Origin of the sequence: Mycolicibacter sinensis (assembly GCF_001667375.1) — a bacterium.
In the GTDB taxonomy this organism is placed as follows: Bacteria; Actinomycetota; Actinomycetes; order Mycobacteriales; family Mycobacteriaceae; genus Mycobacterium; species Mycobacterium sinense_A.
In genome coordinates, this window is the sequence record NZ_LZIN01000019.1 from 57672 (window position 1) to 115342 (window position 57671).

General features: G+C 69.9%; 34 protein-coding genes and 1 pseudogene (2 of these 35 cut by a window edge). 8 read left to right on the plus strand and 27 right to left on the minus strand.

The genetic code is table 11. The features are described from left to right. From A5771_RS03690 to mutA, 11 genes are all read right to left on the minus strand, one after another. A protein-coding gene (locus tag A5771_RS03690; RefSeq protein ID WP_109401009.1) for a type I polyketide synthase crosses the window boundary here: on the minus strand, positions 1–3305 show its 5' portion. Its footprint begins 1099 nt before the window's first position; only the first 3305 of its 4404 coding nucleotides appear in the window; it begins with the start codon at positions 3303–3305; its stop codon lies off the left edge, out of view. Next, complete coding sequence (locus tag A5771_RS03695; protein WP_064853847.1) at positions 3302–8725, minus strand: type I polyketide synthase; 5424 nt, start codon at positions 8723–8725, stop codon at positions 3302–3304. The genes A5771_RS03690 and A5771_RS03695 overlap by 4 nt, the downstream gene beginning before the upstream one ends. Continuing rightward, complete coding sequence (locus tag A5771_RS03700; protein WP_082947038.1) at positions 8725–14100, minus strand: type I polyketide synthase; 5376 nt, start codon at positions 14098–14100, stop codon at positions 8725–8727. Before A5771_RS03700 ends, A5771_RS03695 begins: the two co-directional genes overlap by 1 nt. Before the next feature lie 5 nt (positions 14101–14105). Then, the gene (locus tag A5771_RS03705) at positions 14106–18851 is read right to left on the minus strand and encodes a type I polyketide synthase (RefSeq protein WP_064853849.1); all 4746 of its coding nucleotides are present in this window, start codon (positions 18849–18851) and stop codon (positions 14106–14108) included. Positions 18852–18870: 19 nt separating this feature from the next. Then, positions 18871–24243 carry a type I polyketide synthase gene (locus A5771_RS03710; RefSeq protein ID WP_082947039.1) on the minus strand — a complete coding sequence of 1791 codons (5373 nt, stop codon included), beginning with the start codon at positions 24241–24243 and terminating at the stop codon, positions 18871–18873. Between the two features lie 3 nt (positions 24244–24246). Continuing rightward, on the minus strand, positions 24247–26004 hold the full coding sequence (locus tag A5771_RS03715) for an AMP-binding protein (RefSeq protein ID WP_064853850.1): 1758 nt from the start codon (positions 26002–26004) through the stop codon (positions 24247–24249). Between the two features lie 572 nt (positions 26005–26576). After that, entirely contained in the window at positions 26577–27287 is a 711-nt protein-coding gene (locus A5771_RS03720) for a thioesterase II family protein (protein ID WP_064853948.1), read from the minus strand. 42 nt (positions 27288–27329) lie between these two features. After that, positions 27330–28595, minus strand: a complete 1266-nt coding sequence (locus tag A5771_RS03725) for a serine hydrolase domain-containing protein (RefSeq protein WP_064853851.1) — start codon at positions 28593–28595, stop codon at positions 27330–27332. A 59-nt stretch (positions 28596–28654) separates the two neighbouring features. Beyond that, the gene (meaB, locus tag A5771_RS03730; RefSeq protein WP_064853852.1) at positions 28655–29650 is read right to left on the minus strand and encodes a methylmalonyl Co-A mutase-associated GTPase MeaB; all 996 of its coding nucleotides are present in this window, start codon (positions 29648–29650) and stop codon (positions 28655–28657) included. Next, positions 29651–31942 (minus strand): methylmalonyl-CoA mutase, encoded by a 2292-nt coding sequence (gene scpA, locus A5771_RS03735; protein ID WP_064853853.1) that lies wholly within the window; start codon positions 31940–31942, stop codon positions 29651–29653. It abuts the gene before it with no gap. A gap of 5 nt (positions 31943–31947) precedes the next feature. Further along, positions 31948–33861, minus strand: coding sequence for a methylmalonyl-CoA mutase small subunit (gene mutA / locus A5771_RS03740; RefSeq protein WP_064853854.1), 1914 nt, complete (start codon positions 33859–33861; stop codon positions 31948–31950). Positions 33862–34026: 165 nt separating this feature from the next. Between mutA and A5771_RS03745 the strand changes: the two genes are divergently transcribed. The 3 genes from A5771_RS03745 to A5771_RS03755 all read left to right on the plus strand — a co-directional run bounded on the left by A5771_RS03745 (position 34027) and on the right by A5771_RS03755 (position 36064). Next, on the plus strand, positions 34027–34779 hold the full coding sequence (locus tag A5771_RS03745; protein ID WP_234782934.1) for a TVP38/TMEM64 family protein: 753 nt from the start codon (positions 34027–34029) through the stop codon (positions 34777–34779). Positions 34780–34781: 2 nt separating this feature from the next. After that, positions 34782–35252 (plus strand): nitroreductase family deazaflavin-dependent oxidoreductase, encoded by a 471-nt coding sequence (locus tag A5771_RS03750; RefSeq protein WP_064853855.1) that lies wholly within the window; start codon positions 34782–34784, stop codon positions 35250–35252. 131 nt (positions 35253–35383) lie between these two features. Continuing rightward, entirely contained in the window at positions 35384–36064 is a 681-nt protein-coding gene (locus tag A5771_RS03755) for an MIP/aquaporin family protein (protein WP_207545381.1), read from the plus strand. On the opposite strand, the gene A5771_RS03760 is transcribed toward A5771_RS03755, so the two are convergent. Genes A5771_RS03760 through A5771_RS03770 form a run of 3 tightly spaced genes read right to left on the minus strand, consistent with a single transcriptional unit; the run spans position 36061 to position 38045 of the window. Beyond that, entirely contained in the window at positions 36061–36450 is a 390-nt protein-coding gene (locus A5771_RS03760; RefSeq protein WP_064853856.1) for a DoxX family protein, read from the minus strand. The genes A5771_RS03755 and A5771_RS03760 overlap by 4 nt on opposite strands. Further along, positions 36447–37595, minus strand: a complete 1149-nt coding sequence (locus A5771_RS03765; RefSeq protein ID WP_064853857.1) for an SPFH domain-containing protein — start codon at positions 37593–37595, stop codon at positions 36447–36449. The genes A5771_RS03760 and A5771_RS03765 overlap by 4 nt, the downstream gene beginning before the upstream one ends. A gap of 15 nt (positions 37596–37610) precedes the next feature. Beyond that, on the minus strand, positions 37611–38045 hold the full coding sequence (locus A5771_RS03770; protein ID WP_064853858.1) for an NfeD family protein: 435 nt from the start codon (positions 38043–38045) through the stop codon (positions 37611–37613). A 78-nt stretch (positions 38046–38123) separates the two neighbouring features. On the opposite strand from A5771_RS03770, the gene A5771_RS03775 reads away from it, so the two are divergent. Next, complete coding sequence (locus A5771_RS03775; protein WP_064853859.1) at positions 38124–38957, plus strand: hypothetical protein; 834 nt, start codon at positions 38124–38126, stop codon at positions 38955–38957. Here the strand turns inward: A5771_RS03775 and A5771_RS03780 are convergent. The 9 genes from A5771_RS03780 to A5771_RS03820 form a co-directional block, all read right to left on the minus strand. Next, positions 38954–39970: a ferrochelatase gene (locus A5771_RS03780; protein WP_064853860.1), complete on the minus strand. Its 1017-nt coding sequence runs from the start codon at positions 39968–39970 to the stop codon at positions 38954–38956. The two genes, A5771_RS03775 and A5771_RS03780, sit on opposite strands and share 4 nt — an antisense overlap. Before the next feature lie 21 nt (positions 39971–39991). Beyond that, a complete protein-coding gene (inhA, locus tag A5771_RS03785; RefSeq protein ID WP_064853861.1) occupies positions 39992–40801 on the minus strand; it encodes an NADH-dependent enoyl-ACP reductase InhA in 810 nt (269 codons plus the stop codon). Between the two features lie 34 nt (positions 40802–40835). After that, positions 40836–41579 carry a 3-oxoacyl-ACP reductase FabG1 gene (gene fabG1, locus A5771_RS03790; RefSeq protein WP_207545382.1) on the minus strand — a complete coding sequence of 248 codons (744 nt, stop codon included), beginning with the start codon at positions 41577–41579 and terminating at the stop codon, positions 40836–40838. A 96-nt stretch (positions 41580–41675) separates the two neighbouring features. Then, entirely contained in the window at positions 41676–42683 is a 1008-nt protein-coding gene (locus A5771_RS03795; protein WP_064853863.1) for a VWA domain-containing protein, read from the minus strand. Between the two features lie 97 nt (positions 42684–42780). After that, positions 42781–43692, minus strand: coding sequence for a DUF58 domain-containing protein (locus tag A5771_RS03800; protein WP_064853951.1), 912 nt, complete (start codon positions 43690–43692; stop codon positions 42781–42783). Between the two features lie 59 nt (positions 43693–43751). After that, the gene (locus tag A5771_RS03805; protein ID WP_064853952.1) at positions 43752–44861 is read right to left on the minus strand and encodes an AAA family ATPase; all 1110 of its coding nucleotides are present in this window, start codon (positions 44859–44861) and stop codon (positions 43752–43754) included. Between the two features lie 122 nt (positions 44862–44983). Further along, positions 44984–45679 carry an NlpC/P60 family peptidoglycan endopeptidase RipB gene (gene ripB, locus A5771_RS03810; RefSeq protein ID WP_064853864.1) on the minus strand — a complete coding sequence of 232 codons (696 nt, stop codon included), beginning with the start codon at positions 45677–45679 and terminating at the stop codon, positions 44984–44986. 11 nt (positions 45680–45690) lie between these two features. Then, positions 45691–47106 carry an NlpC/P60 family peptidoglycan endopeptidase RipA gene (gene ripA, locus A5771_RS03815; RefSeq protein WP_064853865.1) on the minus strand — a complete coding sequence of 472 codons (1416 nt, stop codon included), beginning with the start codon at positions 47104–47106 and terminating at the stop codon, positions 45691–45693. A gap of 241 nt (positions 47107–47347) precedes the next feature. After that, on the minus strand, positions 47348–47899 hold the full coding sequence (locus tag A5771_RS03820; RefSeq protein WP_082947041.1) for a DUF6676 family protein: 552 nt from the start codon (positions 47897–47899) through the stop codon (positions 47348–47350). Between the two features lie 152 nt (positions 47900–48051). On the opposite strand from A5771_RS03820, the gene A5771_RS03825 reads away from it, so the two are divergent. Next, positions 48052–50844, plus strand: a complete 2793-nt coding sequence (locus A5771_RS03825) for an aconitate hydratase (RefSeq protein WP_064853954.1) — start codon at positions 48052–48054, stop codon at positions 50842–50844. Between the two features lie 23 nt (positions 50845–50867). Beyond that, positions 50868–51431 carry a TetR/AcrR family transcriptional regulator gene (locus tag A5771_RS03830; RefSeq protein WP_064853866.1) on the plus strand — a complete coding sequence of 188 codons (564 nt, stop codon included), beginning with the start codon at positions 50868–50870 and terminating at the stop codon, positions 51429–51431. A 13-nt stretch (positions 51432–51444) separates the two neighbouring features. On the opposite strand, the gene A5771_RS03835 is transcribed toward A5771_RS03830, so the two are convergent. From A5771_RS03835 to trxA, 4 genes are all read right to left on the minus strand, one after another. Further along, positions 51445–51633, minus strand: a complete 189-nt coding sequence (locus A5771_RS03835) for a helix-turn-helix domain-containing protein (protein ID WP_064853867.1) — start codon at positions 51631–51633, stop codon at positions 51445–51447. Between the two features lie 88 nt (positions 51634–51721). Beyond that, a complete protein-coding gene (locus A5771_RS03840) occupies positions 51722–53359 on the minus strand; it encodes an ABC-F family ATP-binding cassette domain-containing protein (protein ID WP_064853868.1) in 1638 nt (545 codons plus the stop codon). A gap of 16 nt (positions 53360–53375) precedes the next feature. Next, complete coding sequence (locus tag A5771_RS03845; protein WP_064853869.1) at positions 53376–54197, minus strand: enoyl-CoA hydratase; 822 nt, start codon at positions 54195–54197, stop codon at positions 53376–53378. Positions 54198–54223: 26 nt separating this feature from the next. After that, entirely contained in the window at positions 54224–54598 is a 375-nt protein-coding gene (gene trxA / locus A5771_RS03850; protein WP_064853870.1) for a thioredoxin, read from the minus strand. 178 nt (positions 54599–54776) lie between these two features. Between trxA and A5771_RS03855 the strand changes: the two genes are divergently transcribed. Next, the gene (locus A5771_RS03855; protein WP_064853871.1) at positions 54777–55430 is read left to right on the plus strand and encodes a DUF5666 domain-containing protein; all 654 of its coding nucleotides are present in this window, start codon (positions 54777–54779) and stop codon (positions 55428–55430) included. Positions 55431–56110: 680 nt separating this feature from the next. Continuing rightward, positions 56111–57671: pseudogene (locus tag A5771_RS03860) on the plus strand (HAD-IC family P-type ATPase); its annotated part runs 2753 nt beyond the window's last position; the annotation flags it as partial.

Here is a 57671-nt window from a genome sequence, read left to right on the forward strand (position 1 = left end):
TCGTGTTCGGCGGTGAGGCCCTCCGGCAGCGCATGCGTGCCGATCTCGCCGAACTCGCCGGGCTCGGCGAGGTGCTGTTCCCAGGTGCCGGCCCGCTCAGTGATGCGGAGCCGCAGGGCGTCGTGGTGATTGACCACCGCGGTGAGCACCGAGCGGACGTCGTCGACCGAGACGTCGGGGCGCAGTCGCAGGATCAGCGGGATGCGCCAATGCCCGTGTTCGCGAACACCGTTCTCCAAGAAGTAGGTGATGTTCGGCGGGACCGGCGGGTGCTCGACGCTGCCGGGCGACTGGCGGGCCAGCCCGCCGGCGGCGTAGCGGGCGGTCAGTGCCTTGGCCAGCGCCGCAACGGTCGGGTGGTCGTAGAGATCCTGCGGGGTCAGGTCTATCCCCTCGTGGGAGGCGGCCATCGCGACGCTGATCGCCACCAGCGAGTCCCCGCCGATGTCGAAGAAGTTGGCGTTGGTCTCGACCGAGCCGACCCCCAGGCAGAACGCCCAGATACGTTGCAGCGTCGCCTCGATCGACGACCCGGCCGAGCCGCCGGCGCGATCGGCGCCGCCGGAGCCGCTCGCGACGGCACCGTTGTTCACCGCGCCGGAGACCCAGGTGGCCCCGGCATTGTGCTCCAGCCAATGCCGTTGACGCTCAAAGGGATAGCCCGGGACCGTGACCCGCTTGGGCTGGTAGTCACCGCGCAGACCGGACCAGTCCACGTCGACGCCGGCAGCCCAGAGTTGGCCGAGCGCCAGCAAGAAGGTGTCCCGGTCGTCGCGGTTCTGGGCGTGGTGGCGCATCAGCCGCACGGTGCGGTGACCCTCGGCGAACTTGGGATGGCGGGCCGCCGAGGCGGTCAGGGTGGCACCGGGTCCGACCTCCACCAGCACGCGGTGCGGTTCGTTCAGCAGTGTGTCGATCTCGTCGGCGAAGCGCACCGTCGCCCGCACACTGCGCGCCCAGGTCGCCGGGTTGGTGGCTTCGCTGGCCGCCATCTGAGTGCCGGTCAGGTTCGACAGCAGCGGGATCTGCGGCTCGTGCAGCGTCTGGCGGGACAGGAAACCGGTGAACTCCGGGATCATCGACTCCATCAGGCGGGAGTGGAATGCGTGCGAGGTGCGCACCCGGCGGGCGTTGACCCCGGCCTGCTTGAGGGCGTCGGTGAACGCGCGGATCGCCTCTTCGCTGCCGGCCACCACGCAGCCGTCGGGATCGTTGACCGCGGCGAGGTCGACGTCGCCGGTCAGATACGTGCCGACCGCGTCGGGGCTCAGCGGCACCGCCACCATGACGCCGCGTGGCGCGGCATGCATCAGCCGGGCCCGCATCGCCACCACTTTGATCGCGGTGTCGAGGTCGAACACGCCGGCGACGGTGGCCGCGGCGTATTCGCCGATGCTGTGGCCCACCAGCGCCGCCGGACGCACCCCGTAGCTTTCGATCAGCTTCGCCAGCGCGTATTCGACGGTGAACAGGGCCGGCTGCGTGCGGTCGGTGCGCTCCAGGTCGCGGGAGGTGCCGTCGAAGATCAGCGCGCGCAGGTCGAAGCCCAGTTCGGCGTCGAATCCGGCGACACAACGGTCGAAGTACTCGGCGAACACCGGTTCGGTGTCATACAGCCCGCGCGCCATCCCGATGTGCTGCGCGCCCTGGCCCGGGAACAAGAACACCACCCGGTCGGTCTCCGACGCGTCGGTCACACCCTCGCCGATGAAGACGTTCTCACTCTCCTCGGCGTCGAGCACAGTGACCGCGTCGGCCCGGTCGGCGACGACCGCGGCCAGCCGGAGGTTCTCCGGTGTGCGGCGCGCCAGGGTGTAGGCCACATCGGTCAGATTCGGCGCTTCGGTGTCAGCGCCGCCGGACAGCTCGGCCGCCAGATCCGACCGGCCCTGTTGCAACGCCTCGGCGGTACGCGCCGACAGCAACAGCACCTGGGGGCCGGCCTGCGGTGCGGCGCCCACCGGCGACTCCTGCGCCCACTCTTCCAAGATGACGTGCGCGTTGGTGCCGCCGACCCCGAAGGAGCTGACACCGGCGCGGCGGACGCCGTCGGACTCCCAGGGCCCGTACTCGCTGCGGATCCGGAACGGGCCGGAGTCCAGGTGCAGTTCCGGGTTCGGGCTGGTGTAGTGCAGCGTGCCCGGGATGGCCCGGTGCTTGAGGCAGAGGATGGTCTTGATCAGGCTGGCGATGCCGGCCGCCGACTCCAGGTGCCCGATGTTGGACTTGACCGAGCCGACATAGCAGGGGCCGGACCGCTCCTCCTCGGAAACGGCGAAAGCCTGTCGCAGGCCTTCGATTTCGATCGGGTCACCCAGCGGGGTGCCGGTGCCGTGCGATTCGATGTAACTGATGGTGGAGGCGTCGACCTCGGCGACCGCGTGCGCTTCGGCGATCACGTCGGCCTGCCCGGCGGCGGTGGGCGCGGCGTAGGTCATCTTGGTGGCGCCGTCGTTGTTCAGCGCCGAGCCGCGGATCACTGCGTGAATGCGGTCACCGTCGTCGACCGCGTCGGCCAGCGACTTGAGCACCACCACGCCGACACCGCTGGAGAAGATCGTGCCGTCGGCGCGCACGTCGAACGGCCGGCAGTGGCCGGTCGCCGACACCATCGAACCCGGCTCGTGCCAGTACCCGACGTGGTGCGGGATGCGCAACGACGCGCCACCGGCCAGCGCCATGTCGCATTCGCCGTTGAGAATGCTCTGGCAGGCCAGGTGCACCGCGACCAGCGCCGAGGAGCAGGCCGTCTGCACCGACAGCGCCGGCCCGCGCAGGTTGAGCTGGTGGGCCACCCGGGTGGCCAGGTAGTCCTTGTCGTTCTGCAGCGACAGGTTGACCATGTCGAAGCTGACGCCCTGCCCGATGATCTGGTTGGGGTCGTAGTGCGACATCAGGTTGTGCAGCAGGTAGCCGCTGGTGGTGCTGGTCCCGTAGACGCCGACCGACCCCTCCAGTTCGCCGGGCTGGTAGCCGGCGTCTTCCAGGGCGTGCCATGCGGTCTGCAGGAACAGCCGGTGCTGCGGGTCCATGGTGCGCGCGGCCAGCGGGGTGAAGCCGAAGAACCCGGCGTCGAACTCCTCGATGCCCTCCAGCAGCGCGGCCCGCCGAACGTAGTTGTGGTTGGCCAGCGCCTTGTCGCTGACGCCGGCGGCACGCAGCTCGTCTTCGGACAGCGTGACGATGGACTCCGTGCCGCTACGCAGGTTGTCCCAGAACGCCGTCAGGGTGCGGGCGCCGGGAAACCGCCCGGCCATACCCACGACCGCGATCGCATTGGGCGGCACTTCGTTGTTGGTGCTCACGTTCGGTCTCCTACTTTTCGCCGCGACGCCGCCCGTTGCCGCGCTGCGGCACGTTGCTGTGCCCGGCTACGAATGCCGCCGACATCGCCGGCGCCGTCGCCGTTCTCCTGCGCTGCCAAGCCGAGTTGCCGGGTCAGGTCGGCCGCCAGGTCGGTCAGTGAGGCGCCCTGCAACAGCAGCGCCACCGGCGGCTCCGCCCCGAAGTCGCCGCGGACGGTGTTGCGGATGCGCACCGCCATCAACGAGTCCATCCCGAGTTCGGTCAGCGGACGGGCCGGATCGATCGCACTGTCCTTCGGGTAGCCCATGATGGCCATGATCCGGGCGCCCAACCGGGCGACCACCGCTTTGGCGGCTTCGGCAGGGTCGAGCTGGCGCAGGCCCTCCGGGCCGGGCCAGTCGTCGTCCTCGCTGTCGAGGTCGAGCTCACCGGCCAGGGTGGAGAAGTACCCGAGTTGCTGCAGTTCCGGGAAGGCCGCGGCCACCCGGTCCAGCCGCAGCCGCGCCACCCCGATCTGCCCGAGGTCGCCGCCGAGGATGGCTTCCAGCGCCTCCATCCCCTCGACGGGGTCGATCGGGTCCAGCGCGCTGAACTTGAGCTCCTGGGCGACGCCGACACCCGACCACTGGCCCCAGTTGATGGTGATCGCCGGCAGCCCGGCGGCCCGCCGCCATGCCACCAGGCCGTCCAGCCAGGCGCTGGCCGCGGCGTAGGAGGCCTGGCCGGGCGCCCCGAGCAGCGACGACGTCGAGGAGAACCCGACCCACCAGTCCAGGTCTTTTCCGGTGGTGGCCACATGCAGGCGCAGGGCTCCGGCCGCCTTGGGCGCCCACACCCGGTCCAGGGTCTCCTTGTCGATGCCGACCACGATCTGGTCGTCGATCACCGCGGCGCCGTGGATGACCCCGCGCAGTGTCAGCCCGGTCTCTTCCGCCGAGGCGACCAGGCTCTCGGCGGTACCCGGAGCGGCGAGGTCACCGGAGACCACCGCGATCTGGGCGCGCTCGGCGAGCTCGTCGAGCACCGCGCGCTGCTCCGCGGAGGGCTGCGAACGGCTGTTGAGCACGATCCGCGCGGCGCCGTGCTCGATCAGCCAGCGGGCCACAACCAGCCCGATGCCGCCCAGGCCGCCGGTGAGCACGTAGGCGCCGTCGCGCCGCACGGCCGGGACGCCGGTGGCGGTCAGGGTGGCCCGCTTGAGGCGTTCGGCGTAGCGGTTCTCCCCGCGCCAGGCCACCACGTCGTCGGTGCCGGCCAGCCCCAGCTCGGTGATCAGCGCGGCCACCGGGTCCGCCGAGGCGTCCAGGTCGACCACGCCGGTGTGCAGGTCCGGGTGCTCGTAGGCCAGCACCCGCACCAGCCCCTTGAGGGCGGAGATCGAGGGATCGCCCGATTCTTCGGCTCCGACGGTCAGGCCGTTGCGGCCGACCAGCCACAGCCGTGGCGCGGTGCCGTGCCAGCCGCCGACGATGGTGCGCACCGTCGAAGCGACCGACCAGGCCAGATCGCGGCCTCGAACAGCCACATCGGCCGGGGTCTCGTCGAACGGGGTGGCGGAAGGCACGACGATCACGCCGACCGGGGGCCGGTCCGGGTCGTCGGCGGTCCGCGAGAACGCCTCGCGGACCGAGTGCTCGCTGCGCAGGTCCGCGGTGATGACCCGGCGGCTCTGGCAGGAGAACCGGGCGGCGAAATCGGCTGCCAGCGCTTCGCTTTCAGGTCCGTCGGTCAGCACCAGCCAGCTGCCGTCGGCGGCTGCCGGGGGCTGCGCCGGAACCGGAAGATCGGTCCAGTCGGTGTCGAAGATCTTCTGGGTCAGCGGCAGCGGCACCGTGCGGCGCTGCACCCGCTGTAGATAGATCCCGGACAGCTCCGCGGTCGTCGCCCCGGTCTCGTCGGTCAGGATGACCCGCCCCAGGATCCCGCCGTCGTCGTGGCTGACCACCTCGGCGTAGCCGCGGGCCCGCCGGCCCACTTCGCCGAACACCCGGATGGTCTCCACCGCGACCGGAAGGTAGGTGGCTTCCTCGGCACCGCTCAGCGATTCGTCGGGCAGCGCGGCGGCCAGGCACTGCAGGGCCGCGTCGAGCATCACCGGGTGAACCCGGTAGTCGCGGTGCGCGGTCGCCTCGTCGGGCAGCACGATCTCGGCTTCCGAGGCGCCGCCGGGCTTGCGGACAATGCGGGTGAGCGCGGCGAACGCCGGACCGTGCTGCAGTCCGGTGCGACGCAGCGCCGTGTACAGATCCGCCGGGGACAGCGTGGTACCGCCGGTGGCGGACGCCGGACGTTGCGCCGGGGCGGCGGATTGCGCCGCCGCGGCCCGGGCGACGGCGTGGCGCGACCAGGCGCCGCCGGGAGCGCGGGAGTGGACCTCGACCCGCAACTCGTCGGAGCCATCAGCGTCGTGCAACAGCCGGGTCGTGACCTCGGTGCGGTCGTCGACCCGCAGCATCTGCTCGACCTCGACCCGGTCCACCGCGACCGCCGACGGGGGCAGGCCCAGGGCCTCGCCGGCCGCGGCCAGCGCAATCTCGGCGAAACCGGTGGCCGGCATCACGACCTGGCCGTGCACCTTGTGGTGCGCCATCCACGCGACGATGTCGGTGCCCACGTCGGCCTGCCAGACGTGGCCGTGGCCGGCCGGTAGCTCGACGTGGACGCCCAGCAGCGGATGCGCATCCGCCAAGTGCCGGTTGGCGGCGGTCGCGCCCGCCCAGTACCGCACGTGCTGCCACGGCCGCGGCGGCAGGTCGGCGCGCCCGATGCCGCCGTCGGGTTGCGGCGCGTCAGCCGGCGGCGGGGCGACGGCCGCCAGGTTGGTGTGGAAGCTCAGCGCCTCGGGCTGATCGCGCAGCAACGTGCCGGTCACGACGTGATCGCCGGCGGGCCGGGCCGACTCCAGGTTGCCGTTGATGGCGTGGGACAGCAGCGGGTGCGGGCTGACCTCGACGAAGGTCGCGTGACCGGCCGCGGCGGCGGTGACGGCCTGACTGAACCGCACCGGGTTGCGCAGGTTGTGCACCCAGTAGTCAGCGTCGAATCCCGGTGTGTCGCTTCCGGTTTGACCGACCGTGCTGATCAGCGGAATCTTCGGGGCCGACGGCGCCAGGCCGGCGAGCGCGGTGGCCAGCTCGCCCAGGATCGGGTCCACGGTGGGGTGATGCGAGGCGACGTCCACCTCGACGCGTCGGGCCAGCTTGCCCTGGGCGTCGACCACCGCGACCACCGCGTCGACCTGATCGGGCGGGCCGGCGATCACGGTCTGCTGCGGGGCGGCGTACACCGCCACGGTGATCCCGCCGTGCTCGGCGACCAGCTTCTCGGCCGCCTCGGCGTCCACCTCCAGCAGCGCCATCGCACCCTGGCCGCTCAACCGGGCCATCAGCTTCGAGCGGGTGGCGATCACCTTCAGCCCGTCGGCCGGGCTCAGCGCACCGGCGACCACCGCGGCGGCCACCTCCCCCATCGAATGCCCGATCACCGCGTCCGGCTCGACCCCGTGGGAGCGCCACAACGCCGTCAGCGCCAGCTGCATGCCCACCAGCACCGGCTGGATACGGTCGATGCCGACCACCGGTTCACCGGATTCCAGCACGCCGCGCAGCGAGAACCCTACCTGCGCAACGAAGTCCGGCTCCAGCTCGTCGACGGCGGCAGCGAACGCCGGCTCGTCGATCAGCAGTTGACGGCCCATACCGGCCCACTGCGACCCCTGGCCCGAGTACAGAAAGACCGTGCCCTTGCCGCCCTGGCCGCTCTGCGCGGTGCGGGTGCCGACCACGCCGGGTGCGGGGTATCCGCCGGCGACGGCCCGCAGCCCGGCCAAAGCCTGCTCGGTGTCGCGGGCGCACACGGTGGCGAACTTGGCGTACCGGCCGCGGTGGTGGTTGAGCGTGTTGGCGATGTCGGCCAGCGGCACCGCGGCGCCGGGGCCGGCCAGCCAGTCGGCCAGCGTCGCGGCCCAGGCCGCCACCCGCTGCTCGGTTTTGCCCGAGACCACCAGCGTGCTCACCGGGTCCGCCGGAGGCGGTGCGGGAGCCAGGTCGGGTCCCTGCTCGAGCACCACGTGCGCGTTGGTTCCACCCAGCCCGAACGACGACACCGCGGCGCGGCGGGGCCCCTCGGCCGCCGGCCAGGGTGTCATCTCGGTGGGGATGAACAGCCGGGTCGGGGACGGGTCGATCGACGGGTTCCATTTGGAGAAGTGCAGATTCGGCGGAATCTGGGCCCGTTGTACCGCCAGTGCGGCCTTGATGAAGCCGGCGATTCCCGCGGCGGCCTCCAGGTGGCCGATATTGGTCTTCACCGCGCCCAGCGCACAGCGGTCCGGTCCCGTGCCGTACACGTCGGCCAGCGCCTCGAACTCGATCGGATCCCCGAGACCGGTTCCGGTGCCGTGCGCTTCGATCAGGTTCACCGAACTCGGCGGGACGTTCGCCCAGCGCAGCGCCTGGCGGATGACCTCGCCTTGGGCGATGGTGTTCGGCGCGGTCAGGCCGTTGGAACGGCCGTCCTGGTTGACCGCCGAACCCCGCACCACCGCGAGCACCCGGTCGCCGTCGCGCATCGCGTCGGTGAGCCGCTTGAGCACCACAACCCCGATGCCCTCGCCGCGCACGAAGCCGTCGGCGCCTGCGTCGAAGCTGTGGCAGCGGCCGCGCGGGGACAGCATGCCCCACTTGGCCATGGCGATCTGCGTCTCGGGGCGCAGGATGAGGCTGACGCCGCCGGCCAGGGCCAGGTCACTCTCACGCATCCGCAGGCTCTGGCAGGCCATGTGGATGGTGACCAGCGACGAGGAGCACGCCGAGTCCATCGCGATCGCCGGCCCGCGCAGGCCCAACAGGTAGGCGATGCGCCCGACCGCCACGGCGTGGGCGGTTCCGGTGGCCGTGTAGCCGTCGATGGCGTTCGGGTTTGATCCCGAAATACCTTGGTATTCGGTGTAATAGATGCCCATCATCACCGCGGCGCGGATGCCGGCCAGCTTCTCCGGCGACATCCCGGCGTGGTCGAGGGCTTCCCACGCTACTTCCAGCATCAGCCGCTGCTGGGGGTCCATGGCTTCGGCTTCGCGCGGCGAGATGCCGAAGAAATCAGCATCGAAACCGGCCACATCATCGGTGAGGAAGCCGCCCCACTTCGACGACATCTTGCCCGACGCCAGCGTGTCCGGGTCGTAGTACTCCTCGGCGTCCCAGCGGTCCGCGGGAACCTCGACGATCGCGTCGGTGCCGTTGGCGAGCATGTTCCAGTAGGCGTCCGGACCGGCGGCTCCCCCGGGCAACCGGCAACCGATGCCGACCACTGCGATCGGTTCGGCGGCCGTGGTCTGCGCTGCCTTCTCGAACTTTCCGTTCAGTTCATCGCGCTTCTCGGCCGGCAGCGCCGACATCCTGTTGAAGATCGTCGTCATCAAAAACTACCGCTCTCGCTCCCGGTCGATGCCGATTCGACCTGATCGAACAACTCGTCCAGCACACCACCGGGGGAGTCGAACGTCAGATGACCGTCATCTTGGGCCGCTGCGTTGTCCGGCTGGTCGTAACGGGATGCCAGCAATCCCACCAGATGCGTCGCCAAAGCTGAAATGCTGGGGTGATTCCACAGCATTGACGCCGACAAATCCACCCCCACCAGCTGCTGTGTCTCTTTCAGAACGGTCATCGCGATCATCGAATCGAGGCCCATCTCCGGGAACGGCTGGTCCACATCGACCGCAGCCGCCGATGTCCGGAGCTCGCGGGCAAGAATAGCCTGCAATCTGACCACCAACTCGCCGCGTCGCTCGTCGGCGGGGATCTGCGACCAGTCCGGGGCCGCCGACGGATCTGCGCCGCCGCCGCTGCCCGGAGACTCGGCAGCACCGAACGTCGCGGCGTCGCCGACCAGATCCTCGAAGAAGGTGAGGTCGCGGAACTCCGGCGAGGTGGCGACCGCACGGTCGATGCGCAGCCGTCCCACCCCGACCCGGGAGAAGTCCGCGCCCAGCACCGCGTCCAGCGCCTCGACGCCTTCGTCGGGGCTGATCGGATCGAGAACGCTCAGGGTCATCGAGCGCCCGAGGCCCACGTCGGACCACTGGCCCCAGTTGATGGCGGTGGCCGGCAGGCCGGACGCGTGCCGCCACGTCATCAGGGCGTCCAGCCATGCGTTGGAGGTGGCGTAGCCGAGCTGGCCGGGCAGACCCAGCAGTGCGGCCATCGAGGAGAACCCCACCCACCAGTCCAGCCCGCGGTCCGCGGTGGCGGCGTGCAGCTGCGCCGCGCCGGCGGCCTTGGCCGACCAGACGCTCTCCAGGCTCTCGGGGGTCACTTCCGTCACGAGCCCGTCACCGAGCACACCGGCCGCGTGTACGACGCCGCGCAGCGGCCGGCCGGTCTCTTCGGCGGCGGCGACCAAGCGTTGCGCCACCCCGGGCGAACTGATGTCACCGGGAACGTACAGCACCTCGGTGTCGGCGGCCAGTTCTGCCAGCACCGCACGCTGGGCTTCAGAGGGCTCACTGCGGCCGTTGAGGACGATCCGCCCGGCACCGCGGGCCGCCAGCCAGCGTGCCACCACGATGCCCAGCCCGCCCAGACCGCCGGTGAGCAGATAGGAGCCGTCGGCGCGGACGGTGGCGCGCGGGGCGTCGCCGGTTCCGGCGAGCGTGGCCCGGGTGAGCCGCTCGACGTGGCGCTGCTGCCCGCGGTAGGCGATGACGTCGTCGCGGACCGGGGCCCGAAGTTCGCCCAGCAGCGTGGCGACCAGGGACTCGGTGCCGGCCGCGGGGTCCACATCGACCAGGGTGGCGGCCAGGTCCGGTTCGTCGGCCAGCACCCGGGCCAGTTCGCCGGGGAACCGCCAGGTACGCACCACACCCTTGAGGGCGCCGATGGCCGGGTCTCCGGGCTCGTCACCGACCGCCAGCCCACCGCGGCTGACCAGCCACAGCCGCGCGCCTTTGGCCCCGGCCCAGCCCTGCACCGCCGCCCGCGCCGCGGTCGACGCCGTCCAGACGAGGTCGCGGGCGCGGGCCAGTGCTTGCGGGTCGGCGATGTCGACGCTCTGCCGCGCCAGGAACACCACGATCCCGGCCGGGGGGTGCGCGGAGTCGCCGGCGGCCCGCGCGACCGCCTCGGTCAGCGCCGGCCGGTCGGCGAACGGGCCGGTGACGACCTTGCGGTCGGGTGCCGCCAGCCGCGCGGCGAATGCCGCCGCCACGCCTTCGGTGTCCGAGTCCGGCTCCGCGAGCACCAGCCAGCTGCCCGCTGCGGCACCGGCGGGTTCCGGCGCCGCGGACTCGATCCACTCGGTGGCGAAGATCTTCTGCTCCAGCGGCACCCGCAGCGAGCGCGGGTCGATCGGACGCAGTTCGATGCCGGTGAGTTCGGCGAGCGGGGCGCCCGCATCATCGGTCAGCATCACCCGGCCCACCGCGGCTCCGTCGTCGCTGCCGGTCACCTCGGTGTGGCAACGCACCTGACGTCCGGCCGGTGCGAAGATTCGCACCGCGGCCACCGCCGTCGGCGCATAACCGAGGTCTGCGGAGTCGTCGCCGGGGATGGCGGCCGCCAGCTGCCGCAGCGCGGCATCGAGCAGCACCGGGTGCAGGTGGTAGGCCGGATGGGTGGCGACGTCGTCGGGCAGCGTGAGCACGCTCTGCCCCGGGGTCGCCTCGACCCCCTGCTCCGCCGGGGCGATCTCGGCGAGCGCATACCGCGTCCAGGCCTCGCCGGCGGACCGGGCGTGGATCTCGATCCGGGCCTGCGCGTCCGCGTTGAGTTGAGTGGTGATCTGCATTGCGCCGTCGAGCATCAGCGGCTGCTCGATCGCCAAGCCCGTCACCGAGAGCGACTCGACGGGTGTGCCGAGTGCTTGGCTGCCGGCGGCCAAGGCCATCTCGATCAGGGCCGCCGCCGGCAGCACGGATTGTCCCTGCACCTGGTGCTCGGCCAGCCAGGGCATCAGGTCGGTGCTCACCTCGGTCTGCCAGATGTGGTCGCGGCCGGTGAGCAGCTCGACGTGTGTGCTGAGCAGCGGGTGCACATCGGGTGCCTGGCCGGCCCGCGCAGGCGCAGCGAGCCAGTGATGACTGTGCTGCCATGGGGCGCTGGGCAATTCGGCGAAGCCCCCGGCGCCATCCGCACCGGAGCCCAGTTCGGCGAGCTGAAGGTGGAAGCTCAGCGTTTCGTCGTCGCCCCGGCGCAGGGTCGAGGCCACCGTCGCGGGTTCGGCTGCGGCGGCCTCGACCGTCTCGATGATCGAATGCGTCAACAGCGGGTGTGGGCTGATCTCGATGAAGGTGCCGTACTTCTGGGCCGCGGCGCCGATCGCCTGGCTGACCAATGCGGGTTGGCGCACGTTGTCGGCCCAATAGTCGGCATCGAGCACCGGGGCCGGCCCGGCCGGGTCGACCACCGTGGAAATAAACGGGATCTGCGGCGAGGCCGGAACCACCCCGGCCAACTGCGCACGCAACTCCGCCAGAATCGGATCCATGAACGCGGTATGGGAGGCCACCTCCATATTGACCCGCCGGGCAAACCGCTCCCGAGCCGCCACCGCCGCAATCACCGCATCCACATCCGCGGGCACACCCGCCACCACCGTCTGCCGCGGCGACAAATACCCCGCCACCGCCACCTGCGGATACTCCGCCAACAACACACCGGTGGCCGCCGCATCCAACTCCAACAACGCCACCGCACCCTGACCGGCCTGCCGCGACATCAACGCCGAACGCACCGCAATCACCTTCAGGCCCTGCTCGGGCGTCAACGCCCCGGCCACCACCGCCGCCGAGACCTCCCCCATCGAATGCCCGATCACCGCATCCGGAACCACCCCATAGGAACGCCACAACGCCACCAACGCCAACTGCAACCCCATGATCACCGGCTGCACCTGCGCATCACCGGAAATCTCCGCACCCTGGGCAATCACCTCACGCAGCGAAAAACCCACCTCGCGGACAAACACCGGCTCCAACTGGTCAACAGCCGCGGCAAACACCGGCTCATCCACCAACAACCGACGACCCATCCCCGCCCAATGCGAACCCTGACCCGAAAACACGAACACCGGTCGGGCGCTTGGGGTTTGGATCCGCGGCTCGGCGACACCGGCGGCACTGTCGCCGGCGGCCAAAGCGGTCAATCCGGCCACCGCGGTGGCGCGGTCGCGGGCGCAGACGCTCGCGGTGTACTTGAAGCGGCTGCGGTGCCGGCGCAGGGTGTGCGCGACGTCGGCCAGTGGCACGTCGGCGCCGGCGCCGGTCATCCACTGCGCCAGCACACCGGCGGTGGCCGCGATCCGCGCCGGCGACTTACCCGAGACCACCAACGTCTGCACCACCGGCTCGGCAACCCACCCGGCCGGCTCAACCGGCTCGACGGCCGGGGCCTGCTCGATGATCACATGCGCATTGGTGCCCGACACCCCAAACGAGGACACCCCCGCCCGCCGCGGACGCGACACCGCCGGCCACGCCATCGCCTGCGCGGCGATCTGGAACTTCGACGCCCCCGCACCGGCATTGGGCGTCAACTCCGAAAAATTCAGATGCCGCGGAATGAACCCCTGCTGCACCGACAACACCGTCTTGATGAAACCTGCCACACCCGAGGCCGACTCGAGATGCCCCAGATTCGTCTTCACCGAACCCAGCACCAGCGGCGCCGACGAACCACGCTCACCGAACACCGCCGCCAACGCATCCAACTCGATCGGATCACCCAAAGCGGTACCAGTACCGTGCGCCTCGACGTAGTCGATGTCACCCGGCTCCAACCGCGCCGCGGCCAACGCCGCCCGAACCACCTTCTGCTGTGCCGGACCCGACGGCACCGTCTGACCACTCGACGGACCATCCTGATTCGCCGCCGAACCCCGCACCAGCGCCAGAATCCGGTCACCATCACGCTGAGCATCCGAAAGCCGCTTGAGCACCACCACCCCGGCGCCCTCGCCGCGCACATAGCCGTCAGCGCCGGCGTCGAAGGTCTTGCACTGGCCGTCCGGGGCCAACATCCCCCACCGCGACGTCGCCACACTGTTCTGCGGGGACAGCATCAGGTTCACCCCGGCGGCCAGCGCCTGATCGGACTCCCGGCGCCGCAAACTGGCGCACGCCAGATGAATCGTCACCAGCGACGACGAGCAGGCCGTATCCAGCATGATCGCCGGGCCGTGCACGCCAAGGAAATACGACAACCGACCGGCCGCGAAGTTCGGGCCGTTGCCGAACGCGAGGTAAGGGTCGACGTCGCGGGGGCCGACCCTTTCGGCCGCCAGCAGGGCGTAGTCGTTAGTGGTGAGGCCGACGAAGACACCGGTCTGGGTGCCGCGGATCGCCTCCTTGGTGATCCCGGCATGCTCCAGCGCTTCCCAGGACACCTCCATCAGCAACCGCTGCTGGGGATCCATCGCGTCGGCCTCACGCGGCGAGATACCGAAAAACTCCGCGTCGAACTCCGCAGGGTGCCACGACGACAAGAACCCGCCCTCGCGCGAACAAATCGTTCCCGGCGCCGAATGATCCGACGCGAAAAACGCATCGGCGTCCCAGCGATCCGCCGGAACCCGAACGATGCCCGAGCCCTCATCACACAACAGCTGCCAGAACGCGGCCGGGCCATCCGCCCCACCCGGAAACCGGCAGCCCATCCCGACCACCGCGATCGGCTCGGTATCACCGGCCTCGGCCACCGCCAATCGCGCCGTCAGGTCATCGATCTTGCGCAGCGCCTCAGCAACAATCGAGCGACGATCCGACCCCCCGGCCGACCCTGTCGGCCCCGTAACCATCCCGCTCAATTCAACCTCTCTGATAGCTGCGCGAGCAGCTCGTCATCACTCATGTCGTCATAGTCGTCGGCGCTGTCCTGCTCGGCTGCCTCCACCAGCTCGGGCAGGATCGTGGCCAGGTACCCGGTCAGCGCATCGATGGTCGGGTAGTCGAAAACGACTGCGGCCGGCAGGGTTTCGCCGAGGCTGTCGGACAGGGCGCGCTGCAGGGTGACGCTCATCAGCGAATCCATGCCGGAGGCGAAGAATCCGGCCGTGGGGTCCAGGGCGTGGCGCGATGCCAGACCCATGGCGGCGACGACCTGCGTGATGACGTGTTCGCGCAGCAACTCCAGGCGCTGTTCGGGTTCCGCGTCGCTCAGGGTGCGGCGGAACTCGGTGGTGACCGGCGCCGATCCGTCGGCGGGCGCGGCGACGGCCAACAGGTCGTCGACGATGTGCAACGCGGCCCGGGTGCGGTAGGCGGTGGCCAGCCGCGGCCAGTCCGCCGCGACGACGGTGTGCCGCACGGCGCTCTGCGCGCCGATCACCAGGGGCAGCGCTCCGATCGCGACCTCGTCGGCCATCGGCTGCAGCCCGGACTCCGCGGTCACCTGACGCTCGGCGTCGGATTGGCTGTCGTCCAACGACTTCCACAATCCCCAGTTGATCGCGGTGGCCGGCAGTCCGGCCGCCCGGCGCGCGTAGGCGAAGGTGTCCAGGAAGGTGGTGGTGGCCGTGTAGTGCGCCAGCCAGCGCGAGCCGGTGATTCCGGAGATCGACGAGAACAGCACGAAGTGGCGCACCGGGTGCCGCAGCGACAGCTTGTGCAACACAGCGACCACGTCGAGCTTGGGCCGGAACATCGCGGTGACGTCGTCATCGGTCATGTCCCGCAGGGTGATCGGACCACCGGCGAAGGCGGCCACGTGGATACCGGCCAATGGCGGCAGGTCGGCGCCGAACCGGTCGAACAGCGCACTCATCGCGGCCTCGTCGGCGGCGTCGGCGGCCACCGTCACCAGTGTCGTCCCGGCCAACTCGGCCGCCAGTTCGTCCAGACGGGTGCCCGGCCGCCGCGACACCGCGACGATGGTCTTGGCTCCGCTGGCCGCCAGCTGCCGAACCAGCTGCGGGCCGATGTTGCCGGTGGCGCCGATCACCAGATGGCAGCTGTCGGCGGCGAATTCGACCGGTGTGGCGGCGCCGCTGGGACGGCCCTTGCGCAGCCGCGGGACGCGGCGGATACCGGCTCGGTAGACGATCTGGTCCTCGGTGTCGGCGGCGCCGGCTTCGGCGAGCAGGTAGCCGGCGACCAGCGCGGCCGGAACGGACTCATCGACGTCGATGACCCGGCCCCAGATCTCGGGGTGTTCCAGGGCCAGGCTGCGGCCCAGTCCCCACAGCACGGCATGGGCGGGGTTGGCCCGGTCGCCGTCGCCGACCGGCTGGGCGTTGCGGGTCAGCAGGAACAACGTGGCCGGTGTCTGGTGGTCCAGGATCGTGGTGACCAGTCGTCGTGCGGTGTTGAACACCTGGTAGGCCGGCGCCGCACCGAGGCCGACAGCGGCCGCCACCGGCGCGTACAGCACGTGGGTGGCTCCGCTCAGCGCCGCTGCCAGTGCCGCCGGGTCGGCGTCGGCGGCCACCGTCTTCACCGCGCCACCGCGCAACGCAGCGAGTTCGGCGCCCACCGTGTCGTCGCCGACTACCAGCCAGGACTGCCCGGCGGCTTCGGCCGCTGCCACGTCGGCAGCCGGCCAGGTCAGCTCGCACCACCACTCGGTGGGCACCGCACCGGCCCGGCCGGTGGGCACCTCGGCCCCGGTGGTCGCCGACCCGGCGCCGTTGCGGATGGCGACGGTGTCGATCCAGTACCGGCTGTGCTGCCACGGCGTGCTGGGCAGCACCGGGTGCGGCTCCGGCGGGTGCGGGGCCTGCGGCGGCTGGGCGGTGTGCGTGCGGTTGAGGTTGGTGTGGAAACTGACCGCGTCGTCGGCGTTGCGCATCAGGGTGCCCACGCTGTGGTGGTGACCGCCCAGCGCGTCGCAGGTGTCGGCGATCGCGTGGGTGAGGATCGGGTGCGCGCTGATCTCGACGAAGGTGGTGTGCTCGGCGGCGGCGGCGGTGATGGCCTGCGTCAGCAGCGCGGGCTGCCGCACATTGTTCACCCAGTAGTCGGCATCGAGCAGTGGCATGCCGCCGGCCGGCATCGCGCTCTCGGTCACGGTGGAGAAGAACGGGATGGTGGCGACCTCGGGCGTCAGATCCGCCAGCGCCGCCCGCAGGTCGGGCAGGATCGGATCCATCAGCGCGGTGTGCGAGGCGACTTCCATGTTGACCCGCCGGGCGAATTTGTTTCCGGCGCTGACCGCGGCGATCACCGCATCGACCGGCGCCACCGGTCCGGCCACCACGGTCTGTTTGGGCGACAGGTAGCCCGCCACGCTGACGTCCGGGTAGCCGGTCAGCAGCGACTCGGCGGCCTCGGCGTCCAAGTTCAGCAACGCGACCGCGCCCTGGCCGGCCTGCTGCGACATCAGCCGGGAGCGCGCCGCGATCACCCGGAATCCGTCGGCCGGGCTCAGCGCGCCGGCCACCACCGCTGCCGTCACCTCGCCCATGGAGTGACCGATGACGGCGTCGGGGTGCACCCCGTAGGAGCGCCACAGCTCGGTCAGGCCCAGCTGGAGTCCCATCAGGACAGGCTGCACCTGCGCGTCGCCGCTGACCGGTTCACCGCCGGAGATCGCCTGCCACAGCGAGAATCCGACGTGTTCGACGAACGCCGGTTCCAGCACGGCCAGCGCCCGGGCGAACGCCGGTTCGTCGGTGAGCAGTTGCCGGCCCATGCCGGCCCAGTGGGAGCCCTGCCCGGAATACACGAATACCGTGCCGGGGCCGCACGGCCCGTCGTGCGGACCGACGACACCGTCGGCCGACGTGCCGGCGGCCAGCGCCTGCAGGCCGCGGATGGCCTGGCCGCGCTCGCGGGCACACACGGTGGCGAACTGAGGCTGCCGGGCGCGGTGGTGGTTGAGGGTATGCGCGACGTCGGGCAGGGCCACCTCGGCGCCCGCCCCGTCCAGCCAGGCGGCCAGGTCGCCGGCGGTCGCTGCGATCCGCTCCTGGTTCCGTCCGGAGACCACCAGAGTGGTGACCGCCGGATCTGCTTCGCGCGCAGTGATCTTGGCCGGCGGCGCCTGCTCGATCACCACGTGCGCATTGGTGCCGCCGAAGCCGAACGAGGAGATCCCGGCCCGGCGTGGATGGTCGGTGGACGGCCAGTCCTGGTGTTCGGCAACGACCTTCAACCGCATCTGGTCGAAGGAGATGTGCGGGTTCGGGGTGTTGAAGTGCAGGTTGCGCGGAATCTGCCCGCGCTGCACGGCCAGCACCGATTTGATGAACCCGACCATGCCGGCGGCCGCCTCGAGGTGGCCGAGGTTCGACTTGGCGGCGCCGAGCAGCAGCGGCGCATCCACAGGCCGTCCGCGGCCCAACACCGTTCCCAGCGCCCGGGCCTCGATCGGGTCCCCGAGCAGGGTGCCGGTGCCGTGCGTTTCGACGTAGTCGACCTCCTGCGGCGCGATTCCGGCGTCGGCGTAGGCCGAGCGCAGCACCGCCATCTGGGCGGCCGGGTTGGGAGCCAGCAGGCCGTTGGAGTGGCCGTCTTGGTTTATCGCCGATCCGCGGACCACCGCCCACACCCGGTCGCCGTCACGCCGGGCATCGGAGAGCCGCTTGAGCACCACGACACCGCAGCCCTCGCCCCGGACGAAACCGTCGGCCTCGGCGTCGAACGCGTGGCAGGCGCCGGTCGTCGACAGCGCACCGCTCTGGTCGAAGCCACGGAACACCGCCGGGGACATCAGCAGGTTCACGCCGCCGGCGACGGCGGTCTCGCACTCCCCGGTCCGCAGGCTCCGGCATGCCAGGTGCAGGGCGACCAGCGACGAGGAGCACGCGGTGTCCACCGTCACCGAGGGACCGCGCAGGTCCAGGAAATACGACAGCCGGTTGGCGATGATGCTCAGTGCGCCACCGGCGTTGCTCCAGGCGTCCACGGCCGTCACGTCGGCGGAAGCATGGCAGCCGTACTCGGTGATGCTGGCTCCGACGTACACCCCGGTCTGCGAGCGCCGCAAGGAGGTCGCCGGAATTCCGGCGTGCTCCAACGCTTCCCACGCCACTTCCAGTAACAGTCGCTGCTGCGGGTCCATCTTGACGGCTTCGCGGCTGGAGATGTCGAAGAACTCCGCGTCGAAGGCGGCGATGTCGCTCAGGAACGAGCCCCATCGGGTGGTGCGGGCGATGGTCCCCGAGACCTCGGGCGACCCGTCGTCGAACGGCGCCCAGCGGTCGTCGGGCACCTCGGTGACCGCATTGCCGCCGTCGATCAGGAACTGCCACAGCGCTTCCGGCGAGTTGATGTCGCCGGGGAACCGGCAACCCAGACCGATCACCGCGATGGGCTCGTCGGTGCCCAACCGGCCGGGCTCCGGCGCCGACTCCTCGTCGCACGCCTCCGGTTCGATGAGGAACTTCGCCAGCTCCGTCACCGACGGATGTTGCCAGAGCTCGACCGGCGACACTTTGCGACCGAGCAGTTCGGACAGTTCACCGCAGAGCACCACGGCGTCGCGCGATCCGACGCCCAGGTCGTTCAGCGACGCGTTGAAGTCGATTTCGTCGGGGCTGCAGCCGATGTTGGTGACCAGATAGTCGGCCAGCCAATGGCGCAGCGATTCTTCGTCAAATGCTGCGGTCATGCGGGGAACTCAATTCCCACTAGATTCCATCCCATCCGGCCGGAGCCGATTCCACGCTGTCGAACAGCTCATTCAACACGCTGTCGGCCGACTCGGTCAGCTCGCCGCCCCCGCCCTCGTCGCCGGAGTCTTCCTGCGGCAGCAGTTTGCCGGTCAGATGCGCCGCCAGCGCGGCAGTCGTCGGGTGGTTCCACAACATCGTCGCCGACAGCTCCAGACCGACCAGCTGCTCGATGTCGCGCCGGACCGCCATCGCCATCACCGAGTTGAGGCCGAGTTCGGCGAACGGCCGGTCCAGCAGGAGTTCAGCCTCCGACATGCGAAGCTCGCGGGCCAGGATGCTGCGCAACCCGATTTCGAGCTCGCTGAGTATCTCATCGGGGGGCAGCTGCGCCCAGTCGCGGGCAGGTGCCGGACCGTCGGCAGCGGACTCCCCGGGCTTTCCTTCCCCGGGCAGCGGCACCATCACGGCCTGGGCGACGTCGTAGTGCTCCACGTGGTCCCAGGCGGCAAACGCCTCGGCCGGCGAGATCGGCCGGGAACCCATCCGTTCCAGCTCGTGCAGCACGACGTGCGCCTCGGCGCCGAAGCCGAGACCCTTCCAGGCCACCCAGTCCAGGCTGACGCTGTGGCAGCCCCGTTTGTTGCGGGCGCGGGCCAGACCGTCCAGGTAGGCGTTCGCGCTCGCGTAGGCGCCCTGGCCGGGCACCCCGAACACCGCGCCCGCCGCGGCGGTCATAAAGAAGAAGTCGACGCTGGCCGGCGGGAACAGTTCGTGCAGCACCTGGGCGCCGGCGACCTTCGGCCACATGGTGGCCCGGAGCCGGTCGTCATCGACCTCGGTCAGCAGCTGGCCCTCGGTGACGCCGGCGGCGTGGATGATGCCGCGGATCGGCGGTGCTCCCGCCGCGTCGCGGCGGGCCAGCAGGTCGACCACACCGTCTCGGGAGCCGATGTCCAGGGCGGCCACGTCGACGGTGACGCCGCGACGCTCCAGCGCCCGGATGCCGGCGATCTTGTGCCGGGTGTCGTCGTCGAGGCCCTCGCCGTCCCAGTCGCGCCGCGGCGGCAGCGCGCTGCGTCCGGCCAGCACCACGCGGCGGGCGCCGCGGTCGGCCAGCCATCCGGCCATCAGCAGACCGAGCGCTCCCATGCCGCCGGTGATCAGGTAGGCCCCGTCGGGTTGGCACACCATCGGCTCGCGCTGCGGCGGACCGGAGATCGGGGTGAACGTCGGTGCCAGGAACTGGCCGTCACGCAGCACCAGGATGGATTTGGCCGGGGTGCGCAGCACTCCCGACAGCGTCGCGACGGAATCGGCGATGGCGGCCGGGTGTCCGGGTAGGTCCACCAAGCCACCGCACAGCTGCGGTTGCTCGGCCCGGATCACCCCGGCCAGGCCCCACAGGCAGCTTTGGCGCACCGCGGCATCGGAAGCGGCCTCGTGGACGCCGTGCGTGACGATCCACAGCGCCGGCGGGTGGTCGTCGCGTTCGGCCAGCTGCGCCACCAGCGCGGAGACCTCACCGACCAGTCGCGACGCGCAGTCCAGGTCGCTCTCGTCCGGCCGAGAGTCGGCGACGTAGACGACGGTCTGGGCCTCGGTGACCCCGGCGGCGCGGTGACCGGCCGCGGTGAGTCCACCACGCAGGGCCTCGGCGGTGGCACCGTCGCCGAGCACCGACAGCGTGCCGGGCCGGTCCGGTGTTTGCGGGGCGGCGTCCCAGGGCTGCCAGTCGATCGCGTGCGCGATCGAGCTCGGGTCAGCGGCGGGCGCCGCGGTGTCCAGTGCGGTGTAGCGCAGCGCGCGGATGTCGAAGCAGGGCGCACCGTCGGGCGTCGTCACCGCGATGTCGACGATGAGTTCGCCGTCCTCGCCGTCGCGACGCTGCACGGTGACCCCTGCCCGGCCCTCGGCGGGCGGTGCGGAGAACCGGACGCTGTCGACCGCGGCGGGCACCATCAGCTCGGGGTTGGTGCCGTCCACCAGCCGCGCGATGTGCAGGGCGGCGTCGAGCAGCGCGGTGCCCGCGTGTGCGGACGCTGCTGCTGCTATCTCGGCCCGCAATTCCACCGGGGTCGCGCGCCCGGACTGAACCGACCAGTCGAACGGGCGCCCCTCACTGCCCCAGGCCAGCCACAGCGAGGTCACCGCGTCGTCGTCGAATGTTGTTCCGGCGTGGCCGTTGGTGCGCCTCGCAGCGGTGGTGTCCGACGCGGATTCGGCGCGCGGCGCGATGCGGGCGCTGACGTGTTTGACCCAGCGCGTCGCCGGGTCGTTGTCGGTCACCGACTTCGACAGGATGACGACCGATTCGCTGTCGGCGACGACCTGGATGGTCCGCGGCCGGTCGACGACGACGGGATGCTCGAAGCGGATGTCGCTGAGCGCCGGCTGCCCGCTCACCTCGGCCGCGGCTTCGGAAAGCGTTTGCAGCAGCACCGATGCGGGCACCAACTCCACCCCGTTGTTGCGGTGACTGCCCGGGTAGGGCTTGGACTCCGGCGCCAGCCGCGCCTGCCACAGGTGGACGGTCGGAGTGCTGCCGATCGTGATGTGCGTACCCAGTAATACGCCCGGCCGCGGCGCGGATTCGGCTGCGGCAACGGAGTTTTCGATCTCCAGCCAATGGTGGGTGTGCCGCCACGGCGTGGCGGGCAATACCGGGTGCGGCTCAGCGGGGTGCGGCAGCTCCCGAGGACTCACCGGGTGCGCACTGTTGAGATGCTCGTGGAAACAGACGGTGTCGTCGCCATCGCGCACCAACGTGGCGACGCTGCGGTGCGCAACGGTTTGCAGGTTTTCGTCGATGGTGTGCGTCAGGATCGGGTGTGGGCTGATCTCGATGAAGGTGCCGTACTTCTGGGCCGCGGCGCCGATCGCCTGGCTGACCAATGCGGGTTGGCGCACGTTGTCGGCCCAATAGTCGGCATCGAGCACCGGGGCCGGCCCGGCCGGGTCGACCACCGTGGAAATAAACGGGATCTGCGGCGAGGCCGGAACCACCCCGGCCAACTGCGCACGCAACTCCGCCAGAATCGGATCCATGAACGCGGTATGGGAGGCCACCTCCATATTGACCCGCCGGGCAAACCGCTCCCGAGCCGCCACCGCCGCAATCACCGCATCCACATCCGCGGGCACACCCGCCACCACCGTCTGCCGCGGCGACAAATACCCCGCCACCGCCACCTGCGGATACTCCGCCAACAACACACCGGTGGCCGCCGCATCCAACTCCAACAACGCCACCGCACCCTGACCGGCCTGCCGCGACATCAACGCCGAACGCACCGCAATCACCTTCAGGCCCTGCTCGGGCGTCAACGCCCCGGCCACCACCGCCGCCGAGACCTCCCCCATCGAATGCCCGATCACCGCATCCGGAACCACCCCATAGGAACGCCACAACGCCACCAACGCCAACTGCAACCCCATGATCACCGGCTGCACCTGCGCATCACCGGAAATCTCCGCACCCTGGGCAATCACCTCACGCAGCGAAAAACCCACCTCGCGGACAAACACCGGCTCCAACTGGTCAACAGCCGCGGCAAACACCGGCTCATCCACCAACAACCGACGACCCATCCCCGCCCAATGCGAACCCTGACCCGAAAACACGAACACCGGTCGGGCGCTTGGGGTTTGGATCCGCGGCTCGGCGACACCGGCGGCACTGTCGCCGGCGGCCAAAGCGGTCAATCCGGCCACCGCGGTGGCGCGGTCGCGGGCGCAGACGCTCGCGGTGTACTTGAAGCGGCTGCGGTGCCGGCGCAGGGTGTGCGCGACGTCGGCCAGTGGCACGTCGGCGCCGGCGCCGGTCATCCACTGCGCCAGCACACCGGCGGTGGCCGCGATCCGCGCCGGCGACTTACCCGAGACCACCAACGTCTGCACCACCGGCTCGGCAACCCACCCGGCCGGCTCAACCGGCTCGACGGCCGGGGCCTGCTCGATGATCACATGCGCATTGGTGCCCGACACCCCAAACGAGGACACCCCCGCCCGCCGCGGACGCGACACCGCCGGCCACGCCATCGCCTGCGCGGCGATCTGGAACTTCGACGCCCCCGCACCGGCATTGGGCGTCAACTCCGAAAAATTCAGATGCCGCGGAATGAACCCCTGCTGCACCGACAACACCGTCTTGATGAAACCTGCCACACCCGAGGCCGACTCGAGATGCCCCAGATTCGTCTTCACCGAACCCAGCACCAGCGGCGCCGACGAACCACGCTCACCGAACACCGCCGCCAACGCATCCAACTCGATCGGATCACCCAAAGCGGTACCAGTACCGTGCGCCTCGACGTAGTCGATGTCACCCGGCTCCAACCGCGCCGCGGCCAACGCCGCCCGAACCACCTTCTGCTGTGCCGGACCCGACGGCACCGTCTGACCACTCGACGGACCATCCTGATTCGCCGCCGAACCCCGCACCAGCGCCAGAATCCGGTCACCATCACGCTGAGCATCCGAAAGCCGCTTGAGCACCACCACCCCGGCGCCCTCGCCGCGCACATAGCCGTCAGCGCCGGCGTCGAAGGTCTTGCACTGGCCGTCCGGGGCCAACATCCCCCACCGCGACGTCGCCACACTGTTCTGCGGGGACAGCATCAGGTTCACCCCGGCGGCCAGCGCCTGATCGGACTCCCGGCGCCGCAAACTGGCGCACGCCAGATGAATCGTCACCAGCGACGACGAGCAGGCCGTATCCAGCATGATCGCCGGGCCGTGCACGCCAAGGAAATACGACAACCGACCGGCCGCGAAGTTCGGGCCGTTGCCGAACGCGAGGTAAGGGTCGACGTCGCGGGGGCCGACCCTTTCGGCCGCCAGCAGGGCGTAGTCGTTAGTGGTGAGGCCGACGAAGACACCGGTCTGGGTGCCGCGGATCGCCTCCTTGGTGATCCCGGCATGCTCCAGCGCTTCCCAGGACACCTCCATCAGCAACCGCTGCTGGGGATCCATCGCGTCGGCCTCACGCGGCGAGATACCGAAAAACTCCGCGTCGAACTCCGCAGGGTGCCACGACGACAAGAACCCGCCCTCGCGCGAACAAATCGTTCCCGGCGCCGAATGATCCGACGCGAAAAACGCATCGGCGTCCCAGCGATCCGCCGGAACCCGAACGATGCCCGAGCCCTCATCACACAACAGCTGCCAGAACGCGGCCGGGCCATCCGCCCCACCCGGAAACCGGCAGCCCATCCCGACCACCGCGATCGGCTCGGTATCACCGGCCTCGGCCACCGCCAATCGCGCCGTCAGGTCATCGATCTTGCGCAGCGCCTCAGCAACAATCGCCCGGCGGTCCGGCCCCCCGGCCGGCACGGCATTCTTCTCGCTCAACTCAACCTCCCCGAAAGCTGCGCGGCAGCTCGTCATCGCTCATACAGACCGAGCGGAAACATCCAATCGGTCGAACCCGTCTCGCTGGTAGATCTCCACGCAGCTGGAACGGCGGATCTTGCCGCTGGTCGTGATCGGGATGGCGCCTTGGGGCACCAGAACCAGATCACCGACGGCCAGCCCATGCGCCTTCGACAGCGCGGCCGTGACCTTTCGCCGCACCTCGTTCAGCCTGTCCAGGACCTCCTCGTCCGAGTCCCCCTTGTTCTTGAACTCGGCGATCGTAACAAGCTGCTCCGACCGGCTGTTGGGGACGGAGACCGCGGCGACACGCCCGCCGGTGATCTCCTGGACGGTGGCCTCGATGTCGTCCGGGTAATGGTTGCGCCCGTCGACGATCAGCAGGTCCTTGATCCGGCCGACGATGTAGAGCTCGCCGCCGGAGATGACCCCGAGGTCGCCGGTCTTGAGCCACGGCCCCTGCGAGGTGCCGGGCGACGGGTCGGCCAGCTTGCCACTGAAGGTCGCCTCGGTTGCCGGCTGGTTGTGCCAGTAGCCGGCGGCGATATTGGGGCCACATGCCCAGATCTCGCCGACCTTGCCCTCCGGGTTCTCCGTCTGGGTGTCGGGGTCCACGATGCGAACCGTGCAGGCGCGCGGCACCCCGCAGCTGACCAGCTCGACACCGCCTTCGGGCCCGCTCGGCTCGGCCGACCCGTCCGCCAGCTTGGTGTAGTCGAAACGCGCGGTGGGCGGCGGGCTGCCCGGCGTGTTCGACGTCAGGTACACGGTGGCCTCGGCCAGTCCGTAACCGGGCCGCAGCGCCGCCGGGTTGAGGTTGAACTTGGCGAACCGGTCGGCGAGACGCCGCAGCGTGGCGGCGTGCACCCGCTCCGCGCCGAACGCGAAGGTGTGTACCCGTCCCAGGTCGAGCCCGGCCATGTCCTCGTCGGAGGTCCGCCGGACGGCCAACTCGTAGGCGAAGTTGGGCCCACCGGTGTAGGCGTTGGGATAGCTGGCCACCAGCTGCATCCAGCGGGCCGGCTTGGCCAGGAAGGCCATCGGGCTGAAGAGCACCGCCTGGTGGCCGCCCACCAGCGGGAAGATGATGCCGCACATCAGGCCGAGGTCGTGATAGAAGGGCAGCCACGCCACCAGGGTGGTGTCGGCCGGCACCGTCCCACCGATGTCCTCGAACGTGTCGGCGATCATCTGCCGCATGTTCTCGATCGCGTTCTGATGCCCGACCATGACCCCGGCGGGGGTCCGGGTCGACCCGGAGGTGTACTGCAAAAACGCCGTCTTGGTGGGCGCCGTGGCGGTGGCCGTCAGCACCGGCTCCGAGTCGAGGTCCAAAGCGTCGACCTCGATCACCACCGGCGGTTTACCGCCAAGGTCACGAATCGAGTTCGCGATGTCGCCGACCGCCGCCGACGTGGTCAGGATCGCCGCCGGGGTGCAGTCGCGCAGTGCTGCCGTTACCCGCTCGTCGTGCGCCCCGAACATCGGCACGGGCAGCGGAACGGCGATCATCCCCGCCTCTAGCGCGCCGTAGAACCCGACGATGTACTCCATGCTCTGCGGGGCCAGCAGCGCCACCCGGTCGCCCGGCGACGCGCAGGTCGCCAATTCGGCCGCCACCACCTGCGCGCGGTTGCGCAGCTGCGACCAGGTCAGGGTCTCGGGGTAGCCGGCCGGGTCGACGTCGAAGTCGATGAAGGTGTACGCAGGCGCATCCGGCTTCTCCCGGGCCCGGTCCGCCAGCAGTCCCGGGATGTGCGATTGACTGACCGCCATTGCGATGTTTTCTCCTTGTGATGTCAAGTCCGCGTACCTCAACCGCTGAAGCACGTCGTCCCCGTCGGGATGTGTCACGCCTGTGGTCCAGCCGGACGGTTTGGCTGTGCGGTGTGGCTGCACAGCGGAGGGATATGCAATTGGATGAGTGACATGTGGGATGCCTCCCGGCGTGGGGTCAGGTTCGGTGGCGCTGGTGCCCGACCTGTTTCAGCTGCGTGCTTCAGCCTTGCCCGGGGCCGCTTGCCCGCCATGTCGGATCAAATGTCGGGGCGGGTACATCCAGGCGCCGAGATCGCGCGGCCGGGGCAGCCGGCGCGGGGGATTCGACCATCGACACGGGTACCCCTTCTGGGTGTTTGGACCTTGGCAAAAACTCCTCGGACCCCGACATCCCAGGCGTTTTCCTCCTGCGGAGGCTACCACGTATGCCCTGTTGACCGGGAATTTATGAGTCTCCTACCGGGCGCACGGAGCAGATCCGGCATACTAGCCCAGGAATCGTCCCTAGCACCAGGGGTCACACCGGCACCAACAGGAATTTCACAGGCTGAGGGGCGTCGCAGCCGGTGTCATCCCCGGCAGTAAACCGCCAGTTTCTCCTCGATATCGCCGACGAGTTCGGGCAGATGATCGTTGAGGTAGAAGTGATGACCGGGCGCGGTGAAGGTCCGAACGCTGAACTCGGCGGTGGTGCGCTCGCCCCACGGGGCAACTTTGTCGGCGGTGGCGACGCCGTCCTCGTCACCGCGGAAGGCGACGATCGGGCAGGACACTCGCGCCTCCGGTGGACAGTCGTAGTTGGCGATCGCTTTCAACCCGCGCAGCGTCGGGAGGATCTTCGCCGCGAATTCCTCGTTCTCCAGGAACTCCGGATTGACCCCGGTCATCTGACTGACCGCCTCGAGCAGGTTCCGATCGGAGTCGCCGATGTTGTCAAATCCCGCCCGCCCGGGCGCGCCCGCCGCGGACACGAACAGCGCAGCGATCGCCTTGCCGTCCGCCTCGAACCGGCGGGCCACCTCGAAGGCCAGCAGGGCGCCCATGCTGTGCCCGAAGAAGGCGGCCGGTCCGTCGGTGGGCGAGGGCAGTTTGTCGCAGACCCGGTCGGCGAGGTCCTCGATGCTGGTGAACGCGCCGAGGTCGTGGTTACCGCCTTTCCCCGGGTACTGCACACCGATGCGTTTGACGTCGGTGACAAACGCTTTGGAGAACGGAACGTAGTACTGCGGCGATCCGCCGGCGTGCGGGAAGATGTAAAGCTTCGGAGTACGGTCTGTCACTCCGGACACCCTAGTGGGAACCGGGGGGCCCGGCGGGGACGGTTACCCGGTTGCGGCGTCGCGCTCGGCGAACGGCGCCCCGAGCAGCGGGACGGGGTGGAACCCGTGCCGGCGGCCCTGGGCGACGCCCCGGCGGATCAGCGCGGCCGTCCCGACGAAGCCGGCATGGTCGAGCGCCACGAACGGGGTCAGCAGCCGGTTGTGGACGAATCCGAACGCCAGCCCGGATGCCGGGTCGGCCCAACCCAGCGAGCCGCCCAGCCCGACGTGGCCGAAGCCCGGCAGCACCGGGCCGAACGGGACCGCGTGGTACCCCAGGTGGAATGCCAGCGGAACCCCGATGGTGCGGTCCAGTTCCATGCGGTGCCGGCCGGTGAGGCCGCTTACCAACCGCCGGGACAGGAACTGGGTTCCGTCGATCTGCCCGCCGTTGGCCAGTGCGCCGTAGAGACGGGCCAATCCGCGTGCGGTGGCGACACCGTTGATGGCGGCGGCCTCGGTGTCCAGGAAGGGGGTGTCGCCGCGTAAGGTGCCCATCACACCGGGAAAGTAGATGGCGCCGAAGCCGCCGTACGGCAACATCGCGGCCGCCCTGGTCGCCAGCAGCTCCGCGAGCCGGTTGCCGCGGTCGCGTTGCGGCATGATGATTTCCGCGGCGACGGTCGGCGCGCCGGCGGGTGGCCGGCCCAGGTGCAGGCCGTCGGTGTTCAACGGGGCGGCCAGCTCGGAGCGGAACAGATCGCGCATGCCGGTGCCGGTGACGGCCCGGGCCAGCCCCGACATGAGCCAGCCGTAGGTCAGCGCGTGGTAGGCGGGCTTTCCGAACTCGCGTCCCGGCGCCGCGGCGGCCATCCGCGCTTCCATGGTCACGTGGTCCAGCAGGTCTGCCCGGCTGGCTCCGTGCAGGTGGGTCAGCCCCACCCGGTGGTCCAGCAGCTGCCGGACGGTGATCGCGGCCTTGCCGCGGGCGCCGAACTCCGGCCAATACTGCGCCACCGGGGCGTCGTAGTCGACGAGGCCCCGGTCGACCAGCCGATGGATGACCGTCGACGCCGCGCCCTTGGTCGCCGAGAACACCATGGCGCCGGTGTCGGCCGACCACGGCACCCGGCCGGCCCGGTCCGACCATCCGGTCCACACGTCGACGACGGGCCGGCCGTCCAGGTACACCGCCAGCGCGCCGCCGCCGTAGCGGCGGCCGGGGAACATCGCGGCGAAGGCGCGCACGGCGCAGCCGAAGTTAGGGTCAGCCGCGCCGTGCACATTCGCCGGAAGCATCGTCCGGCGACCGTCGAAATGCTCCGTCATGGTGGGCAATCTACCGTGTGACCGGCGCAGATAAGTTGTGTTACTGCACCGGTTCGGTATCAACCCGGCGGCGCGAAGATCGCCGTCAAAATTTGCTGGGCAGCCAGCGCAGGCGTCAGCTCGCCACTAAGCACCTGCTGTTCGAGCTCGACGCGAAGCTCGCGCACGGCCGGACCCGACAGCGCCCGCTCCAGCACCGCGTCGGCGACCAGTTGGCGGGTCCAGTCCACCTGCTGAGCACGCCGCCTGGTGTCGAATTCACCCGCGTCGATCAGCGTCTGGCGGTGCCGCTCCACGGTCTCCCAGAACTCCGACAGTCCGGTGCCCTCGACCGCACTCATTGTCAAAACCGGTGGCCGCCATAAGGTTTCACGGGGATAGATGAGCCGGACTGCGGCGGACAGCTCCCGCGCGGCGACCCGCGCCTCAGCCAGATGCTCGCCATCCGCCTTATTGACCACGATGACGTCGGCCAGTTCCAGCACGCCCTTTTTGATGCCCTGCAACTGATCGCCGGTGCGGGCCAGGGTCAAGAAGACGAAGGTGTCGACCATGTTGGCCACCGTCACCTCGGACTGGCCGACACCGACGGTCTCGATCAGGATCACGTCGAAGCCGGCGGCCTCCAGCAGCACCACCGTCTCGCGGGTGGCCCGGGCGACTCCGCCCAGGGTGCCCGACGTCGGCGATGGCCGGATGTAGGCGTCCGGATGGGCGGCCAGCCGCTGCATCCGGGTCTTGTCACCCAGGATCGAACCGCCGGTACGGGTCGACGACGGGTCGACGGCCAGCACCGCCACCCGGTGCCCGTGCTCGATGAGGTGCATGCCGAGCGCCTCGATGGTGGTCGATTTGCCGACGCCGGGAACGCCGGTGATGCCGACTCGCCGGGCCCCCCCGGCGACCGGCAACAGCTCCAGCAGCAACTCCTGGGCCTGTTGGCGGTGGTCGGCGCGGGTCGACTCGACCAGGGTGATGGCCCGCGGCAGCACCGAGCGATCACCGGAGCGCACCGCCGCCGCCAATTCGGCGACGGTGTCAATGTTGGCGGCCATTTATTTCGGGTCTGCGACCGGTCCGCCCGGCTCACCGAGCTCGTAGCCTCGCCGCGACGCGAGCGCGTGCAGCAGGTCCACCGCGGCGTCGGCGATCACCGTGCCGGGCGGGAAGATCGCGTTCGCCCCGGCGGCATACAGTTCGTCGAAGTCGCCGGGTGGGATGACCCCGCCGACCACGATCATGATGTCGGGCCGGCCCGCCTCGGCCAGGGCGTCGCGCAGTGCCGGCACCAGCGTCAGGTGCCCGGCCGCCAGCGAGGACACCCCGACCACGTGCACGTCGTTGTCGGCGGCCTGGCGCGCCACCTCATCGGGGGTGGAGAACAGCGCGCCCACGTCGACGTCGAAGCCGATGTCGGCGAACGCGGTGGCGATCACCTTCTGACCGCGGTCGTGCCCGTCCTGACCCATCTTGGCGATCAGGATGCGGGGCCGGCGGCCGTCGGCCTCGGCGAACTTCTCCACCAGGGCGGTTGCGCTAGCGATGTTGCTGCCCTTCCCGACTTCATCACGGTAGACGCCAGAGATGGTACGGATCTCGGCCTGGTGGCGCCCGTAGACCTTCTCCAGGGCGTCGGAGATCTCACCGAGGGTCGCCTTGGCCCGCGCGGCGTCGATGGCCAGCGCCAGCAGGTTGTTGCCCAGCCCGTCCTCCCCTGCTGTACCGGTGGCACCGGCGGCCCGGGTCAGCTCGGCCAGCGCGGCCTGGCAGGCGTTTTCGTCGCGCTCGGCGCGCAGCTGCTCAAGCTTGGCCAGCTGTTCGGCGCGCACCCGGCTGTTCTCGACCTTGAGCACCTCGATCTCGGTGTCCTCGGCAACCTGGTACTTGTTGACGCCGATCAGCGGCTGACGCCCGGAGTCGATTCGGGCCTGGGTGCGCGCGGCGGCCTCCTCGATGCGCAGCTTGGGGATGCCGTCGCTGATGGCTTGGGCCATCCCGCCGTGCTGGGCCACTTCCTCGATGTGGGCGCGGGCGCGCTGCGCCAGCTGATGGGTCAGCCACTCCACGTAGTAGGAGCCGCCCCAGGGGTCGATGGGCCGGGTGGTTCCCGACTCCTGTTGCAGCAGCAGCTGGGTGTTGCGGGCGATCCGGGCCGAGAAGTCGGTGGGCAGCGCCAGCGCCTCGTCGAGGGCGTTGGTGTGCAGCGACTGGGTGTGGCCTTGGGTGGCGGCCATCGCCTCGATGCAGGTGCGGGCCACGTTGTTGTAGACGTCCTGGGCGGTCAGCGACCATCCCGAGGTCTGCGAATGGGTGCGCAATGACCTGGATTTGGGGTTGCGCGGGTTGAATTGCGCGACCAGCTCACTCCAGAGCAGCCGGCCCGCGCGCAGCTTGGCGACCTCCATGAAGAAGTTCATCCCGATGCCCCAGAAGAACGACAGCCGGGGCGCGAACTTGTCGATGTCCAAGCCGGCGTCCAACCCGGCCTTGATGTAGTCCACCCCGTCGGCCAGCGTATAGGCCAGCTCCAGATCCGCTGTGGCACCGGCTTCTTGGATGTGGTAACCCGAGATCGAGATCGAGTTGAACTTGGGCATCTTGGCGCTGGTGTAGCCGAAGATGTCGGAGATGATCCGCATCGACGGCTTCGGCGGATAGATGTAGGTGTTGCGCACCATGAACTCTTTGAGGATGTCGTTCTGGATGGTGCCGGCCAGCTTCTCCGGCGGCACCCCCTGCTCCTCGGCGGCCACCACGTACAGCGCCAGGATCGGCAACACCGCGCCGTTCATGGTCATCGACACACTGACCGCGCTCAAGTCGATACCGTCGAACAACTGCCGCATGTCCAGGATGGAATCGATTGCCACCCCGGCCATTCCGACATCACCCTGCACCCGGGGGTGGTCGGAGTCGTAGCCACGGTGGGTGGCCAGGTCGAAGGCGACCGACAAGCCCTTCTGCCCGGCCGCGAGGTTGCGGCGGTAGAACGCGTTGGAGTCCGCCGCGGTGGAGAACCCGGCGTACTGGCGGATGGTCCAGGGCTGGTTGACATACATCGTCGGGTAGGGCCCGCGCACGAACGGGGCTTCGCCGGGGAAGCTGTCCAGCGGGTAGCCGTCGGCGACCGCGGCGGCGCGGTCGGCGGCGGTGTAGACCGGCTTGACCTCGATTCCTTCCGGGGTGTGCCAGTCCAATTGGTCGGGCGTGTAGCCGTGTGCGGCCGCGGCGGCCGCGACGTGCTCGGCGAGGGCGCTTGCAGAGACTTCGGCCACCGGTTCGCCATCGCCGTGCAAAGCGATGTCGGCGAAACTTCCGATGGTGCCGGGTGAGGTGCTGGTGGTCATGGTTCTCAGGCCCCCAATCGGGTGAGTAAGTCCGACAACGCCTGCACCGCATCGATTTTCATGGTCAGGTAGTCGTCTGGCTTGGGATCGGTGTCGGGGTTGCCGGCCAGCGCTTTGGCCGGCCCCGCCAGGTAGACCCGGTCGATTCCGGCGTCCCGCGCCGCTGCGATGACCGCGGCCGCTTCGGCGCCGTAACGGGCGTCGCTGCCGCACAGCACCGCCACCCCTGAGCCGGCCTCGGCCACCGCCGCGGCGACCTGCTCGGCGTCGACCGTGCCGGGGTTGACCACCGCGATGCCGCCGGAGGCCAGCAGGTTGGCCGCGAAAGTGGTCCGGATGTTGTGTTCGGCCATCGGTCCCAACGGCAGCAGCAGCGCCTGCGGCCGGGAACCGGTGCGCGCCAGGTAGGCGTCGGAGCGGTCGCGCAAGGCCTCGAACTGCGCCGCGTAGCGCCGCAATCCGGCCGGCACCGACGGGTCGGCCGGGCCGGTGGGCACAGCCAGCGGAGGCTCGTCCAGGTTCGGGTACTCGTTGACCCCGGTGATCGCGCTGCGCCGGTGCGCGATGTCGTCGGCGCGGGCGGCGGCGACCTCGGCGATCCGCTCGGCGATGTGGTCCCAGGCGGCCTCGAAACCGCCGAGTGCTGCACGCTTTTCGAGCTGCTGGAACTGCCGCCAGGCCTGCTGCGCCAACTGTTCGGTGAGGTCTTCGACGAACCACGATCCCCCGGCCGGGTCCAGCACCCGGCCCAGATGCGACTCCTCCAGCAGCAACAACTGGGTGTTGCGCGCGATGCGCCGGGCGAACGTGGCCGAGGCTCCCGGCTGACCGCCGGGAATGGCGGCGTCGAAGGGCCGCACCAGCACGGTGTCGGCGCCGCCCACACCGGCTCCGAACGCGGCCAGCGTGGTGCGCAGCATGTTCACCCACGGGTCCCGCTGGGTCATCATCGCCAGTGACGTCTCGGCGTGGACGACGGCGCCGCCGGACTCCGGCGCTCCGGCCACCTCGGCCACCCGCGCCCACAGCCGGCGCGCCGCCCGGATCTTGGCGATCGTCATGAACTGGTCGTCGTCAACGGCGAGCCGGAAGCTGATCTGGCGGGCCGCATCGGCGACCGACAGGCCGGCGTCGGTGAGCAGCCGCAGGTAGGCCACGCCGGCGGCCAGCGCACCGGACAGCTCCTCGACCGCGCCGGCGCCCAGGTTGTGCAAGGCCGGGCCGTTGACGGCGATCGCCCGCACCCCGCGCTGGCCGGCGGCGCGCGAGGCGGCCGCGATCACCTCGTCGATCGCCGGCGCCGGCCGGCCGGCCGGCGGTGAGGTCAGCGGGTCGGCGCCCAGGTCCACCGACAGGGTGGCGCGGTTATCCGGGTCGAGGCCGTCGACCAGCGCCAGCATCGCCTCGGCCGCGGTGGTGTAGTCGCCGGCACCGGCGCCGTCGACAAGCACCGGAACCAGTTGCAGGTAGACGTCGTCGAAGACGCCGCGCAGCTCGCCGGCCGGTACGCCGACCTCACCGACGCGCACGACCAGCGCGCTGACCCCTTCGGTCAGCGCACCCAGGACGGCGCCGTTGGTGTCGGAACCCGACGCCATGCCGTTGGCCGGGAAGACCTCGGCGACCTTCCAGCCGGTGTTGACGTCACGCAGGGCGTCGGCGCCCCGCACGTAGGGCCAGTGGCCCGGCAGCGGGTGTTCCGGCAGCGCGTCGAAGGCGGTGTAGAGCGCCCGGATCGCGAAACCGTCCGGTCCCTGCACCGGGGTGTCCAACAGCCGCTCGGGCTCACCGCCGGTCTCGGAGTCGATGTCGGCGGGCTCGCGGCGCGAGCTCTTGGCCAGCACCCCGGCCACCGCGGCACGCCAGCGGGCGCGGGCCTGCTCCATGTCGCCGGGTTCGGCGGACACGTCGATGGACACCGGCGGCTCCTATTGCTACTCATGGGTAACAGATGGATCGCTACCCGACACGTGTTAACCAGGCTAAATGATGGTCCTGGGCGGGTGCGGCCGAGGTGCGCCGAGCGGCGAAACGCCCGCTACATGACACGTTGCGTTAACCCTCGGCCCGTAGCCTTGAGTCCCGTGACGCCCGCCGCGACCCGACTCCCCGACGTGCTGCGTGGGGCATGGTCGGTGGTCCTCGGCACCGCGCGCCAGGTGGCGCTACGGCGGTTGGCGTTGACCACCGCGGTGATCATCGCCCTGGTCGCGGTGGCGCTGCTGGTTCCGGTACCCAAGGCCGTGCAGTTGCGCGACTGGGCGCAGACGCTCGGCCCGTGGTTTCCGTTGGCGTTTCTGGCGGCGCACACCGTGGTCACCGTGTTCCCGTTTCCGCGGACCGCGTTCACCCTGGCCGCCGGGCTGCTGTTCGGGCCGTGGCTGGGCGTTGTGCTGGCGGTGGCGGCCAGTGCGCTCAGCGCTGTGGCCGTGCTGGTCCTGATGCGGGTGTTCGGCTGGCAGCTGAGCCGGGTGGTGCGCCATCCGCGGATGAATGCGCTGGACGCCCGGCTGCGTCAGCGCGGTTGGCCGGCGGTGGTGTCGCTGCGGCTGATTCCGGCCATCCCGTTCTCGGTGATCAACTATGCCGCCGGCGCGTCGGCGGTGCGGCTGGCGCCCTACGCGGCGGCCACCCTGATCGGGTTGCTGCCGGGCACCGCCGCGGTGGTGGTGCTGGGCGACGCCCTCACCGGGCAGGTGAGCCCGCTGCTGTTCGCCGTGTCGGCGTGCACCGCCGCCGTCGGGGTCGCGCTGCTGGTCTACGAGGTGCGCACCCACCGCCGCCACCCGGTCGCTGCCCTGCCCGCGGTGACCGTGGAGCCGGCGGTAACCTGCTGACTATGTCCGTCCTGGCCGGCGTCGCGAGTCGACTATTGCGGTCACGGCGGTTGACGCGAGCCCCGATCTGGCTGTATCGGGCACGTCTTGGCGGGTTGTTCGGCGGGCGGTTGCTGATGCTCGAACACCTCGGACGCAAGAGCGGCGCCGTTCGCCGGGTCGTTCTGGAAGTGATCGATCGGCCCGGCGCCGACCGCTACATCGTCGCGTCGGGTTTCGGCGACCGCGCCCAATGGTTCCGCAATATCACCGCCAATCCGCGGGTCCGGGTCTACGCCGGCAGCCGGCGCCCGGCGCCGGCCACCGCCCGGGTGCTCGATCAGCGGGAAGCGGACCGCGTGCTGGGTGACTACATCGCCCGCCATCCGCGCACCTGGGAACAGTTCAGCGCGGTGCTCGGGCAGACCCTGGGTGAGCCGGTGACCGCCACCGGCACGGCGCTGCCGATGGTCGAGCTGCGGCTGGCGGGCTAACCGCCGCAACACAAAGGGCTGCTCAATCCGGCAACAATTCGGTGTACGGCGGTCCGCATATATCGAGGGAAACACCGCGCGCCGTTAAAGTCTTTTCCTACTGCCGTGTTCGAGTGAAGGGACCCGGATCAATGGCTGAGCAAAACGCCGCCGTGCGTAAATATCTGACCGAAATGATCGGCACGTTTGTTTTCATGTTCGCGGTGATCGGCATCTTGCTATCGGGGACGGAATGCCCGGCCGCGGTCGCGCTGGGCATCGGCTCGGTGCTGATGGTGATGGTCTATGCCAGCGGGCACATCTCCGGTGGCCACCTCAACCCGGCGGTCTCGATCGCCGCCTATTTGCGGGGCGCGCTGCCCCTGGGTGATCTGGGGCCCTACATCGTGGCTCAGTTGGTCGGTGCGCTCGCCGCATTCGGTGTGGGATTCGGGTTGTGGCACGACAAGTACTCAACCGGAACTCTTGATCTGTCCGGCACGATCTGGCCGGCATTACTCGCCGAGCTGATATTCACCTTCGCGCTCTGTTACATCGTGCTGCACACCGCAACCAGCAAAGACAGCGCCGGCAACAGCTTCTATGGATTGGCGATCGGGTTCATCGTGACCGTCGGCGTGGTGGCGGTTGGTGGCATCTCCGGCGCCGCGTTCAACCCGGCCATCACCTTCGGTCTGATGCTGTCGGGGGTCTTCGCCTGGAAATTCCTCTGGGTCTACCTGGTCGCCCAGGTTCTCGGCGGAGTGGTGGCCGCCTACGCCTACAAGGCGACCAGCCTCGACGAGCACACCGCCGCCGCCCGTAAGGGTTAAGCCACCGTCCCCAGGGCCCGTGCCCCGCCGCCGGCGGTGCGCGGGCCCTGCACCGTCATCACCGCGAACACCGCCAGCAGCAGCACCGCCGGAACGATGTTCGCCGCGCGGTTGCGGACCCGCAGGTGAAGTCCGAGCGCCCCGGCGAAATACAGTGTCAACGCCGCGGTGGTGGCCCGGGCGACACCCGGGAGGCGGAACACCGAAGCCAGACCCAGCGCGGTGGCGGCTTTGGCCACCGGGACCGCCCAACGGACCTCGGGCGGGATCCGCATGGCATCCATGTTCGCCGCGACGTAGGGCACCGGAATCGCCGATGCCACCGCGTCACCGGCCAGAAATGCCGCCAGTGCGGCGTAGGTCGCTCGCGCGGTCAGAACGCTCACGCCATGCCGGGATCGAGCTGCTGCGGCAAAATCGCGCCCTCGACGGGCTTGCGCGCGTCGGCCTCGGCCTTGGCCACCGCCTGGGCGATCGCCGGGTCGGTCTTGGTGGTGAACCAGTCGGCGACCTCGTCGGTGTCGTCCTCGGGCCGCGCAGGGCTGTCATCGACCGGCGAAGGCTGGTAGCGGAAGACCCCGTCCTCGCCGGGGGCACCGAGCAGCTTGGTGAAGCCTTGCAGGGCGGTGTTGAAATCGCTGGGCACCACCCACACCTTGTTGGCCTCGCCCCGGGCCATCTCCGGCAGCACCTGCAGGTACTGGTAGGCCAGCAGCTCCGGGGTGGGCCGGGCGGCCTTGATCGCGGCGAAGGTCTTCTCGATCGCCTTGGCCTGCCCCTGGGCCTGTAGGTAGGTGGCAGCTCGCTCACCCTGGGCCCGCAGCATCCGGGACTGCCGCTCCCCTTCGGCGGCCAGGATGGCCGCCTGCTTGGCGCCCTCGGCGGTGAGGATCTCGGACTGCTTCTGGCCTTCGGCCGCTTTGATCGCGGCCTCTCGCTGCCCCTCGGCGGTCAGGATCATCGCCCGCTTCTCCCGGTCCGCCTTCATCTGCTTCTCCATCGAGGCCTGGATCGACGGCGGCGGATCGATGCTGCGTAGCTCCACTCGGGCCACCCGCAGGCCCCAGCGACCGGTCGCCTCGTCGAGCACACCGCGCAGCTGGCTGTTGATCACCTCGCGCGAGGTCAGGGTCTCCTCCAGCGTCATGCCGCCGACCACGTTGCGCAGCGTGGTGGTGGTCAGCTGCTCGACACCGACGATGTAGTTGCTGATCTCATACACCGCGGCCTTGGGGTTGGTGACCTGGAAGTAGACGACGGTATCGATGTTCAGCGTCAGGTTATCCTCGGTGATCACCGGTTGCGGCGGGAAGGACACCACCCGCTCACGCAGGTCGATGCGCGCGCGCACCCGGTCGATGAACGGCACCAGCAGGGTCAACTGGCCGCTGACCGTGCGGCTGTAGCGGCCCAGCCGTTCGATCACCGCGGCCTCGGCCTGCGGAATCAGCGCCACCGACTTGGCGACCACGATCGCCGCGAAGATCACTAGTACTGCCAGCAACACCAGGCCGGTCGTAGCGCCTTCCATGAGCACTCCCTTTCTCTACAGGACCTTGCCGACCACCGCGGTGGCCCCGTCGATATGCATCACGGTGACCTGCTCGCCGGGCTCGAAGACATCGCCGTCGGCCAGCGGGCGCGCCGTCCACACCTCGCCGTCGAGCTTCACCTGACCGCCGTGTTGTTCGACGCGGTCGAGCACCAGCGCGGTCTTGCCCTGCAGCGCCCGCACCCCGGTTTCACTGCCCGCCCCGGCCCACAACCGCCGCCGCAAGGCCGGGCGTACCAGCACCAGCAGCAGTACCGAGACCACCAGAAACACCGCGCCGTCGGTCCACAGCGGCCAGTCGGTGAGCCAGCTGGCCCCGGCCGCCGACAGCGCACCGCCAGCCAGCATCAGCAGGAACATGTCGCCGGTGAGCGCCTCGGCACCGGCAAGCCCGAGCGCGAAGACCAACCAGACCAGCGCAGCCGACATGCGGCCAGGATAGCCCGAGAATCACCCGAACCCGTGCGGACCGGACAGGCGGCGCGGACAACTACACTGCCTTGCATCATGTGGTGCCCGAGTGTCTCTCTGTCGGTGTGGGCCAACGCCTGGCTTGCCGGCCGGGCCGCGCCCGACGACCTGCTGGACGCACTATCGGCTTGGGCGCCAGTGCAATCGGTGGCCGCCTATGACGCGATCAGCATCGGCGAGACCGGGCTGCGCTGGTCCGGTGCACCCGACGGCGGCGCGGCGTCCCTGCTGCAGGTAGTGCGCGGCGCAGCGGCGCCCGGCGCCGGTGCCGGTATTCACCCGGTGTTTCCGGTACCCGGCGATGTGCGCGGGCTGCCGGCCGGAACCGCGTTCGCCCAAGAAGCGATCCTGGCCGGCGAGGCGGTGCTCATCGGTTCCTCCGACACGTCACCGCCGGTCGGGCTGGTGCCGGCGTATCTGGAGGACGCCGACTCCCCCGACGTCGCCGCATTGTGTTGGACAGCTTTCCCGCTGACCAGCGTGCCGGTGGCCGAGCAGCACGATCTGGGCGACGCCGAGTACGCGTTGCGCTCGGCGGTCCGGACCGCCGCCGAGGCGCTGGGGTCCGCCGCTTCGCGGTGGGCCGACTACGGTGTCGAGGACCCGCGTTTGCGGGTCGAGCAGATGATGGAAGCCGTACTCCGGCACCGCATTCCAGACCATGCGCCGACCCGCGCGGTGCGGGTGCTGCACAGCGCGGCGCACGTCGAGGCGATCATCGCGGTCAGCGCCGATCTGCTGACCGCCAGCGCGCACTCCTCGGCTGCGCTGCACAGCGCCGTGGATGCGGTGCGGCCGCTGGTGGCGGTGGTGCGGTCGTCGCGCAGCGCTGCGGTGACCGCGATCCTGCAGTCGGCCTGGGCGAATTAACGCCCGGGCGCCACGTCGGCGACGCAGTGCGAGGATCCGCACCGCGCACCGTTGACGCCGAACCCGCAGCCCAGCCCGACCGTGTCCGCAACCCCACCGTCGCGCAGTTCCCCGATGAGCTCACGCGCCAGGCGGGCCAGGCGGCGGTCGGCGTTCGGGGTGCTTGCGCGCGCGTAGGCGATTCCGGCCGCCCGCGCCAGCGCCCGCACTTCGTGGTCGAGGTCCCACAGCACCTCGATGTTGTCGCTGAGGAATCCGATCGGGCACACGATCACCGCGGGTACCCCCGCCGCGGTCAGGGCAGCCAGGTGGTCTTCGACGTCGGGCTCCAGCCAGGGCACCTGCGGCGGCCCGGAGCGCGACTGCCACACCTGGTCGTAGTCAGAGAACCCGGCCGCCGCGGCGACCAGGGCGATCGCGTGGGCGACCTGGCGGCTGTAGAGCCGCGGGCCGTAGCGTTCGTCGGCGGCCACCGGGATCGAGTGCGCGGTGAAGACCAGCCGGGCGGACTCGCGCAGGCCGGCAGGCAGGGTGTCGGCGGCCGCGGCGATCGCCTCGGCGAACATCGCCACGAACAACGGATGATCGAAGTACTGGCGCAACTTCACCAGTTCGGGGGCCCGCTCCCCGACCGCCTGCCGCGCGCGGGCGATGTCTTCGGAGTACTGATCGCAGCCGGAGTACCCGCCCCAGGCCGAGGTCGCGAAGACCGCGGCGCGGCGGATCCCGTCGTCAGTCATCCGGGCGACGACGTCCTCGACGTAGGGCTCCCAGTTGCGGTTGCCGAAATACACCGGCAGCCCGGGCAATTCGGCCTGCAACGCCTGCGCCAGCGCGCGGTTGATCGCATTGATCGGCGACACCCCGCCGAAATGCAGGTAGTGCTGCGCGACGGCGTCGAGCCGGGCCGGTGGCACGCCGCGGCCCCGGGTCACGTTCTCCAGGAACGGCCGGACCTGCTCGGGCCCTTCGGGTCCGCCGAAGGACAGCAGCAGGACGGCGTCGAGGTCCATCGGGAGTCCGCCCGGCCCCGGCTACAGCAACTGGGTGTGGGCGCCGCCGTCGGCGTAGACGACCGTGCCGGTGGTGGCGGGCAGCCAATCCGACAGCAGCGCGCAGACGGTTTTGGCCACCGGGGCCGGGTCCTTCATGTCCCAGCCGACCGGAGCGCGCTGGTCCCAGCCCTCCTCGAGCAGCCGGATCTGCTCACCGGCGCCCTCGCCGAGCGCACCGCCGACGATCGCGCTCATCGCCAGGGTCCGGATCGGCCCGGCCGCAACGAGATTCGACCGCACACCGTGCGGGCCGGCTTCGCGGGCGACGAACCGGTTCACCGACTCCAGCGCGCTCTTGGCCACCGTCATCCAGTTGTAGGCCGGCATCGCCCGGGTCGGGTCGAAGTCCATGCCCACGATCGACCCGCCCCGATTGATGATCGGCAGGGTCGCCTTGGCCAGCGAGGCGTAGGAGTAGGCGGAGATGTGAATGCCCTTGGCGACGTCCTCGTAGGGGGCGTCGAAGAACGGGTTGACGCCCATCCCGGTCTGCGGCATGAACCCGATCGAGTGCACCACGCCGTCGAGCTTGTTGCCCTCCCCGATCACCTCGGTGATCCGGTCGGCCAGGGTGTCGAGGTGCTCGGTGTTCTGCACGTCGAGCTCGAGCAGCGGCGCGGGCTCGGGGAGCCGGTCGATGATGCGCTGGATCAGCCGCAGCCGATCGAAGCCGGTGCAGACCAGCTGGGCGCCCGCCTCCTGCGCCACCTTGGCGATGTGAAAGGCGATGGAGGAGTCGGTGATGATCCCGGTGACCAGAATCCGCTTGCCGTCGAGAATGCCTGCCATGAAATGTCCTCTGTCTTCGTGAGTGAACGAGTCGCTAGTGGCCCATGCCCATGCCGCCGTCGACCGGAATGACGGCGCCGGCGATGTACCCGGCGTCCTCGGAGGCCAGGAAGCTGACCGCCCCGGCGACCTCCTCGGCGGTGCCGACCCGCTTGGCCGGGATGAACTCCAACGCGCCCTCCTGGATCCGCTCGTCGAGGGCCCGGGTCATCTCGGTGTCGATGTATCCGGGTGCGACGACGTTGGCGGTGACGCCCGCCTTGGACAGTTCCCGGGAGATCGAGCGGGCCATGCCGATCAGACCCGCCTTGGCGGCGGCGTAGTTGGCCTGGTTGCCGATGCCCCACATGCCCGAGACCGATCCGATATAGATGATCCGGCCGAAACGCTTGCGCTGCATGCTGCGCGCCGCGCGCTGGGTCACCCGGAAGGCGCCGGTGAGGTTGGCGTTGATGACCTCTTCGAAGCGCTCCTCGGTCATCCGTATCAAGAACGCGTCCTTGGAGATGCCGGCGTTGGCCACCAGCACCTCGACGGGTCCCTGGTGCTCTTCGACCTCTTTGAAGGCGCGGTCGACGGCGTCGTTGTCGGTGACATCGCACACCACCCCGAACAGGCCGTCGGGGGCCCCGGAGCCGCGGTGGGTCACCGCCACCTTGTGGCCGTCGGCGGCCAGCCGCTGCGCGATCGCCAATCCGATGCCGCGGTTTCCGCCGGTGACCAGGACCGAACGGGACACGAACGCGGGCTTGGCGGCGGGTGTTTGGCTGTCTGTCACCGGCATAACTTATCAGTGCTCGCAGTTGACTCTGCGCTCACCAAAGGGCCCACTCGCACTTTGGCGTGGTAGCCGCAGAGTCAATCGAGGCTGGGGCTAAGCGGGCAGCCGCCGGTTCAGCAGCAGCGCCGCCAGCCCGGCCAGCGCCAGGATGAACGAGCCGAGGCGCAGCCAGCCGGTGGACGCGTCGCCGCGGATCGTCTCGTAGCCGATCTGGTCCTGCAACGTCGAGTAGACCTCTTTGAGCTGGGCCAGGCTGGAGGCGGTGTAGGCGCTGCCGCCGGACAGGTCGGCGATCTTTTTCAGCGAATCGTCGTCGACCGGGACCGGCTGGCGTTGCTCGTTGATCTCGACGTAGCCGTAGGCCGTGCCGAACGAGATCGTCGAGACCGGCACCCCTTGGTCCTTGGCGGTGCGCGCCGCGGTGAACGCCCCTTTGGGGTTGTCCGGGTTGGACGGGACGGTCTCCTTGCCGTCGGAGAGCAGCACGATGCGGGCCGGCGGGGGCGTGTCGCCGCCGCCGATGACCGCGCCCACGGTGGCGATCGCCTGCAGCGCGGTGAAGATGCCCTCCCCGGTGGCGGTCCGGTCGGCCAGCTGCAGCTTGTCGATCGCGGCCTTGGTGGCCTCGCGGTTGGTGGTCGGTGAGGTCAGCACGGTCGCGGTGCCGGCGTAGGCGATCAGACCGAGGTTGATGCCCGCGGTCAGCTCATCGGCGAACTGCTTGCCGGCTTCCTGCGCGGCAGCCAGCCGGGTCGGTTCGACATCGGTGGCACGCATCGACTGGGACACGTCGATCACCAGCATCACCACCGCACGGTTGCGCGGGATCCGCACGTCATGGGTGGGGCCGGCCATTGCGACGGTGAACAGCATCAGCGAGGTCACCAGCAGGGCCGCCGACAGGTGCCGCCAGCGGGTCGGCGCCTTGGGCGCCACGCTCTCCAGCAGCTCCATGTTGGCGAACCGCAGGATCCGCCGCTGCCGCGCCACCTGCATGAGGATGTACAGCGCGACCAGGCCCATGACGACGAACAGGAACAGAAAGAACCAGGGGTGAGCGAAGCCGGACAGCGTCATCGGCCCGAGCAGCGGCAATGTCATAGCAGACCTGTCTTTTGGCCGGCGACCAGTCGCGAAAGCCCCCATCCAGTAGCTGAAATCGGGGCTTTCACGTCTGCTCGCCGAGCGAAGGTGAGCGTCACGGCATGCCCGCCAGCGCCCCGCGCCGGCGTGCCTCGACGAATCGGACGATATCGGCGATCCAGTCCCGGTCGGTGCGCAGCGACAACAACGGGGCGCCGCAACTGCGCAGCGCGTGCGCGACGTCGGCGCGGTGGGCGGCTGCGGCCCGGGCGAAGTCGTCACGCAGCTTGGCGTCGATGGTGAACTCGCGGGTGACACCGGATTCGGTGTCCTGCAGCACCACATCGCCGACGTCGGGCAATTCGACGTCACGCGGGTCGAGCACCTCGATGCCCAGCACCTCGTGGCGGGCCGCGATCGCGCGCAGCGGGCGCATCCAGTTGACCGGTCCGAGGAAGTCACTGATCACGACCGCCATACCGCGCCGCCGCTCGGGCCGGCGCAGTGCGTCGATGGCCGCCGCCAGATCACCGCGCACCCCCAGCGGGGCCCGTGGCACGGTGGCGATGGTGCGCAGCAACGTCTGCTCGTGGTTGCGCCCGGAGCGCGCCGGCACCCGCACCACCCGTTCGCCGTTGGCCACCAACGCGCCCAGCCGGTTACCGCCGCCGCTGTTGAGGAAGACGATGGCCGCGGCCGCGGCCACCGCCAGGTCGCGCTTCTCACAGGTCGAGGTGCCGAAATCCATGCTGGCCGACATGTCGATCACCAGCCAGGTCTCCAGCTCGCGGTCGGCGATCATCTGGCGCACGTGCGGGTGGGTGGTACGTGCGGTGACCGACCAGTCCATCCGGCGCACGTCGTCGCCGGGCTGGTAGAGCCGCGACTCGCCGGGTTCGGAACCCGGGCCGGGGATCAAGCCCAGGTGATCGCCGTGCAGCACCCCGTCAAGCTTGCGTTTGACCGTCAGTTCCAGGGTGCGCAGCGCCGCCGCCAGCTTGGGGTCACGGATCCCGCCGCGCAGCATCGACGGCGGCGCGGTGCTGGTTCCCGGGTCTGCTGCGCCCTGCCCGGTGCCCGCGTCGCTCACCGACCGCTGGCCACTGCCGCCGCGGTCGGGGCACCCGGCGACGCCGAATGCGGCTGCTGCGGAACGGCATTCACCTGCGGCAGCGGCACCGTTTGCAGCACCCGGTTGATGACGATCTCGGCGGTGATCTCATCGGCCAGGGCGTCGTAGGACAACACCAGCCGGTGCCGCAGCACATCGGGGATGACCTCGATGACGTCCTGCGGGATCACGTAGTCGCGTCCGCGCACCAACGCCAGCGCCCGGGATGCGGAGATGATGCCCAGCGAGGCACGCGGGGAGGCCCCGAAGGACAGCCAGTTCTTGACGTCGGGCATACCGAACTGCTCGGGCTGCCGCGTCGCGGTGATGACCCGGACCACGTAGTCGACCAGCGCGTGGTGCACGAAGTTGTTGGCCGCCAGCCCCTGCAACCGCAGCAGGTCGCCGGGATTGAGGATCTGCTTGGGCTCCGGCGGGGTGACCCCCATCCGGTAGATGATCTCGCGCTCCTCCTCCGGCGAGGGGTAGCCGACGTTGATCTTGAACAGGAAGCGGTCGCGCTGCGCCTCCGGCAGCGGGTAGACGCCCTCGTGCTCGATCGGGTTCTGGGTGGCCATCACCAGGAATGGGGTGGGCAGCGGGATGGTCTTGCCGCCGATGGAGACCTTGCGCTCCTGCATGACCTCCAGCAGCGCTGACTGCACCTTGGCCGGCGCCCGGTTGATCTCGTCGGCGAGCAGGAAGTTGACCATCACCGGGCCGAGCTCGGTGTCGAACTCCTCGCGGCCCTGCCGGTAGATGCGGGTACCGACGATGTCGGTGGGCACCAGGTCCGGGGTGAACTGGATGCGGGCGAACGACCCGCCGACCACCTTGGCGAAGGTCTCCACCGCGAGGGTCTTGGCGACACCGGGCACGCCCTCGAGCAGCACGTGACCCTTGGCCAGCAGCCCGACGAGGATCCGCTCGACGAGCTGGTCCTGCCCGACGATGACGCGCTTGACCTCGAAGATGGCCCGCTCCAGCGCGTGTACGTCGGCGGCCAGGCCTGAGCCGGGGCCCTGGGCACCCTCCGGGCCGGGGAAACCGCTGGCGCCCGCGGGCGTCCCATCCGATGACGTCATCGAGAAATCCTCCACAAAGGTCGGTCAGACACAACTGCTTTGCACGGCACACGGCCGCGGGGCAGCGTCGTGCCCGCGTTTCACTATTCCAGGGTTCGCAGCATCCGTCGACGTACGGGCCGTCAGTACTCGATGATGCGGGTCAGATACGGCGTCATGCCGGCCGTCCGCACCGGGCTGACGACGACCTTGCCGGCGCTGCCGGAGGCTTCCAGCATCTTGCCGCCGCCGAGGAACATCGCCACGTGCTGGCCGCCGCCGGGCCCCCAGAACATCAGGTCGCCGCGGCGGGCCTGGCTGGGCGGAATCTGCCGGCCGGCCTTGTACTGGTCGCCGGAGAACCGCGGGATGAGCACCCCGACGCCGGCGAACGCGTACCGCATCAGCCCCGAGCAGTCGAAGCCGACGGTGCCCGCCCCGGAGTCGATGCCCTTGCTGGGGCCGGTGAGCGAGCCGCCACCCCAGGAGTAGGGCACCCCCATCTGGGAGCCGGCGCGGCGGATGACGTATTCGATGGCCTGCTTGCCGTGCACCCGCTGACCGGGTGACACGTTGGCCTGCTCGCCGACGTTGAAACCCAGTCCGGACAAGAACTTGCGGCCCAGATCCATCGTGGTCTGGGTGGCCTGCGCGGTGGCCTGCAGCGACGCGTTGGCCACCGCCAGCGGGTCACCGGGGGCCCCGGCGCTGATCATCGCCGGCAGGGTGGGATCCCACCCGGGCTCCGCCGCGGCCGGTGCGGCCAAGCCCAGCATCACCGGGCCCGCCACCAGCAGCGAGGCGATAAGCCGGGATAGACGTCGTGCACTCTGTCGCATTCGCTCCACCGTCAGTATTCGATGTATCGGACTACAAAAGGCGTCATGCCGCTTTTCCGTACCGGCGACACCTTTACCACCTGGCCCACGTCGGGGGCCTCGAGCATCAGGCCGTTGCCGAGGTACAGCGTCACGTGCTGGCTGCCGCCGGGGCCGTAGAAGATGACGTCGCCGCGCCGGGCCAGTGCGGTCGGGATCTGGCGGCCCATCTTGTACTGCGACCCCGAGTAATGCGGCAGCTTGATGCCCACCCCGGCGAAGGCGTACAGGATCAGCCCGGAGCAGTCGAATCCGACGGTCCCCGAACCGGACCCGATGCCGCGGCCGGGCCCCGCGGCGGTGCCGCCGCCCCAGGAGTAGGGCACCCCGCGTTGCGACAGGGCGCGGCGAATCACGTATTCGGAGGCCTGCCGACCGTAGACCCGCGGGATCTTGCCGTTGTTGATGCCGGTGTCATCGGGTTTCGCCAGCCCGATCGACTGCAGAAACTGGCGGCCCAGGTTGGAGGTCACCTGCGCCGAGGTCTGGGAGATCCCGAGCACCTGGTTGATGACGGCGATCGGGTCGCCCGGAACGTTGGCGCTGGGCACCGCCGGCAGGGTGGGATCCCAGGGCCCGTCCCAGGTCTCGGCGCGCTTGGCGGCCGCCGGGCCGGCCGGGTTGCCCCACCGGTCCCCCGCCGGCGCGGGCGCGTCCTGGGGCTGTTGCTGGCCGCGGGCGGCGGCGAGCTTAGCCTGGGCCTCGTTGCGCTGGGCGGCCAGCCGGTCAATCTCGCCCTGCTGTTCGCCGAACTTGCGCTGGGTATCGGTGAGCGAGGCCACCGCGGCGTCCTGGCTGGACTGGGCGTCGGCGACCGCCTGGTCGGCCTTCTGCTTGGCCAGCCGGGCCGCCGACTCCTTGTTCAGCTGCTCGGTGCGGGCCCGCTTGAGGTTGTCCAGCGCCTGCTGGGAGGAGAGCGCCAGGGTCCGGCCGGCGGCCGCGGTGGCGATCATCTCCGACGGGTCGGTCGCGGTCAGGTAGCTCTCCGACGGCCCGTTGACGTAGGTCGATGCGGCGAAAGTGTTGAATCGCTTCTGGGCGGCCACGATCTTGGCGTCGGCTTCGACGATCGCCGCCCGGCCGGCCTCCACCTCCTGTTGGGCCGAGGATGCGTCTTCCCGCGCGGTCTGCAGGTCGACCAGGGCCTTGTTGACGCTCTCCTTCTGCTGCTGAATCTGGGCGCCCAGGTCCTGCAGCTGCTGGTTGGCCTCGGCGACGTCGGCGATCAGCCTCGCGATGCCGTCCGGGTCCGGCGCCGGTTGGGCCGCCGCCAGTCCGGGGGTTCCCAGCAGCAGCGCGGAGCTCAGCACCGACGCTGCGGCGGTGCGGGTGAGCCTGGCGGCCGGCGGGAAGACCGAGCCCTCGGAGCCACAGCGGATGCGTCTCATTCGGCTTGGATCTCCTCGGACTCGGGCAGGCGGAGCCACGCTTCGACCGGCGGCAAAGCACAGTTACAACAGCAGCGCCTTTTGAACCATACGTCACATCAGTCACTGGAGAAACGTTCGTAACAAACTACGTTATTGTAATTAAGCGCCTTGTTACCAATTGGTGACTTAATAGTTTGCCGCGGGCTGTAATCAGACCAGGGTCAGCCACCCGGCGTCCGGGTTTGCAGAGGTACGACCGTTATCGGGCGGCGTCGACGCGGTCGTCGGCAAGTTTGCTGCGCCGCTGCAACCATCGGGTACCGACCGCCGCCGCCACAACCCCCACCAGCAGCACTACCGTCAGTCCCGTCCAGGGCAGATCAGGTCTGTTCAATTCATTGACGAAATTCTGCGCCGAGGTCACCGCATCGCCGGTTTTGGCGTGGTCTTCGGCGGCCTCCAATTTGGCCCGGTGAAACTGTCCGCTGTAGCTGCCGACGTAAGTAGTACTGAGCACCAGCACGGTGGCATCGGGATAGTCATAGCCCACCACCGTGGCGACGTCGCGCAGCGCGGTGTCCATCCCCGGGTTGCGGGCGACCTCGACGATCTTGAGGTCGATGCCGTCGCGGGCGGCGTCGGCGACCACGTTGCGCAGCGCCGGCACGTCGGCGGCGGGCGCGCTCACCCCGTCGACGGCCACCGCGACCTTGACCAGCGCCATGCACTCGTCCGGCGGGGTGGCCGGGTCCAGGCCGACGGTGATGCAGAGCTCGCCGGGAATATAGGCCGGCGGATGCGGGGTGGTCACGGGAGATGACGGTAGCAAGTGCGGCTCAGGTGAGGTGATCCTTAGTTCATACAGGACACGCGTACTGTTAGGGTTTACGACGCCCGTCGGCGCGGACCCGTCGATGGAGGAGAACTCGATTTCGGGGAGTTGAAGTGACCAGCAAAGATTCGGTGAATTCGTTCGGAGCCCGCGACACGCTGACAGTGGGTGACGACGAATATCAGATCTACCGCCTCGACGCCGTCCCCGGCACCGAGAAACTCCCCTACAGCCTCAAGGTGCTGGCCGAAAACCTGCTGCGCACCGAAGACGGCGCCAACATCACCAAAGACCACATCACCGCGATCGCCAACTGGGACCCGAAAGCCGAGCCCAGCGTGGAGATCCAGTTCACCCCCGCCCGGGTGGTCATGCAGGACTTCACCGGCGTGCCCTGCATCGTGGACCTGGCCACCATGCGCGAAGCCGTCGCCGCCCTGGGCGGTGACCCCGCGAAGGTCAACCCGCTGGCGCCGGCCGAGCTGGTGATCGACCACTCGGTGATCCTGGACGTGTTCGGCCGCGCCGACGCCTTCGAGCGCAACGTGGAACTGGAGTACCAGCGCAACGGCGAGCGCTATCAGTTCCTGCGCTGGGGCCAGGGCGCCTTCGACGACTTCAAGGTCGTCCCGCCGGGCACCGGCATCGTCCACCAGGTCAACATCGAGTACCTGGCCCGCACCGTGATGGTGCGCGACGGAGTGGCCTACCCGGACACCTGCGTGGGCACCGACAGCCACACCACCATGGTCAACGGCCTCGGCGTGCTCGGCTGGGGCGTCGGTGGCATCGAGGCCGAGGCCGCCATGCTGGGCCAGCCGGTGTCGATGCTGATCCCCCGCGTCGTCGGGTTCAAGCTGACCGGTGAGATCAAGCCGGGCGTGACCGCCACCGACGTGGTGCTGACCGTCACCGACATGCTGCGCCGGCACGGTGTGGTGGGCAAGTTCGTCGAGTTCTACGGCAAGGGCGTCGCCGAGGTGCCGCTGGCCAACCGCGCCACCCTGGGCAACATGAGCCCCGAATTCGGCTCCACCGCAGCGATTTTCCCGATCGACGACGAGACGATCAGCTACCTGCGGCTGACCGGCCGCAGCGAGCAGCAACTGGCGCTGGTGGAGGCCTACGCCAAGGCACAGGGCATGTGGCACGACCCGGCCCGGGAGCCGGCCTACTCCGAGTACATCGAACTGGACCTGGGCACCGTGGTCCCCTCGATCGCCGGCCCCAAGCGCCCGCAGGACCGCATCGAGCTCTCCGACGCAAAGACCGCGTTCCGCAAGGATATTCACAACTACGTGGGTCAGGACAGCGACGCCCCGCACAGTCAGCTCGACGACGCCGTGGCGCAAACCTTCCCGGCATCGGACCCCGCGGTGCTGTCCTTCGCCGACGACGACGCCGATGAGCCCTCGGCAGCGCAGAACTGCGACGGACGGCCCAGCAAGCCGGTCAAGGTGTCCTCGGCCGAACGCGGCAGCTTCACCCTGGACCACGGTGCCGTGGTGGTCGCCGGCATCACCTCTTGCACCAACACCTCCAACCCGGAGGTCATGCTGGGCGCGGCGCTGCTGGCTAAGAAGGCCGTCGAGAAGGGCCTGACCTCCAAGCCGTGGGTCAAGACCAACATGGCCCCGGGCTCGCAGGTGGTGACCGACTACTACAACAAGGCCGGCCTGTGGCCCTACCTGGAGAAGCTCGGCTTCTACCTCGGTGGCTACGGCTGCACCACCTGCATCGGCAACACCGGCCCGCTGCCCGAGGAGATCTCGAAGGCCATCAACGACAACGACCTGTCGGTGACGGCGGTGCTGTCGGGCAACCGCAACTTCGAGGGCCGCATCCAGCCGGACGTGAAGATGAACTACCTGGCCTCCCCGCCGCTGGTCATCGCCTACGCCATCGCCGGAACCATGGACTTCGACTTCGCCACCCAGCCGCTGGGCCAAGACACCGACGGCAACGACGTGTTCCTGGAAGACATCTGGCCCTCCACAGCCGAGATCCAGGAGACCATCGCCTCCTCTATCGACCGCGACATGTTCACCAGCTCGTATGCCGATGTGTTCAAGGGTGACGAGCGCTGGCGTTCGCTGCCCACCCCGGAGGGCAACACCTTCGCCTGGGACGAGAAGTCGACCTACGTGCGCAAGGCGCCGTACTTCGACGGCATGCCCGCCGAGCCGGCACCGGTGCAAGACATCACCGGCGCCCGAGTGCTTGCGCTGCTGGGTGATTCGGTCACCACCGACCACATCAGCCCGGCCGGTGCGATCAAGAAGGGCACCCCGGCCGCCCAGTACCTGGAAGCCAACGGGGTCTCCCCCCGCGACTACAACTCGCTGGGTTCGCGGCGCGGCAACCACGAGGTGATGATCCGCGGCACGTTCGCCAACATCCGGCTGCGCAACCAACTGCTCGACGATGTCTCCGGCGGCTACACCCGCGACTTCACCCAGGACGGCGGCCCGCAGGAGTTCATCTTCGACGCCGCGCAGAACTATGCGCAGCAGAACATTCCGCTGGTCGTGCTGGGCGGCAAGGAATACGGGTCTGGCTCGTCGCGTGACTGGGCCGCCAAGGGCACCGTGCTGTTGGGCGTTAAGGCCGTCATCACCGAGTCGTTCGAGCGCATCCACCGCTCCAACCTGATCGGCATGGGCGTGATCCCGCTGCAGTTCCCCGCCGGCGAATCCGCGGCGTCGCTGAAGCTGGACGGCACCGAGGTCTTCGACATCACCGGCATCGAGGAGCTCAACAAGGGCAAGACGCCGAAGACGGTGCACGTCAAGGCCACCAAGGGCGATGGCAGTGCCGTCGAGTTCGACGCGGTGGTGCGCATCGACACCCCCGGCGAGGCCGACTACTACCGCAACGGCGGCATCCTGCAGTACGTGCTGCGCAACATGCTCAAGTCGAACTAGCCCGCTTAGGCGGCGAGCAGCTGATGCCCAGGGTCAGCGAGGATCACCTGGCGGCCCGGCGCCGCCAGATCCTTGACGGCGCGCGGCGGTGCTTCGCCGCCTACGGCTACGACGGGGCCACGGTGCGCCGTCTGGAGCAGACGGTCGGGTTGTCGCGGGGGGCGATCTTTCATCACTTCCGCGACAAGGACACCCTGTTCTTCGAGCTGGCCCAAGAGGATGCCGCACAGATGGCGGAGGTGGCCGCCCGGGCCGGCCTGATCGGCGTCATGCGCGACATGCTGGCCGCCCCCGAGCAGTACGACTGGCTGGTGACCCGGCTGGAGATCGCGCGCAAACTGCGCCACGACCCCGAGTTCAGCCGTGGCTGGGCCGAGCGGTCAGCCGAATTGTCCGCTGCGACAACGGATCGACTGAACCGGCAGAAGCAGGCCGGCCGGCTGCGCGACGACGTTCCGGCCGACGTGTTGCACACCTATCTGGATCTGGTGCTCGACGGCCTGGTGGCCCGGCTGGCCTCCGGCGAGGACCCCCAGCGGCTGTCCGCGGTGCTCGATCTGGTCGAGGATTCGGTGCGGCAGCGCTGATTTCGCCGAGAGGTCAGCGCGACCGGGTGCGGTGATTGGGTCCGCCGCGGCTGCGCATCGCCACCCCCGACTCGCGCAGCATGCTGTGTACGGCGCCATACGATCGCCCGGTGGAGGCCGCCAAGGTGCGGATGCTGGCCCCGCGCTCGTAGGCGTTACGCAACTCGACCAGCTGTCGATCGCGCAGCTTGTCCGGTTTCATCGTGGCCACGTCCCCTCACCATCCCCTCGCCGACGGGTTCAGCGTAAGAAGGCGTCGGTGATACCGGGCGGCTTTGGCCGGATTGCCGTCAGGCCAGCTCGATCAGATCCCGGTAATCGGTCGACCAGTGGTCCTCGGTGCCGTCGGGCAGCAACACCACCCGCTGCGGATCGAGCGCCTCGGCCGCCCCGGGGTCGTGGGTGACCAGTACGACGGCCCCGGTGTAGCTGCGCAGCGCGTCGAGCACCTGCTCCCGCGAGGCCGGGTCGAGGTTGTTGGTCGGCTCGTCGAGCAACAGCACGTTCGCGGTCGAGGCCACCAGCCCGGCCAGCGCCAGGCGGGTCTTCTCACCACCGGACAGCGTGCCGGCCGGTTGGTCCAACTGCGCCCCGGTGAACATGAACGCGCCCAGCAGTCCGCGCAGATCCTGCTCGGAGGTGTTCGGAGCGGCGTGAACTGTGTTCTCCCACACCGTCGCTGCGTTATCGATGGTGTCGTGTTCCTGGGCAAAGTAGCCGATCTTGCAGCCGTGCCCGGGTTCGAGCTGACCGGCATCGGGGGTTTCAACCCCGGCCAGCACCCGCAGCAGCGTGGTCTTGCCGGCACCGTTGAGGCCCAGCACGACCACCCGCGACCCCCGGTCGATGGCCAGGTCCACGCCGGAAAACACCTCCAGCGAGCCGTACATCTTGGTCAGGCCGCTGGCCATCAGCGGAGTCTTTCCGCACGCGGCCGGAGTCGGGAACTTGATCCTGGCGACCTTGTCGGCGACCCGTTCCTCATCCAGGGCGGCCAGCATCCGGTCGGCGCGGCGCAGCATGTTCTGCGCGGCAACGGCTTTGGTGGCTTTAGCGCCCAGTTTCGCGGCCTGCGTGCGCAGCGCGGCGACCTTGCGTTCGGCGTTGGCGCGCTCGCGGCGGCGGCGCTGCTCATCGGTGGCCCGAGCGTCGAGGTACTTCTGCCAGCCCATGTTGTAGACGTCGGCCTCACCGCGCACCGCGTCGAGAAACCACACCCGGTTGACCACGTCGGCCAGCAGATCCACGTCGTGACTGATCAGCACCAGTCCCCCGCTGTGGCCCTTCAAGAAGTCGCGCAGCCAGCCGATCGAATCGGCGTCGAGGTGGTTGGTCGGTTCGTCGAGCAGCAGCGTGGTGTCCGAACCGGCGCCGCCGGAGCCACCCTCGCCGGCCGCGAACAGGATTCGGGCCAGCTCCACTCGGCGGCGCTGGCCGCCGGACAGGGTGCGCAGCGGCTGGGTCAGCACCCGCTCCGGCAGGCCCAGGCTGGTGCAGATCCGGCCCGCTTCGCTCTCGGCGGCATAGCCGCCCAGCGCGGCGAAGCGCTCCTCGAGTTGGCCGTAGCGGCGGATGGCGCGGTCCCGCGCGGCGTCGTCGACGACTTCGGCCATGAGCACCTGCTGCTTCTCCAGGTCGGCCAGGATCGTGTCGAGGCCGCGCGCCGACAGCACCCGGTCCCGGGCCAGGACCTCGAGATTGCCTTCGCGGGGATCCTGCGGCAGGTAGCCGACCTCGCCGGTGCGGGCGATGGAGCCCGCGTACGGCTCGCCCTCACCGGCCAGGATGCGCAGCGTGGTGGTCTTGCCGGCGCCGTTGCGGCCGACCAGACCGATCCGGTCGCCGGGCTGCACCCGCAACACCGATCCGACCGAGTCGAGCAGGGTGCGCGCTCCGGCGCGGACCTCCAGGTCCGTAGCGGTGATCACGCACGTACTCCTGTTGCTATTTGTCGTCGGTGAAGACCGGTGGGCGCCTCTCGGCGCGCGCAGCGACGGCTTCCTCGAAGTTGCTGGTCAACAGGCGCACATAGAGCTGTCCAAGGCCCTCGGCCTGCATATGCCCCTCCAGACTACCGGCATCGAGTCCGCTCCACAGCGTCCGCTTGGTCAGTTCGGTGCCCGGCCGGGAGAACCCGGCGATCCGCTCGGCCAGCTCATAGCAGGTCTCCAGCAGATCCGGCTGCTCGACCACCCGGGAGACCAAGCCGATCCGCTCGGCCTCGGCCGCGTCGACGTCGCGGCCGGTGAGCATGATCTCGAACGCCCGCGACGCCCCGATCGCCCGCGGGAGCAGGTAGCTCAGGCCCAGTTCGCTGGCGGTCAGGCCGTTGTTGATGCCGGCCGCCCGGAAGTAGGCGTCCGTCGCGGCGACCCGGATGTCGGCCGCCAGTGCCAGGCAGAGTCCGCCGCCGATGGCCGCGCCGTTGACCGCCGCGATCACCGGCTGGTGCAGCCGGCGCAGCCCCAAGATGATGTCGTCGAGCAGCTCCATCGACCGCAGTCCGAAGCTGGGCCGGGTCAGCCCGGCCACGTGCGGCACCGAACCGGCCGATTTGTGGTCGGCTCCGGACGAGAATCCCCGCCCGGCCCCGGTCAGGACCACCACCCGCACCGCGTTGTCGTAGCTGATCTGCGCCAGGACGTCACGCAGCGGCACCATCACGTCGAACGCCATCGAGTTCATCCGCTCCGGGCGGTTCAGCGTGACCAGGGCGACCTGCGGACGGGGGCGTTCGACGACGACGTACTCGGATGCGGCGGTCACGGTTGCACGCTATCGCGCGCGGCCGATCAGACCTGTTCTGGCTTGTCCTGAGACGCCTGCTCGGCCAGGGCAGCCTCGACGTCGAGGTCCTTGACCTGCTGGACGAGGTGTTCCAGCGCCGCGGGGGGCAGCGCGCCGGCCTGGTTGAACACCAGCGTGCCCTTCTTGAACGCCATCAGGGTCGGGATGGACCGGATCTGGGCGGCGGCGGCCAGTTGCTGCTCGGCCTCGGTGTCGACCTTGGCGAAAACCACGTCGGGGTGTTTCTCGGAGGCGGCCGAGAACGTCGGCGCGAACGAGCGGCACGGTCCGCACCAGGAGGCCCAGAAATCGACCAGCACGATGTCGTTATCGGCGATGGTTTCTTCGAATTTCGCTGCGGTGAGGTCTTGAGTTGCCATGATTGGGCCAACGCCCGGGCTTCCCGCGGTGTTCCCGGCCCGGCCGGGCAATGGCGGAACCGCTTACACAGCGGGCTCACAGCACAGAGCTAGCTGTGCGCTAACTCAGCCATTGACGGTGGTAGCACGTGTCCGGCGGCACACCTGCCGCCGACGTCGACGAATCGGAGAAACGCTGATGTCCGCTCGCCCCAGCACCCTCGCCCCGGCGATGAGCACACTCACCGGCGCCGCCGCGCTGTTCGCTGCCGCGCTGTTCGTTCCGGCGCCGGCCCACGCCGAGGGCGACCGGGTGATCGGCCCGGTGTCCTCGGTGACCGGCAGCACCTTCGAGGTGGCCAGGCCCGCCGGCGCCACCACGGTGGCCTTCAGCGACTCCACCCGCATCGTCGAGCCGGTACCCGCGCAACTCGGCGAGATCACCGCCGGCACCTGCATCAAGGCCGGCGCCACCCCCGACAGCGCCCCGGCCGACAGCGGTGCGATCTCCGCGAAATGGGTGGCGATCAGCACGCCGGTCGACGGCAAGTGCCCGCAGCGCCCGGGCGGCGCCGACGCCCCCGCGCCGCCGGCACCGCACCGCGGCGTGCGCGGTGTCGTCGACTCCGTCGCCGGCAACACCATCACGGTGACCGGCGCCGGCGGACAGACCACCGTGACCGTCACCGACGACACCCACCTGCGCCGGATGGTCCCCGTCGGCGCTGGGGTGATCAGCGACGGCAAGTGCGTCGCAGCCCGCGGCGACAGGGATGCCGACGGCGTGCTGCAGGCGACCAGGATCTCGGTCTGGGCGCCCGACGGCGGCGCCTGCCCCGAGCCGCCGCGGTAGAGCGACCGGCTCCGGTCGATCATCTGACGCGTCCGGGTGCGGCCGGCGTCGCGGTCGCTGTCCTTTTCCGCGCGGCGACGCAGCACTTTTGCCTAGCCGCGGCCGGGTCCCCGTAGCGGGTCGCGCAGTGCCGAGGATCAGTCACGGCACTATGGGTTGGTACGCAACCCGTTTTTGCGACGACGTCCTCGAGGGGTGAGGCAATGATGATGCCGGGTATAGCCACCGCTGTCGGTGGTATCACCGGTGGCGCGGTGCAGATGCTGCGAGCCGGCGTGAACGGTGCAGCCGAAAGCACCTCCTGGTTACGCGACAGCGCCACGGACACGATGCAGACGCTCCTCGGCCCGGTGGTCGAGTCGGTCAGCCAGACCGCCGGGCGGTTCCTGGGCGACTCCGGCAACGGCACAGCGCTGCCGGTGCGTTGGCGCAGCGATCGCCGCGTACACCTGGACCTGGAACGGCTGCTGCCGTTCTCGCGCTGGTATGAGCACGCCGACACCGTCGAGCAGCCGGTCCGCGACATTCCTGGCGTGGCCAGCGCCCACATCGAGAGTGCACTGGGCCGGATGGTGGTCGAGCTGACGCCGGGCGCCGACAGCGACCGGGTGTTGGGCGCGGTCTGCGACACGGTGACCGCGATCAGCAAGGAGCTGGGCCGCCCAGGTCCGCGATCCGCACCGCGCACCGCGCCGTTCGCCGATCCGGGCAACCCACTGGCACTGCTGGTGCCGCTGACCGCGGCGGCGATGGACGTGGTGGCCATCGGCGCCGCGGTGACCGGATGGGTGGGCAAACTGCCCGTCGCACCCCTGGCCGCCCGCGGCGCCGCCGCCGTCGTCAGCAACCAGCCGCGCATCGTGTCGATGCTGGAATCACGGCTCGGTCGCGTCGGTACCGATCTCGCGCTGGCCGCCTCCACCGCCGTGACCAATGGGCTCACCCAGGCGGTCGGCACCCCGCTGGTGGACCTGGCCCAGCGCGGCCTGCAGATCTCCGAGGCCGCCGCACATCGCCGCCGCTGGGAGGACCGGGAACGGCAGCTGGCGTCGCCGCGGCGACCGCAGGCCGCGGTGGTTCCGGTCATCTCCTCGGCCGGGGCCGGCTCGCAGACCGCCCGGCACAACTCGGCGGCCACCGCGGCCGGTGAGGCCTCACACGTGGTGGTCGACGGCGCCATCGACTCGGCCATCGACACTGCCAAGGGGTCGATGTCCGGGCCGGTGGAGACCTACGCCGACCAGGCCGCCAACGCCTCGTTGATCGCCGCCGCAGGGGCGCTGCTGGCCGGCGGCGGCGCCAACGAGGCGGCCGGTGCGGTGCTGGCCGGGGTGCCCAAGGGCGCCTATCTGGGCCGGCAGGCGTTCGGCGCGGTGCTGGGCCGTGGTCTGGCCGACGCTGGACAACTGGTCTTGGACCCCGGTGCGCTGCGCCGGCTGGACCGGGTCAAGGTGATCGTCATCGACGGGGCGGCGCTGCGCGGGGACGCCCGCGCGGTACTGCACGCCCGGGGCGATGTGCCCGGGTGGGACGAGGACCGCGTCTATGAGGTCGCCGATGCCCTGCTCCACGGCGAACAGGCCCCCGAGCCCGACCCCGACGAGCTGCCGGCCACCGGCGCCCGCCTGCGCTGGGTGCGGGCGCAGCCCTCAGCGGCGCCGGTGCAGGGACTCGAGCGCGCCGACCTGGTCGTCGACGGTGAGGTCGTCGGTCGGGTCAAGGTCGGCTGGGAGGTCGACCCGTTCGCGGTGCCGCTGCTGCAGACCGCGCACCGCACCGGGAACCGGGTGGTGCTGCGCCATGTGGCCGGCACTCAGGAGCTGACCGCCAGCGTCGCGGCCAGCCACCCGCCCGGCACCCCGCTGCTCAAACTGGTCCGTGAGCTGCGCGCCGACCGCGGCCCGGTGCTGTTGATCACCGCGCTGCACCGCGACTTCGCCTCCACCGACACGCTGGCCGCGCTGGCCATCGCCGACGTCGGGGTGGCCCTCGACGACCCGCAGGCGGCGACCCCGTGGAGCGCCGACATCATCACCGGCACCGATCTGGCCGCCGCCGTGCGGATCCTCTCGGCGCTGCCGGTGGCCAAACGCGCCAGCGAATCAGCGGTGCGGCTCGCCCAGGGCGGCAGCACCCTGGCCGGACTGCTGCTGGTCGCCGGTGACTCCCGGGGCACTCCCGGCCCGCTGGCGCTGCGCCGCTGGCTCGATCCGGTCAACGCCGCCGGCGCGGCCGCATTGG

Excerpts from the sequence above, each read along its gene's own strand:
- A5771_RS03725 (WP_064853851.1), bottom strand. The coding sequence starts at position 28,595 with ATGACGGAGCATTTCGACGGTCGCCGGACGATGCTTCCGGCGAATGTG.
- A5771_RS03775 (WP_064853859.1), top strand. The coding sequence starts at position 38,124 with ATGTGGTGCCCGAGTGTCTCTCTGTCGGTGTGGGCCAACGCCTGGCTT.
- A5771_RS03710 (WP_082947039.1), bottom strand. The coding sequence starts at position 24,243 with ATGACGAGCTGCCGCGCAGCTTTCGGGGAGGTTGAGTTGAGCGAGAAG.
- scpA (WP_064853853.1), bottom strand. The coding sequence starts at position 31,942 with ATGACCACCAGCACCTCACCCGGCACCATCGGAAGTTTCGCCGACATC.
- A5771_RS03755 (WP_207545381.1), top strand. The coding sequence starts at position 35,384 with ATGGCTGAGCAAAACGCCGCCGTGCGTAAATATCTGACCGAAATGATC.
- ripA (WP_064853865.1), bottom strand. The coding sequence starts at position 47,106 with ATGAGACGCATCCGCTGTGGCTCCGAGGGCTCGGTCTTCCCGCCGGCC.
- A5771_RS03835 (WP_064853867.1), bottom strand. The coding sequence starts at position 51,633 with ATGAAACCGGACAAGCTGCGCGATCGACAGCTGGTCGAGTTGCGTAAC.
- A5771_RS03695 (WP_064853847.1), bottom strand. The coding sequence starts at position 8,725 with ATGACGACGATCTTCAACAGGATGTCGGCGCTGCCGGCCGAGAAGCGC.
- A5771_RS03805 (WP_064853952.1), bottom strand. The coding sequence starts at position 44,861 with ATGACGTCATCGGATGGGACGCCCGCGGGCGCCAGCGGTTTCCCCGGC.
- A5771_RS03715 (WP_064853850.1), bottom strand. The coding sequence starts at position 26,004 with ATGGCGGTCAGTCAATCGCACATCCCGGGACTGCTGGCGGACCGGGCC.
- A5771_RS03830 (WP_064853866.1), top strand. The coding sequence starts at position 50,868 with ATGCCCAGGGTCAGCGAGGATCACCTGGCGGCCCGGCGCCGCCAGATC.
- trxA (WP_064853870.1), bottom strand. The coding sequence starts at position 54,598 with ATGGCAACTCAAGACCTCACCGCAGCGAAATTCGAAGAAACCATCGCC.
- A5771_RS03780 (WP_064853860.1), bottom strand. The coding sequence starts at position 39,970 with ATGGACCTCGACGCCGTCCTGCTGCTGTCCTTCGGCGGACCCGAAGGG.
- ripB (WP_064853864.1), bottom strand. The coding sequence starts at position 45,679 with ATGCGACAGAGTGCACGACGTCTATCCCGGCTTATCGCCTCGCTGCTG.
- A5771_RS03700 (WP_082947038.1), bottom strand. The coding sequence starts at position 14,100 with ATGGTTACGGGGCCGACAGGGTCGGCCGGGGGGTCGGATCGTCGCTCG.
- A5771_RS03795 (WP_064853863.1), bottom strand. The coding sequence starts at position 42,683 with ATGACATTGCCGCTGCTCGGGCCGATGACGCTGTCCGGCTTCGCTCAC.
- A5771_RS03855 (WP_064853871.1), top strand. The coding sequence starts at position 54,777 with ATGTCCGCTCGCCCCAGCACCCTCGCCCCGGCGATGAGCACACTCACC.
- meaB (WP_064853852.1), bottom strand. The coding sequence starts at position 29,650 with ATGGCCGCCAACATTGACACCGTCGCCGAATTGGCGGCGGCGGTGCGC.
- A5771_RS03770 (WP_064853858.1), bottom strand. The coding sequence starts at position 38,045 with ATGTCGGCTGCGCTGGTCTGGTTGGTCTTCGCGCTCGGGCTTGCCGGT.
- inhA (WP_064853861.1), bottom strand. The coding sequence starts at position 40,801 with ATGGCAGGCATTCTCGACGGCAAGCGGATTCTGGTCACCGGGATCATC.
- A5771_RS03765 (WP_064853857.1), bottom strand. The coding sequence starts at position 37,595 with ATGGAAGGCGCTACGACCGGCCTGGTGTTGCTGGCAGTACTAGTGATC.
- A5771_RS03750 (WP_064853855.1), top strand. The coding sequence starts at position 34,782 with ATGTCCGTCCTGGCCGGCGTCGCGAGTCGACTATTGCGGTCACGGCGG.
- A5771_RS03705 (WP_064853849.1), bottom strand. The coding sequence starts at position 18,851 with ATGACCGCAGCATTTGACGAAGAATCGCTGCGCCATTGGCTGGCCGAC.
- A5771_RS03800 (WP_064853951.1), bottom strand. The coding sequence starts at position 43,692 with ATGCTGCGCGGCGGGATCCGTGACCCCAAGCTGGCGGCGGCGCTGCGC.